The 57,671-nt window shown below is 62.4% G+C and carries 51 protein-coding genes (1 of these 51 running past the window's edge); 25 read left to right on the forward strand and 26 right to left on the reverse strand.

Translation table 11 applies throughout. From position 1 onward, the window contains the following. From IT430_01610 to IT430_01685, 16 genes are all read right to left on the reverse strand, one after another. On the reverse strand, nt 1–624 hold a 624-nt coding region (locus tag IT430_01610), incomplete at its 3' end, for a DEAD/DEAH box helicase family protein (protein MCC6906612.1). Beyond that, nucleotides 621–941 carry a hypothetical protein gene (locus tag IT430_01615; protein ID MCC6906613.1) on the reverse strand — a complete coding sequence of 107 codons (321 nt, stop codon included), beginning with the start codon at nt 939–941 and terminating at the stop codon, nt 621–623. The genes IT430_01610 and IT430_01615, both read right to left, overlap by 4 nt. Beyond that, nucleotides 941–1,408 (reverse strand): DUF669 domain-containing protein, encoded by a 468-nt coding sequence (locus IT430_01620; GenBank protein ID MCC6906614.1) that lies wholly within the window; start codon nt 1,406–1,408, stop codon nt 941–943. Before IT430_01620 ends, IT430_01615 begins: the two co-directional genes overlap by 1 nt. 6 nt (nt 1,409–1,414) lie before the next feature. After that, the gene (locus IT430_01625) at nt 1,415–2,203 is read right to left on the reverse strand and encodes an ATP-binding protein (GenBank protein ID MCC6906615.1); all 789 of its coding nucleotides are present in this window, start codon (nt 2,201–2,203) and stop codon (nt 1,415–1,417) included. A gap of 23 nt (nt 2,204–2,226) precedes the next feature. Beyond that, nucleotides 2,227–2,538: a hypothetical protein gene (locus tag IT430_01630; protein ID MCC6906616.1), complete on the reverse strand. Its 312-nt coding sequence runs from the start codon at nt 2,536–2,538 to the stop codon at nt 2,227–2,229. 97 nt (nt 2,539–2,635) lie between these two features. Beyond that, on the reverse strand, nt 2,636–3,235 hold the full coding sequence (locus IT430_01635; GenBank protein ID MCC6906617.1) for a hypothetical protein: 600 nt from the start codon (nt 3,233–3,235) through the stop codon (nt 2,636–2,638). A 201-nt stretch (nt 3,236–3,436) separates the two neighbouring features. Beyond that, on the reverse strand, nt 3,437–4,336 hold the full coding sequence (locus IT430_01640) for a hypothetical protein (protein MCC6906618.1): 900 nt from the start codon (nt 4,334–4,336) through the stop codon (nt 3,437–3,439). Between the two features lie 295 nt (nt 4,337–4,631). Next, nucleotides 4,632–5,816 (reverse strand): hypothetical protein, encoded by a 1,185-nt coding sequence (locus IT430_01645; protein MCC6906619.1) that lies wholly within the window; start codon nt 5,814–5,816, stop codon nt 4,632–4,634. Nucleotides 5,817–5,877: 61 nt separating this feature from the next. After that, the gene (locus IT430_01650; GenBank protein ID MCC6906620.1) at nt 5,878–6,600 is read right to left on the reverse strand and encodes an ImmA/IrrE family metallo-endopeptidase; all 723 of its coding nucleotides are present in this window, start codon (nt 6,598–6,600) and stop codon (nt 5,878–5,880) included. Beyond that, the gene (locus tag IT430_01655; GenBank protein MCC6906621.1) at nt 6,597–6,965 is read right to left on the reverse strand and encodes a helix-turn-helix transcriptional regulator; all 369 of its coding nucleotides are present in this window, start codon (nt 6,963–6,965) and stop codon (nt 6,597–6,599) included. Before IT430_01655 ends, IT430_01650 begins: the two co-directional genes overlap by 4 nt. Beyond that, nucleotides 6,962–10,054, reverse strand: a complete 3,093-nt coding sequence (locus IT430_01660; protein MCC6906622.1) for a type I restriction endonuclease subunit R — start codon at nt 10,052–10,054, stop codon at nt 6,962–6,964. Before IT430_01660 ends, IT430_01655 begins: the two co-directional genes overlap by 4 nt. Nucleotides 10,055–10,076: 22 nt before the next feature. After that, entirely contained in the window at nt 10,077–10,718 is a 642-nt protein-coding gene (locus IT430_01665) for a DUF91 domain-containing protein (GenBank protein MCC6906623.1), read from the reverse strand. 158 nt (nt 10,719–10,876) lie between these two features. Beyond that, entirely contained in the window at nt 10,877–11,752 is an 876-nt protein-coding gene (locus IT430_01670; GenBank protein MCC6906624.1) for a hypothetical protein, read from the reverse strand. Further along, entirely contained in the window at nt 11,749–13,173 is a 1,425-nt protein-coding gene (locus tag IT430_01675) for a restriction endonuclease subunit S (GenBank protein ID MCC6906625.1), read from the reverse strand. The genes IT430_01670 and IT430_01675 overlap by 4 nt, the downstream gene beginning before the upstream one ends. Beyond that, nucleotides 13,170–14,381, reverse strand: a complete 1,212-nt coding sequence (locus IT430_01680; GenBank protein ID MCC6906626.1) for an ATP-binding protein — start codon at nt 14,379–14,381, stop codon at nt 13,170–13,172. The genes IT430_01675 and IT430_01680 overlap by 4 nt, the downstream gene beginning before the upstream one ends. Then, nucleotides 14,378–16,519 (reverse strand): SAM-dependent DNA methyltransferase, encoded by a 2,142-nt coding sequence (locus IT430_01685; GenBank protein MCC6906627.1) that lies wholly within the window; start codon nt 16,517–16,519, stop codon nt 14,378–14,380. The genes IT430_01680 and IT430_01685 overlap by 4 nt, the downstream gene beginning before the upstream one ends. A gap of 81 nt (nt 16,520–16,600) precedes the next feature. On the opposite strand from IT430_01685, the gene IT430_01690 reads away from it, so the two are divergent. Then, nucleotides 16,601–17,923 carry a hypothetical protein gene (locus IT430_01690; protein MCC6906628.1) on the forward strand — a complete coding sequence of 441 codons (1,323 nt, stop codon included), beginning with the start codon at nt 16,601–16,603 and terminating at the stop codon, nt 17,921–17,923. A 2-nt stretch (nt 17,924–17,925) separates the two neighbouring features. On the opposite strand, the gene IT430_01695 is transcribed toward IT430_01690, so the two are convergent. The 9 genes from IT430_01695 to IT430_01735 form a co-directional block, all read right to left on the reverse strand. Further along, a complete protein-coding gene (locus IT430_01695) occupies nt 17,926–18,324 on the reverse strand; it encodes a hypothetical protein (protein MCC6906629.1) in 399 nt (132 codons plus the stop codon). Further along, nucleotides 18,321–19,913, reverse strand: a complete 1,593-nt coding sequence (locus tag IT430_01700) for a recombinase family protein (GenBank protein MCC6906630.1) — start codon at nt 19,911–19,913, stop codon at nt 18,321–18,323. Before IT430_01700 ends, IT430_01695 begins: the two co-directional genes overlap by 4 nt. Then, nucleotides 19,910–20,416, reverse strand: a complete 507-nt coding sequence (locus IT430_01705; protein ID MCC6906631.1) for a DUF2924 domain-containing protein — start codon at nt 20,414–20,416, stop codon at nt 19,910–19,912. The genes IT430_01700 and IT430_01705 overlap by 4 nt, the downstream gene beginning before the upstream one ends. A gap of 617 nt (nt 20,417–21,033) precedes the next feature. Next, on the reverse strand, nt 21,034–22,095 hold the full coding sequence (locus IT430_01710) for a DUF3800 domain-containing protein (GenBank protein ID MCC6906632.1): 1,062 nt from the start codon (nt 22,093–22,095) through the stop codon (nt 21,034–21,036). A gap of 236 nt (nt 22,096–22,331) precedes the next feature. Then, a complete protein-coding gene (locus tag IT430_01715) occupies nt 22,332–22,673 on the reverse strand; it encodes a hypothetical protein (protein MCC6906633.1) in 342 nt (113 codons plus the stop codon). 1,306 nt (nt 22,674–23,979) lie between these two features. Then, complete coding sequence (locus tag IT430_01720; protein ID MCC6906634.1) at nt 23,980–24,255, reverse strand: hypothetical protein; 276 nt, start codon at nt 24,253–24,255, stop codon at nt 23,980–23,982. 58 nt (nt 24,256–24,313) lie between these two features. Further along, complete coding sequence (locus IT430_01725; GenBank protein ID MCC6906635.1) at nt 24,314–27,865, reverse strand: CusA/CzcA family heavy metal efflux RND transporter; 3,552 nt, start codon at nt 27,863–27,865, stop codon at nt 24,314–24,316. Between the two features lie 63 nt (nt 27,866–27,928). Then, a complete protein-coding gene (locus IT430_01730; GenBank protein ID MCC6906636.1) occupies nt 27,929–29,338 on the reverse strand; it encodes an efflux RND transporter periplasmic adaptor subunit in 1,410 nt (469 codons plus the stop codon). Between the two features lie 41 nt (nt 29,339–29,379). Next, nucleotides 29,380–30,804 (reverse strand): TolC family protein, encoded by a 1,425-nt coding sequence (locus tag IT430_01735; GenBank protein MCC6906637.1) that lies wholly within the window; start codon nt 30,802–30,804, stop codon nt 29,380–29,382. A gap of 679 nt (nt 30,805–31,483) precedes the next feature. Between IT430_01735 and IT430_01740 the strand changes: the two genes are divergently transcribed. The 24 genes from IT430_01740 (at nt 31,484) to IT430_01855 (ending at nt 57,185) form a co-directional block, all read left to right on the forward strand. Next, nucleotides 31,484–32,506: a DUF1559 domain-containing protein gene (locus IT430_01740; protein ID MCC6906638.1), complete on the forward strand. Its 1,023-nt coding sequence runs from the start codon at nt 31,484–31,486 to the stop codon at nt 32,504–32,506. 834 nt (nt 32,507–33,340) lie between these two features. Continuing rightward, the gene (locus IT430_01745) at nt 33,341–33,955 is read left to right on the forward strand and encodes a class I SAM-dependent methyltransferase (GenBank protein MCC6906639.1); all 615 of its coding nucleotides are present in this window, start codon (nt 33,341–33,343) and stop codon (nt 33,953–33,955) included. A 1,261-nt stretch (nt 33,956–35,216) separates the two neighbouring features. After that, a complete protein-coding gene (locus IT430_01750; protein ID MCC6906640.1) occupies nt 35,217–36,026 on the forward strand; it encodes a hypothetical protein in 810 nt (269 codons plus the stop codon). Between the two features lie 20 nt (nt 36,027–36,046). Then, nucleotides 36,047–36,889 carry a hypothetical protein gene (locus IT430_01755; GenBank protein MCC6906641.1) on the forward strand — a complete coding sequence of 281 codons (843 nt, stop codon included), beginning with the start codon at nt 36,047–36,049 and terminating at the stop codon, nt 36,887–36,889. Nucleotides 36,890–36,905: 16 nt separating this feature from the next. Next, nucleotides 36,906–37,583, forward strand: coding sequence for a hypothetical protein (locus IT430_01760; protein MCC6906642.1), 678 nt, complete (start codon nt 36,906–36,908; stop codon nt 37,581–37,583). Nucleotides 37,584–37,632: 49 nt separating this feature from the next. After that, the gene (locus tag IT430_01765; protein ID MCC6906643.1) at nt 37,633–38,046 is read left to right on the forward strand and encodes a hypothetical protein; all 414 of its coding nucleotides are present in this window, start codon (nt 37,633–37,635) and stop codon (nt 38,044–38,046) included. A gap of 74 nt (nt 38,047–38,120) precedes the next feature. Further along, a complete protein-coding gene (locus IT430_01770) occupies nt 38,121–39,530 on the forward strand; it encodes a TolC family protein (protein ID MCC6906644.1) in 1,410 nt (469 codons plus the stop codon). A gap of 23 nt (nt 39,531–39,553) precedes the next feature. Next, nucleotides 39,554–41,104, forward strand: a complete 1,551-nt coding sequence (locus tag IT430_01775) for a multicopper oxidase domain-containing protein (protein ID MCC6906645.1) — start codon at nt 39,554–39,556, stop codon at nt 41,102–41,104. Next, on the forward strand, nt 41,101–41,334 hold the full coding sequence (locus IT430_01780; GenBank protein ID MCC6906646.1) for a heavy-metal-associated domain-containing protein: 234 nt from the start codon (nt 41,101–41,103) through the stop codon (nt 41,332–41,334). The genes IT430_01775 and IT430_01780 overlap by 4 nt, the downstream gene beginning before the upstream one ends. Nucleotides 41,335–41,573: 239 nt before the next feature. Next, entirely contained in the window at nt 41,574–43,073 is a 1,500-nt protein-coding gene (locus IT430_01785; GenBank protein ID MCC6906647.1) for a serine/threonine-protein phosphatase, read from the forward strand. A gap of 205 nt (nt 43,074–43,278) precedes the next feature. Then, nucleotides 43,279–43,557: a hypothetical protein gene (locus IT430_01790; GenBank protein ID MCC6906648.1), complete on the forward strand. Its 279-nt coding sequence runs from the start codon at nt 43,279–43,281 to the stop codon at nt 43,555–43,557. A gap of 2 nt (nt 43,558–43,559) precedes the next feature. Continuing rightward, the gene (locus tag IT430_01795) at nt 43,560–45,665 is read left to right on the forward strand and encodes a copper-translocating P-type ATPase (protein ID MCC6906649.1); all 2,106 of its coding nucleotides are present in this window, start codon (nt 43,560–43,562) and stop codon (nt 45,663–45,665) included. A 383-nt stretch (nt 45,666–46,048) separates the two neighbouring features. After that, entirely contained in the window at nt 46,049–47,047 is a 999-nt protein-coding gene (locus IT430_01800) for a periplasmic heavy metal sensor (protein ID MCC6906650.1), read from the forward strand. A gap of 38 nt (nt 47,048–47,085) precedes the next feature. Further along, nucleotides 47,086–47,385, forward strand: coding sequence for a glycogen-binding domain-containing protein (locus IT430_01805; GenBank protein MCC6906651.1), 300 nt, complete (start codon nt 47,086–47,088; stop codon nt 47,383–47,385). Nucleotides 47,386–47,396: 11 nt separating this feature from the next. Continuing rightward, the gene (locus IT430_01810; protein ID MCC6906652.1) at nt 47,397–47,801 is read left to right on the forward strand and encodes a hypothetical protein; all 405 of its coding nucleotides are present in this window, start codon (nt 47,397–47,399) and stop codon (nt 47,799–47,801) included. Further along, complete coding sequence (locus IT430_01815) at nt 47,798–49,537, forward strand: 2Fe-2S iron-sulfur cluster binding domain-containing protein (protein ID MCC6906653.1); 1,740 nt, start codon at nt 47,798–47,800, stop codon at nt 49,535–49,537. Before IT430_01810 ends, IT430_01815 begins: the two co-directional genes overlap by 4 nt. Nucleotides 49,538–49,539: 2 nt before the next feature. Then, nucleotides 49,540–50,313 (forward strand): hypothetical protein, encoded by a 774-nt coding sequence (locus tag IT430_01820; GenBank protein MCC6906654.1) that lies wholly within the window; start codon nt 49,540–49,542, stop codon nt 50,311–50,313. Continuing rightward, nucleotides 50,310–51,080 carry a hypothetical protein gene (locus IT430_01825; protein ID MCC6906655.1) on the forward strand — a complete coding sequence of 257 codons (771 nt, stop codon included), beginning with the start codon at nt 50,310–50,312 and terminating at the stop codon, nt 51,078–51,080. The genes IT430_01820 and IT430_01825 overlap by 4 nt, the downstream gene beginning before the upstream one ends. 25 nt (nt 51,081–51,105) lie before the next feature. Continuing rightward, a complete protein-coding gene (locus IT430_01830; GenBank protein ID MCC6906656.1) occupies nt 51,106–51,897 on the forward strand; it encodes a hypothetical protein in 792 nt (263 codons plus the stop codon). Nucleotides 51,898–51,933: 36 nt separating this feature from the next. Continuing rightward, nucleotides 51,934–52,143: a rhodanese-like domain-containing protein gene (locus IT430_01835; protein MCC6906657.1), complete on the forward strand. Its 210-nt coding sequence runs from the start codon at nt 51,934–51,936 to the stop codon at nt 52,141–52,143. Nucleotides 52,144–52,362: 219 nt separating this feature from the next. Continuing rightward, a complete protein-coding gene (locus IT430_01840) occupies nt 52,363–52,902 on the forward strand; it encodes a hypothetical protein (protein ID MCC6906658.1) in 540 nt (179 codons plus the stop codon). 298 nt (nt 52,903–53,200) lie between these two features. After that, the gene (locus IT430_01845) at nt 53,201–54,271 is read left to right on the forward strand and encodes an NAD(P)-dependent oxidoreductase (protein MCC6906659.1); all 1,071 of its coding nucleotides are present in this window, start codon (nt 53,201–53,203) and stop codon (nt 54,269–54,271) included. Nucleotides 54,272–54,312: 41 nt separating this feature from the next. Further along, nucleotides 54,313–55,761 (forward strand): SPW repeat protein, encoded by a 1,449-nt coding sequence (locus IT430_01850; GenBank protein MCC6906660.1) that lies wholly within the window; start codon nt 54,313–54,315, stop codon nt 55,759–55,761. Between the two features lie 41 nt (nt 55,762–55,802). Then, entirely contained in the window at nt 55,803–57,185 is a 1,383-nt protein-coding gene (locus IT430_01855; protein ID MCC6906661.1) for a hypothetical protein, read from the forward strand. A gap of 300 nt (nt 57,186–57,485) precedes the next feature. Here IT430_01855 and IT430_01860 read toward each other — a convergent pair whose 3' ends face one another. After that, nucleotides 57,486–57,671, reverse strand: partial view of a hypothetical protein gene (locus IT430_01860; protein MCC6906662.1) — the end only. Its footprint extends 795 nt past the window's final position; the window shows 186 of its 981 coding nt (coding positions 796–981); its start codon lies off the right edge, out of view; it ends in the stop codon at nt 57,486–57,488.

Here is a 57,671-nt window from a genome sequence, read left to right on the forward strand (position 1 = left end):
GTGCAATCCGCTCATGTCGGCCCGCGCGACGCCGGCCTTGGTGCGCAGCGGGCAGAGGTAGCCCTGCACGATCAGTTCGCGCACGCCGACTTCGTAGCAGATGTGGTTGAGGATGTTGTCCGGCCCGGAGATCATGCCCGTTTTGAGGCGGAACGGCGTGGCCGTCAGGCCGATGACGCGCACCTCGGGATTGACGACTCTGGCGTCGGCGATGAAGGTGCGATACATCCCGTCGCCTTCGGCCGGGATCATGTGGGCTTCGTCCACGATGATGAGATTGACGGGGCCGAGATCGCAGGCCCGTTGATAGATGCTCTGAATCCCGGCGATGGTGACGGCGCAATTCAGTTCGCGGCGCTTCAGAGAGGCGGAGTACAAGCCGACGGGCAGATCGGGTGCGATGGTGCGGAGTTTGTCGAGCGCCTGCTCAAGGAGTTCCTTGACATGCGCCAGGATCAGCACTCGTCCGTTCCACAGGCTCACGGCGTCGCGACAGATCGTCGCCATCACGGGCGTCTTGCCGCCAGCGGTCGGGATCACGACGCAGGGGTTGTCTTCGCGGGTGCGCAGGTGGTGATACACCGCCTCGACGGCCTCGCTCTGATACGGCCGCAGTTCCATCACGCCAGCGCCTCCTGCGCGGCGCGCACGCTGGCCATCAGCGCCGGCAGATCCTCGGCGGCCAGACAGATCATGCATTTGGATCGGCGGCGACGGAAGATGATGACCGGCACACGCTGACCTGCTGACTTCTGGAGTTTCTTCCACGCGTTCCAGAACTGCGGGCATGGAGTCTGGAGTTCTTCGGCATGCACACCGGGCAGGTGCGCCTCATGGCCATCCATCCCGATCGCCGCGGCCGTGTCACGCGCTGACTCACGGACTTCGCGCAACACGGCCGCATCGGCCACGCCGTTCGAACTGGCTGCGGACGTGGGCATCATTTCCTCGCCCAGGGAGGGGTGCTGCCGGCCGCATTGGCGGCGGTTGCGCCTGCTGGTGCTGCACCGGAGTCGCGCTTCGCGTAACCCTTCACGACATTCGTGAGTTCGCCGGTGTCCTCGCGCTTCTTGAGACCGACACTCACAACGAGTGGCAGGTTGTGCAGTTCGGCCGAGTCGCGCGGCGCCATCACGCTCACGGCGCGACAGATTGATGACAAGGTGCCGCGGGCGATCTTGACCGTCTGTTCACTGGGGTGCTTGATGACGAGACGATCCCAGATCTTGCGGCCCTTGTGCGGGCCATCGAGGATGTCCAGTTCGAGTTGAAGGTACTCGCCCTTGCCGTTGCGGGTGGGTTTCATCTCCGAGGCGACGATTATCGCCAGGTACTTGCCCGCGGGAATGGGATCGAAGTTGGCGTTGGGTTCGACTTCGTTGGCGTCAAATCCATTGAGATGTGCCATGGTGGATCAGTTTCCTTGTTCAGAGGTAGTGGTGGGTTCAGTGGAAGCGAGCGGGTTCTCGCCACGCACGAACGCGGCGTAGAGCCGGTAGTCGAGCGGGAACTCCTCGGGAAGGTTCAGACGGTTTTTCGCGACGTGTGCCGGCCGCTCCGCGGTGCGGATGATCCGTTCGCCGGTGCCGATGCCCTGGGTGCGCTTGCGGTCGAAGCCCTCGCTCGTCGTCTTGGTCAGGACGCGGTAGGTCGCGAAGAGGACTTCATCGCACCACTCCTGCACCAGCGCCGACGCCTGCTTCTGGAGGCGAGGCACGTAGCGGTCGTAGGCGTCCGTCTCGGGATTATTGAACTTTTCGATCTGGGCGTGCGCGATCAGGATGACCTGCATGCCGTGCTGGGATCGCAGTGCATCGAGCCCGGCGAGCACTTCGCGCCACTGGCTCAGGGCGAAGACGTAGCCCTTCGCATATCCGATGTCTTCGATCGACTCGACGCCGCGCTGGGCGCAGACCTCGCCGAAGATGAGCCGCTCGAGCCAGTCGAGGGAATCGATCACGACCGTGCGATACTCGTGCGGCTCGGAGTAGAGCGCCGACAGGGATGCGAGCACATCGGCGTAGTGTGTCGCCAGCGGGAATCGATCGATTTCGAGGTCGTTGATGCCTTCTTCAGTCTGGATGAAGATGGGCTTCTCCGCCATGGCGCCGAACGTGCTCTTGCCCACGCCGTGCACTCCGTAGAGCAGCACACGGCGCGGCAGTTGGTTTCGGCCCTTCTGGATCGCCTGGAGCATGGTCATTGGGGTTCGATCTCCTCTGGGTTTCAGCCGGCAGATGCCGCCGGTTCGGGTTGGGGTGTGATGGGCTGCGATGTGCGGCGGACCTCGAAAGCGTCTTCGCCGAATTCGCGGGTGATGAAGGCGGTGAAGACGCGGATGACTGCATCGCCGGCGCCGGTGCGGCCGTCGATCAGAATGACGGAATGGGGGGCGTCGACGTGGTACGACACTTCCATCCGCACCCGCGCTTCGCCAAAGAGGCCCTCGGCGGCGACGATGGCCAGGTGGAGCGTGGCCTCGACCTCGATCAGGTCGATGCCGGATCGGAACGAAAATCGAAACACGGTGTCGGACACGGGCGTTGCCTCCTGTTGTGGGCGGTCACACGGCAAGCTGACTGCGCGGGTGAGCCCTCCCGGGGTTACCTATGCCGTGCGTTGGCGCGTTGCGCGCTCATTGCCCGGAAAGTCGTGGATCTTCGAACTTGCGGCGGATGCGCAGCATCTCGTTGCCGACCTGGCGCCGGGAGAAGGGGCGGCCGAGCCGCCGCGTCCACTCGCGAGAAGTCCTGGCGACGCCGTGTTCCGCGACATGGTGGAGGAGGTCGCGCTCCTCGGGTGTCAGCTGCGCCAGCCCGTGGCGGACGCGTTCCTCGAGGATGAGGAGATCAAGTGGAGCCGGGCGGGATCGAAAGGTGTGCCGCTGGCCATCAGATACAACGAGCACCTCCAGCAGCGGAGTCCGAACTCCCTCGCACTCGATCATCGATCGATCGATCGAAACGGTGGGACGGCCGTTCCACCGCTTGTGGCGGTGGCGCCGCCGCAACTCCATGCCGACCCAGCTCTTGAGCGCGGTGGTGACGAACGCTTCGATGCTGCCCCGATCCGGGTCGTAGAGGTGGGATTTGCGCCACACGTAGATGTGCATCTCCTGCTCGCATTCGTCGAGGTCCGAGGTCGAGAAGTCGGTGCGGCGGCACAGCTGGCGGGCCTTGGATTTGATGAGTTCAGCGGTGGATGGGTGATTGACGACGTCATGGCGGGTCTCCACAGGGCCTTCCCGCCGGAGGGGAATCCCGGAGAGCCGGCCAACAGTGCGCGAAGGATCGCTGTGCCGTGGCGGCGCTCGCCACGGTTGAACACAGACTCGCGATGTGACCGCCGGGTTATGACCTCACGGCTACCCGCCGTGCGCCACAACCCACGTAGCATTGCTACAAACCGTGTAGCAACTGAGCCCACCCATCAGAAATCACAGTGACCAGTCGATTTCCGTCTCGGGCTCGTATCTGAAGACGGTGCCCGAGTTCACTGACGCCCTCAAATGCCGCATCAGTTCGGGCAGGTGCCCTTTGAACCCGTCGATCGCGCGGGATACGGCATTAGAAACGGCCTTGCGCACCGTCTCCGCATCGGTTTCCTTGCGAGGCTTACCGCGCCGATCCATGCGCCGCCCCAATTCCGCAGCAAGTTGGTCCATTTCCTGTTGGACTCGATGCAGTGTGCCCAAATCGTGGTGCTTTGTCGCGTCGTCCCTTCGAGTCTGAAGATCCGAATATCGCACTCTGATTTGTCGAAGAAACTCTTCGTCTGCGATCTCGCCAGCACCACCCCAGATCGTGTCAGGATGCACTCCCGCCCTCGCGATGAGGAGGTCTAGGGCCGCAACGTCGCGGTAGGGAACGGCAAGCAGGAGTGCCAGATACGTCATGCCGACCGAATGATCGATGTGCGTGACGCCGCTGCCGTTGAAAGACACATCCCAGTAGTCGCCCGCGCGGCGGAACAGATACCTGGGACCGCGCCAGCCGTCGACGCGCCGAGCAAGTGACTGTTCGACGACACGACGATTCACGATGAGTGCGTCATCCGATAGTTCGCAGCTGCCAGAAAGAGCGAATGCCAGCGGCTTTGGCTCGAGCCAGATGTCGTCGGGCGGAATCTCGCTCGGCACGAACACCACGGACGGCAGGGCTGATCGAGGTATTGCATGTGCGAACTTGTGGCCGTCTCGGCGGCACAGCGCACGCGCGAGAAAGACACCAGCTCGCTGTCCCTGCGACTGCAGCTGCCCGCAGTCGATGACCCGGTCACTCCGTATAGCCCTGACACCACCGGAGAGACTCAATGACGCGGCGATCGATTCCGCCACGCTTCGGGCGTTCCCCCGCCAGGTCTGCCGATGCGCCTCAGTGATCGGGACGCGTGCCTCGCGCGGGCACTTGGCGAAGAGTCGCGTCGTGGCCGCTGGTCCTGGTCGGGCGATGATCGGTGCCATGTGGGGCGTGGCGCACGCCGGGCATCGGATCCGATGCGCCGGCGGGCCCGGCACGAAGAGCTTCGAGGCCGTGAGAGCCGAGCGAGACTCAGTCGGGATGCGGCGCCACGCGTCTGGCGTGAGCACCGGCTCCACTGCTTCGAGGGTCGCCCAGAGGATGTCGAGTGCGTTAGTCATGGCTGATCTTCCACGCCTCCAGACAATTCAGTCCGATCTCCTGGAGGTCATCATCATCGATGCTCTTGAGATTGCATGCCCGCGGCGTGATCTTGAGGTTGATCATGCGCGGACGCTTCTCCCCGTTGCGAGAGCACTGGATTCGAATCCAGATCTCCTCGACGGTGAGCTGGGCGCGCGAGAGATCAATCGCCGTGAGCATGTGGTCGAGCTTCTCGATGATCTTGTTCCATGTCGTTCCCTTGCGGATTCGCAACTGGAGTCCCTCGATGTTGAAGCCTTCCACGCGGGGGTAAACGAGCAGTCGCGATACCTCGACGCGTTCAACCTTGGCCGAATCCTGACCCGTGAAGTCGAAGCCCTCTTCGAGCAGGTGGTCGAGCGAGTAGGTCGGACGTTCCGGGTCGAGGTCCTCGACTTCGGTCTGAGTCATCGCCTGGTAGAACCGGCGGCGAAGCTCGAGCTGAGCCGACTGGCCGCCTGAGGCGATGATTTCGAGCGAGCCGGTTTTGGGTGTGAACACGTAGAGGATGCTGAAGGCTGTGGGGAGGTTAAGGGACTCCAGCTCACCTTCACGGTTGAAGACCATGAAGTTCTCCGGCCAGTTCGGCAGGTACGCGAACAAGTAGACAGCGCCATTCTTGCGCGTGTACGGGTGAATCTCGCACACATCTCCCCGAAACTCGCCGCTGTGGTGATCGATCAGGGACTGGCTGAGGGCGCGAATTCGATCCTCATCGGCGCTGAACTGACCGCAGTCTACGCCCTGCCACTTGCGCCAGTACATCGACTTCGCGAGATCGTCCGCGCGAACGAAGATGACTGCTTCCCGGAATGCTGCCCTCGCCTGGAGATAGGTCCAGACGACTTTGTCGATCCTTGACTCTTGCTTAGACCACGTATTCACGAGCTCGGGACTGTGGCTCCGCAGTTCCTCCAGCAGCACCTTGAGGTGGCAGGCCGGTGTCATGCTGAGGAAGGTTCGGAGCAGAAACTGAATGTCCCGCTTCTGATTATTCGGAAGCGCCACCAGCGCGTTGAAGAGAAGATCGACCTGCCGCTTCTTCTTCAGTTGCAACCAGTCGAGCGATGCCAGCTCGGGATAGCGCAAGAACAGTGCCTGGCGCAGGTCGGGGTCAATCTGCTTGAGAGTCTTCTTCAGGTTGAATGCGGCCATGGAATTCTCCTTGGTAATGCACCATACAGTAAACGGTGAACGGCACCATTGTGAAAAAGCTTCAGTCCTGCTGAAACAGGCCTGGTTCAATCCGCTCAACAAGCAGCCCGAGTCCCTCCAGCCTGATGCGCATCGCCTGTCCCGACACCGCGAATTGCTCGGCGAGCGGACGACAGAACTGCTCTATCGCACTCTGTTCGATTTCTGGCTGAGGTCTTCCGCCAGAGGATCGACCGGTGACTTCGCCGATCTGTACCGGCTGATCGGTGCCTCGCCAATTTTCCCATGCGAGCCGCAGCTGCTTTCGCGGCATCATCAGGCACCCTGCAAAATGATCCGCCTGCCACTCTTCACGGGGCTTGAGGCTTGATCGGCACACGAATGCAGGCCTGCCATTCGGTTCGAATAGTCCAGCCTCGTTGGGGTCCTCAAGCAGGTGCCTGCGATGCAGTCGCCAGTGCGCAATCTCGTGAGCCAACGTGAAGTTGAAGCGGCCGAGCATGGGTGGATGTACGCTCGGATCAAGAGACGAATCGACGCGAATGATGTTTTCATTGAACCAGATGGCGCCGAGCACATCCAGTTGTCCGAAGCGGCCTCGGAGATCCTCGATCTCGTAGGTCAGACCGAGGTGCAACTCGACAAGATCATCAAGCGGAACAGGGACCACGACCTCATTGTTCTGGTCCCACCACTCTTCAAGAAGAGCCTGGGCATCATCCTCGATCGCGCGATCGGTGAGGTACGGGACTCGCTCTCGGCTCGGTGTGAAGCGACGACTCATGAGCGATGGTCCTTTCGGTTTTGCCTCTCGATCCTCTCGGTCAGCTTCTTCAGTTCTTCGACCGTCATCCCCTTCACTGCGCGCAGGAGTGCCGGCATGGTTTCGGGCGCTTCACGGATAATCTCCGCCACATCGTCGGGCATGCGGCCCGCCAGTGCAATCCATTGATCCGGATTCTCGCCCAATAGCTCCGCCATTTTGCGCACACGCTCGGCCGTGGGAGGGCGCTCGACTTTGCCCTGCTCGACCAACGACAGATACGTCGGGCTGACGCCAACCATCTCCGCGAACTTCCGCAGACTCAGCTTCTTGGCAAGCCGGTGCCGACGAACCATCGCGCCGAATGACTTCCTTGGCGAGGTCATGGAGATGCTCCAACTTCCAGCCGGCCAGGCTGATCGTCGTCGGCACGAACGCGCTCATACACCTGTCGCCGGAGATGCTCCTCGACGAGACGCTGAAAGTCTTTGTCTCCCATGAACCTCGCGAAGATTTCCTCATTCTGTTCCATACGGTCGATGAACAGCCCCTCCAGAGCCTTGCTGAATACGTACTTGAAGTTGTCCAGAGTGTTGGCGCGGGCGGCTTGCCGCAAAGTCTCGTCGGCCAGCGCATCCTCCCGCACCGAATCAAGGAAGAGTTGATCCGCCGGCTTGAAGTCGGTTCCGAATCGTTCATTCAGGAGTTCGATTAGCGAGGAGAGTTCGATCTCCTCATCGCGGGGCAGCCCAGTACCCAGCGCTGTCGGCCCCTTGATCTCGCCTCCTGCGCCGGGCTGCAGCGGGATCGCCCCTTCACTGATCTTCTGCAATCGGTAGAACTTGAGGGCAACCTCGTCTTCGAAGTGGTAGCGCGGCCCGGTTCCTCGCCGGGGCAGTTTGGCGATCAGGAATCGCGCATAGGCGTAGAGCTTCTCGAGGTCGGAGTCCTGGTACGGAATGACCTGTGAGAGAAAGGCGTACAGGCTGCGGAATGCGTACAGCTTTGCGCGAAACGTCTCTTGTGCTTCCTCCTTCGCCTGCTTCCACTCGGCTTCCGGCAGCGCGGGCCGAAGTTCGTCCCGCAGTCCCTTGAATCGGGACACCGCAGGATCAAGGATCGCGTTCATCTGAGCGTGGTCACTGGCGCTCTGATTTGCTTTCGGTTTGAAGAAGACGCGACAGAACGCCTCGACCTCGTCCGCAGTGAAAACGCCGAAAGCAGCCAGTTCCGCTTGCAGGGCATACAGCTGTTGTGGGTCCGCCTGCTCGCCGACCGACGTCGCCTCGTAGTACGGCTGGAATGCCTTCAGAATCTCGTCGCGGTCGTTCACGAAGTCCAGCACGAACGTGTCCTCTTTCCCCGGATGAGTCCGGTTCAATCGCGACAGCGTCTGGACGGCATGGACGCCCTCCAACTTCTTGTCCACGTACATCGTGTGCAGCAGCGGCTGGTCGAATCCCGTCTGAAACTTCTCGGCGACCAGCAGCAGTTGGTACTCTTCAGTGGCGAACTTCTCCGGAAGTTCCTTGCCCGAGATGCCAGTGTTCATGCCGCCCTCGGTGTAGGTTGTGCCGGACTCTAGATCATCCACGACCGTCCCCGAGAACGCCACCAATGTCTTGATCGGATAGCCCTTCTCACGGATATACCGGTCGAACGCCTGCTTGTACCGTACGGCCGCCATCCGCGACGCCGTCACCACCATCGCCTTGGCTTTTCCGCCGATCTTGTGCCGCGTGACCTGCCAGAAGTGCTCGACCATCACTTCGGTCTTTTGCTCGATGTTGTGGGGATGGAGCGTCATGAAGCGAGCCAGGGCTCTGGCGGCCTTGCGCTTCTCGACATGCGGATCATCCTCGACCGACTTGATGAGCCTGAAGTATGCCTTGTACGTCGTGTAGTTCTGAAGCACGTCGAGGATGAATCCCTCCTCGATCGCCTGTCGCATGCTGTAAAGATGGAACGGCTCGGGCTTCCCATCGGGCCCGGGCTGGCCAAACATCTCCAGCGTCTTGTACTTGGGCGTGGCGGTGAAGCCGAAGAACGACAGGTTCGGCTGTCGTCCCCGCTTCTTCATCGCCTTGATGATCTCTTCTTCGTGGTCGGGAAGTTCCTGTTCCGCGGCCTCCTGCCGTGCCTGTTCCCTGATCCGGGCGCCGGCGAGCACGCCCCTCAGCTCCGCGGCCGTCTCCCCCGCCTGGCTGCTGTGTGCTTCATCGACGATGACGGCGTATCGCCGCTCTGGCAGGTCACCGATCTTGTCCGTAACGAACGGAAACTTCTGGAGTGTCGTGATGATGATGGGCACGCCGGTCTTGAGAGCCTCGGCCAACTGCGTCGAGTTCTCGTCGATCTTCTGGACAACGCCATGCTTGTGCTCGAACTGATAGATCGTCTCCTGCAACTGCTGGTCGAGCACAACGCGATCGGTAATGACGACTACGGAGTGGAAGACTTTCTCATCCCGTTCATTGTGCAGGCTGGCGAGGCGCTGCGCAAGCCAGCCGATCGAATTGCTCTTTCCACTCCCCGCTGAGTGCTGGACCAGGTAATTGTGACCGGCGCCCTTGGCGCGGGCGTGCACCTCCATCCGCCGCACCGCGTCCAGTTGGTGATACCGCGGGAAGATCATCCGCTCCTTGCGGATGCGTCGGCCCCCGATGCGCCGCTCTTCCGTCTGGAGGTGCAGAAATCGCGCCACGATGTCCAGCATCGAGTCCCGTTGCCACACTTCCTCCCACAGATACGACGTCTTGTGCCCAGCGGGATTGTCCGGGTTGCCAGCGCCGTTCCCATCCCCCCGATTGAAAGGCAGGAACGCCGTCTCTCGGCCCTTGAGTTGCGTGGTCATGAACACCAGGTCAGGATCGACGGCGAAGTGCACGAGCGACCGCTTCTTGAACTGGAACACCAGCTCCCGCGGGTCGCGGTCGTTCATGTACTGCCGCTTGGCATCCTCAACCGTCTGCCCGGACATTGGATTCTTCAACTCCGCCGTGACGATCGGCAACCCGTTGATTGCGATCATCAGGTCGATGGACTGCTCGCTGTCAGGGCAGAAGTGCACCTGTCGGGTCACGGTGAGTCGGTTGGTGCCGTACAACCGCTGCGTGTCCGGGTTTAGCCCGTGCGACGGTCTGAAAAACGCGGCCTCGATCTGCTTGCCGTAGCACTTGAAGCCGTGCCGCACCACGTCCAGGCACCCTCGGGAGTCGAGGTTCTTGATGAGTTCATTGACCACGACCTCAGCCGTGTTCACCGCGTGCAGCTTCTCCAGCGTTTTCCAGGTTTCCGGCTGGGACGCTCTTACAAACTCGACGAACACCCCGGGGAAAAGTGCCGATTCCCGGTCGAATCCCTCGGGGGCCGTTACAGCATCGTGGTCGCGGGCGTCGCCCTTGTGGTACCCGTGACCGAGGAGATGATCCTCGATGACTGTCTCAAATGCACGTTCTCTGTGATCCGCCGGCATCTGCGTTCCTCTTCGTTCGCGTTCAGCCCAGTCGCACAAGGATGACCCGAATACCTGCGGCCTTCGCTGCGAGCCTGAGGCGCTCGTCGTAATCCCCAGTCACGATGATCCCCTTCACGGGTTGGCTCGTTGTGGCGATGTTCTCGCGAATCCAGCCGATGTAGCTGAGAACCTGGCCGACCACCTGATCTGACGACAAGCCGCGTTTCAACTCGACAACCACGAGATCATCCGATTCATCGGTGCAGATCAGATCGCTTCGTCCCACCCCAACTCCCATTGAGAACTGCTGCCGGATCCGTTTGTCCGCCAGTTTGAGACCGAGCTTCGGCAGGCTCGGTTTGAGAGCCTCCTCCAGGCCCCGTTCAAGGGCGACGACCTCTCCATCGACTCCTCCCATGGACAACCGGCCGCAAATCTTGCGAGCACACTCGATCAGGCTCACGTCGCTCGCAGTAGCACGGGCGATGCGAAGTCGGTGATTCTGGTTTGAGAGGTCGCAGAACACAAGGCTTTGCGGAACGCAGTGACTCCAGATCTCAACATCGGTCATCGGGAACACGCCAACGATCGACCCTTTCCACTTCTGCTCGCGCTTGTTCAGGGCCCGCCACTCGCCTCCGATTGCAAATCGACCGATGAACCCTTCGCCGTAGATGCGCATGTAGACGACATCGCCCGGCCGAACTCGCGCCCGGTTCTTCTCAGACTCCTTGATCGAATAGTTGCTCGATTGGAGGATCGTGGACATATCCCACACGCTCGCCTTGTACGCGCCAGCGGACTTGTTCGCAAACAACCAAGCGCGTGATTCCATCGCGCTCATTCGACCGTCTCCGACTGGGTCGGTGGCTCCGACACCGGTAGCCGTGCGTGCTGCGCTTTGTTCTGCAGGTTGATGTCGCCGGTGACCAGCACCACAACCGACCGCACGTTTTGGCGGATGATCTCGATGGTGGAGGCGAGAAGTCGGTCGTCGTTGTTCGTCGGGTCAAGCCACGGCAATGACTCGTCCAGCTTCGGCTCCACCGCGATCGACCGGGCCTTGATACGCCCGGTGACGATCGGCACCCCCGCCCGGAGATCACCGCGTCGGCAGTACTCCTTGATCCGACGGATGATGCGCTCCGCCTTCGTGCGTACCTCCGGATTCCGGTGTGCGATCTTGAGTTCGTCAAGTTCGGCCAGCACCGTCGGCGTGAGCACGACCGTGAACGCATCGCACCAATCAAACGACCACTGCTCCAGCGGGGCGCCCATGATCAGGGCATTGGTGTCCGGGATCACCAGCGCCTCGGCCTCCGGCGAGTACAGCCGGTCGAGAAGACCCTGGATTTTGTCGACCGCATCGAGCGTCTTGGCCTGGGCCTCCGGCACCGTCTCGCACCACGTCGCGCCTCGCTGGTCGATGTTCTCCACGACAACACGGTCTGCCGCGTCGAACTCTCGCTGGCTATCGTCGGACAGTCTCCGAATGAGCACCCGGACAAGATCTCGGTACTGGCGATACTCAGTCAGAATCTTGTCCTGATTCCGCCTTCCCTCCAGCGGTAGATCATCCCACCAATGGCTACCTCCCAGAAACACAATGCCTCCGCCGCCACTGTCGACGTGAAGGCCCGAGTTCGCCATCAGTGTCATGATGTCGCTCCTGATGCGGGCAGCATCTTCGGCAAGCAGGTTGGTGAGGGTCCTCATGCCTCGGCCCCTTCCTCACGCACGTCGATCTTGCCCGTGACCGCCGCGGAGATCATGGCTTGCCGATACTCGGCCAAGCGATCGATTGCATCATGTGCGGCCCTTCGGATTCCATCCGCTTTCTGCGTCGCCTGTTCGATCGCTCTGGTGATGGCATCCTGTTCAGCCGGCGGAGGTACTGGTAGGTCCATAGAGCCGATTTGCCGGAAGTTGAGTCCTTCACGAGATGTTCCGTTCTCCTCAGCTCGAATCCAGTCCTTCACGGCTTTCGAGCAGAAGAAGGCGTGAAGAAATCGGGCCGAGACCTTCGCCGGGCGGATGATGCAGACATGCTGATTTACATTCGCGCGCGGCGCACCAGGTGGCACGACGGCCGCCCGCCCGATCGACGCTCCGGTGATGTTCAAGAGCACATCGCCGGGTTGAACGCGCGTGCCGGCCATTTCTGCATCAGTCTCTTCGTCGATGAAGACGACATCGTCGAGGCGCAGCCCGTCGTCGTAAACATTCTGGCTCCGCAAGAGCATTACCCCCTCCGAGACATAGACCTCGGCCCCACCCTTGGGTGTCTTGCCACTCCCGATCCGACTTGTCAGAAACTTGAGCGGCTTCACCTCCCAGTGCACCGGCACGTCGCCCAGCCAGTCGATGCCGGAGGGCTTCATCGGGGCCGCGGGGTCGAGGCCCTTCGTGACGGCGTGGGAAATCAGGGCGGTGCGCTTCTCATGCAGCAGTTCAATCAGTCGCCGCTTCTTCTTGATCAGTTCATCAATCTGCCGCGTCTTGCCATCCAGAAACGCCGCGATCGCCCGCTGTTCGGGAAGGGGCGGCCAAGCAACGCCTTCGTCAAAGTAGGCCGTGGCATCAAGGTTCTGAATGCCAGTTGTCTGCTTGATCGATCGCGTGTTGACGCGCCCCGCGTACAGATGCGCGTGGAGATACACGAGATACCTCGAGTCGAAAGCCGGCGGAACCAGAACCCGGGCGACGAAGTTGGAGCAGACCGCCGGCTCATCGTGGTCGAACTGAACAACCACGCCCACCGGCTGGAGGTCGCCACCGCCGGATTTCTCGATCAGAAGGTCTCCCCGCTGAAGGACCCTGCCGCGCCTCTCGTTTGGCAGCACGGCGCGCACCGTTGGATCGTCGATCCAAACCGAGAAGCCGGTGCGATCGAAGTCGGCGACGCGAACGCAGATGATGTCGTTCTGGGCATCCGGCTCGCTGCCCCAGATCCCGTTCCGAGAGCCGGCTGTCGTCCATTTCAGACGGTCGATGGTCCAGCCGACCGGCACCCGTCCCAACCACTCGATATTGCTCTCCCGGTATTCCGGATACGGCTTCCACCGTCGTCCACCGGTCACGACCTCCAGCCACTCGACCTGCTCGACCGGAATACTTGCCAGCGGTGCGCGGTTCACTTGACCACCTCCATCGGGACTCCCGAGAGCGAACCGGCCTTCCAATTGTCCTTTCCGTCGTAGTTGAACGAGTGATAGAGTCCTCCCGCATTCCAGGCAGCGTCGAACATTGGACGCATCAGTCGGGGAAGGTCTCTTGGCGCTTCTTCAATGACGATCTCCGGCAGCAAGAGCGGGTCGCGATCGATCGGCTGTGCATGCGCGTCTATGCCCCGCCCAATCGCGAATACGGCGCCTTTGACTCCCATCATTGAGAGCATGACGACCATCGGGAAGCCGATCGAGAGTTCGTTGAGGGTTCGGACATAGCGCGCGACAGCCTCGAGAGTCCACTTCTCGCATTCCTGAATGGGTATGGATGGCGGGCGACCCTTCTCTTCGCTTTGGGCGAGTCCACTGAATACTGATTCGATGCAGCCCGACCTGAAGGTTTGGGCGTAGCCGGCAAACCGCAGGCGGCGATCATGACTCTCGGCGCACATCGCCAGCCCATCCAGATTGATGCGTCTGTTCCCGCCGCCCACGCCAATCGGGCCAAGTTGGCCCGACTTTGCCACAAGATCGAGAACAGCCAGAGTGGGAGCCGAATTCAACGATTGGACCGGAACCAGATGCAAAACCAAGAGCGAAGGATCATGCAGTGGAATCGGTGTCTCGTTTGCGAGGATCCGACTCAATCGGTCGTCTCGCCACATCCTGATGCGATGCGGCAGATCACCTGCAAGCGCAAAGGCCGAGCGCAGCTCGTCTACATCCATTTGGACTTTGCCTGCACCGCTGCGGGTGAAGAATCGTGATGACCCCTTGAAGGTCACCATATGCGGCCCAGACCAGCTGCGCGGAATCCGTAGCAGCAGTGCCGGTCCGCTGTCGAGTCCGGCAATCGGCTTCATCCGGAGTCCCAGGATGCGCGGCGCGATCGCGTCCCGAATCATGCCCTCAATGCGGAGCATTTCCTGATCCAGGGTTGCGCCTTGAAGACCGATGGCGCCCGTTGGCACGCCTTCCGTTGCATCCATCCCATACACGAGGTCGCCGCCGCTGGCGTTGGCAAAGGAGGAGACGTCCGCCAGGAATTCCTTCTTCTCGCTGTCGGTTGCACCCGGAAGCGACCGTTTGTACTCAATCGTCCGGCCTTCGCGCACTCCGTTGGTGACGAGCGCCCGGATGTGATCCGCAGTGATGTCATCGATGGCAACAGGAATCACCGCGTCACCTCTGCGAGCATGAGAACGATGTCCTTCTCAAGCGACGCAATGTCGCCCTCAATCTCGCCCAGGGGCCGAGGCGGTTTGTAGACGTAGAAATGCCGGTTGAGGGGGATCTCGTAGCCGACCTTTCCGACCTTGCCATCCCGCTCGTCGACGACCACCTCGTTGATCCATGCATCGGGGACGTGCGGCTTCACCTCCCGCTCGAAATACTCGTACACACTCTGCTTGAGTGGTACGTTCTCGTAGTCGCGCAACTCGGGGTCGGGCTCGACGTTGCCGTCCTTGTCGCGGCAGATCTCGGCGCTCTCGTCGCGCTCGCCAAGCGCGGCGACGATCGCCTTCTTGATCGGCGCCGGGAGTTTGACGTCTGCCTGCTCCGCAGCGGCGTCGAGCGCCGTCAGGAAATCATCCCGGCTCATCCAGACCTTCGCCTGATTGAGCGACCGCAGGACGTCCAGGATCGCCTGCTGGTGCCGTCTGCCCACTTCCTCCTCCGCCAAGGCAGCCTTGCTGCCCGGCTTCTTCTTCGATTTGGCCAGGTTCTGGAACGGCGTCGCCTCCCGCAGGGCGTCGATGCGCTCCGGCACGACCTGAAACTTCAGGCGGAGCGGCCGCTCGATCGTCACCTTCCGGTACCCGAAATCTTCGTTCTCGAAGACCTTGCTGACAACGAGCCGCTGACGCTCGCCATCGACGTCCAGTTCGCGCGCGTCATCGTGCTGGAAAGCGCCATAGATGCGGGTGACTTCGCCAATGTGGTCCGCTCGGCCGTATTTGCCGTCGCCGATCTCGTTGCGCTTGTTACCGAGGCTCTTGCGCATCTTGCGGTAGAAGTGCACGGCGTTGATGAGCTGCACTTTCCCGCGCCGCTGCGGGGTCTTGCGATTGGTGACAATCCAGATGTACGTGTAGATACCGGTGTTGTAGAAAAGTTGATCGGGCAGGGCAATTACGGCTTCCAGCCAGTCATTCTCAATGATCCAGCGCCGGATGTTCGATTCGCCGGAGCCTGCGTCGCCGGTGAAGAGCGGCGAGCCGTTGAAGACGATCCCGATGCGGCTGCCGCCATTGGACTTCTTCGGGTCGATGGTCTTCATCTTCGAGATCATGTGCTGGAGGAACAGCAGCGAGCCGTCGTTGATGCGCGGCAGCCCGGCGTCGAACCGGCCGCCTTTGCGCTCATGCTCCTGGCGGATGAAGTCTTCTTCCGGCTTCCACTCGACGCCGAAAGGGGGATTGGCCAGCATGTAGTCAAAGGACTCGCTGGGAAAGCCGTCTTCCGTGAACGAGTCGCCGAAAACGATGTGCTCGATGTTCTGGCCTTTGATGAGCATGTCCGAGCCGCAGATGGCGTAGGACTCGTCGTTGTAGTCCTGACCGAAGACTTCGAGCTTCGCATCCGGGTTGAGTTCAGCGACGTACTCTTCGGCAACGGAGAGCATGCCGCCCGTTCCGCAGGCCGGGTCCAGCATGGTGCGGACGATCCCGCGGCGCCGGAGGATTTCATCGTCCGGGTCGAAGAGGATGTTCACCATCAGGCGAATGACCTCGCGCGGCGTAAAGTGATCGCCGGCGGTCTCGTTGGCTGCCTCGCTGAACTTCCGGATTAGTTCTTCGAAGATGTAGCCCATCTCCGTGTTCGGGACCGATGCGGGATGGAGATCGATGTCTGCGAACCGGGAAACAACCAGATAGAGGCGATTGGTCTTGTCGAGCTTTTCGATCTGCTCAGCGAAGCCAAAGTGCTCGAAGATCTCGCGGGCCTTGGAGGAGAAGCCCTTGATGAAGTGCGTGAGGTTTCGGGCGATGTGGTTCGGGTCGTCCTTGAGGCGGCTGAAGTCGAACTTCGAAGTGTTGTGGATGAGGAAGGGCCGGTCTTTGGGCCAGTCGGTTGGAGCGGCCGTTCGATTGAGAATCGGCTCGATGGCTTGAGGCGACATTCCCTTGCGCTTCAACTCTTCCGCTTTGCGCAGCACCTTGTCGCGAGTGGCACTGAGAAGGCAATCCATGCGGCGAAGCACGGTGAGCGGAAGAATGACCTTGCCGTACTGATTCGGCTTGTAGGGCCCACGGATGAGATCCGCCACGCTCCAGATGAAGGCGACCTTGGTGCCGAACCCATTGTTGTCCATCAGGAACCTCGGGCTGCCGGGTGTGCATTGTCCACTAAACGGAGACAGTATAGCATAACCCACGGGTCGCGGCTGACCCTCATGGCGGTCGGCGGCAAGGAAGGAGCAGCGATGGCGGATCCGGCGAAGAAGCCAGTCAAGAGCGTTGGTGAGGTCGGAGAGGACTTTGTTGAATGGCTCTGCCAAGCCCCGCTGGGACGCGATTTCCTCTTCCGTGGACAGAAGTACCCAGGGTCGAACGGCGAGATCGAGCTGTGCGACCTCTTGGTGCTCTTGGACGACACGGCGATCCTCATTGAGGTCAAAACCGCGGATCGTGAGAAGCGGCCTGACCGCACTGATGCGGAATGGGCCAAGTACGCCAACTCACGAATGGAGAAGGCGCTCAGCCAGATCGAACGTGGCGTGAATGCGATCCGGAGTGGACAGGTCAAGGAGATCGAGAACGATCGGCAGGGTCGCGTCCCGATCGATCCCGCCAAGATCAGGCATGTGTACGGAATCGCGGTGGTTGATCACCCCACATTGGAAAAATGGGGTGGCGGGCCGATTCTGGAGTGCGACGGCGGCGATGTCAGTGTGCTCACCACGACTCACATCGAGTTGCAGGCACTTCTCTCGGAGCTCTCAACGGTTGGCGATCTTGTGGATTACCTGCAAGCCCGGGAGCAGTTCTTCGAGAAGAACCAACTCATGGGCGTCACCGAGTTGGACTTGCTGGCCACGTACAAACTTGACCCAGAGCGGTTTCGAGAGTGGGTCGCCACCCACGACGTGGTTCTGATTGGCGAAGGCTGCTGGGAGGGGTTCGAGGAGCTGGAAGTTCGGGAGCAGCGGGCAACAGCGGACAGGCCATCGCTCATCGTGGATATCCTGATTGACAAGCTCCACGAGAGCGCCCATGCGAGTCTGCCACACATCAATGATCGTATCGCGCAGTTGGTTGATCCTATGGAACCAACGGCTGCATACGTGGCAGTCGCAAACGAGTTGGCGCGCATTCGGCGGCTCGAACGGCGGCTGATCGGTGAGAAGTTGATCAAAAAGAGCCAAAAGTGCGTTAATCAGAAGCGCGATCGCTGGTTTATTAGCGGCTCAGAGAGACACGAGCACGCAGTCTGCGTGTTCCTGGTTTCGTTGGATGGGCGAGAGGAACGGCTGCAGATGCTTGAAATGGTGACCATCGCCGGGATGCTCAAGCTAGGGGAACGGCGAGTACTCGGAATCGCCACCGAACCAGTTCAGGGCGGCTACGGGTTCAGCATCGATGCATTCATGATTTGCGCCGACCCGAAAGAGGTAGAAGCGAAACTCCCTCAGGAAATGCGTGATTACCTGGATTCCCAGTTTGGGCCACCGCAGAAGTCGATCGCGACCGAGTTTGGCACCACGCCGGAGCAGTAATGCTACTGCGCCATCCGTTTGATCCCAAGCCAGACGGTGCGCTGCGCATTCCAATCGTGCTGAGCTACCACGGCGCGCAATACCCGTTCATGGATTGGATCCCTTCCGTCCGTCACTGATGGCAGGTGCAGAATCTCCTCCTGAATGTCCGGTGCCAGGTTCAGCAGGTTCATGATCTGCGTCATCCGCGGCTGGGTGACGTGGACGAGGCGGGCGAGTTCAGACTGGTTGGCGACGACTCCGTCGTTGAGCAACTGGTCGAAGCGGATCGCCAGGGCCATCAGTTTGGAGATTCGCGGGATGCGACCCTTCGGCTCCGGCTTCTGCGGCGCCGGGCCGGTGATGGCGCGCTTGCGGTTGCCCTTGACCGTGAAGTGAATTTCCCGGGTGACGGTGGTCATGCGGCTTGCTCCTTGCGGCGGCGGGCGAGCGCACCGATGCTGGTAGGCCGGAACGTGACGGCGACGTTCCCGGCTTTCGCGTCATACTCAACGGCAGCGATGAGTAGATTGAGAAGGCGAGCCTGCTCGCGCGGGCTCAGATTGGCCCACAGCCCGTCGAAATCGGTGAAGGCCGCTTCCGCCTCGGCTCGCGTGATGTTCTCGCGTTCGAGTTCGGCGATGCGGGCATCCAGTTCCCGCAGACGCTCGTCTCCACCGCGGATGCGATCATTGAGATCGGCGACTCGGGTTGTTGCCTCCCGGTCTGTTCGGCCATCCTCGACGAGCCGCCGCAGGTCCTGATGCTGGCGGCGGAGTTCGCCCTTTAGGTCGTCGCGCTCAGTCACCAGAGTCGATCGCTCGCCGGCGACAGATGTCTGAGCCTCCGCCAGAACCTCGGCGAGGAGTGACCTGTCCGTTGCCAGCGCCCGCACCTCGTCCACCACAACACGCTCGATCTCGGCCGCCGGCAGCGTTCCCGACTCACACAGGTGGGCGCCGCTCTTGATCGCGCGCACGCAGCGGTAGTAGCGGTAGAACCGCCCTTTGCGGCCGCTGCTGAAAGTATGCGTCATGGCGTGACCGCAGCCCTTGCACTTGAGCAGACCGCGCAGCAGCGCCCCGTACTTGTTGCGGACTTCCGCGCCACCCGTGCGGCCATTCGTCTTGAGCAGCGACTGGACCTGATCGAACACGTCCTGGTCGATGATCGCGTCGTGCTCACCTTCATAGGCCTCGCCCTTGTGAACGATCTTGCCCGTGAGTATCGGGTTGGTCAGAAGGACATGGAGCGTGGCCTTGTCGAATGGCCGCCCGCCGAGTTTCTGCCCCTTCTTGGTGAGCCGCCGCTTGTTGACCCAGCCTCGCCGGGTGAGTTCGCTAACCACCGGCTGGAGCGAGCCCTTCTCGAGGTACAGGGAAAAAACCTCGCGCACCCGCGCCGCCTCCCGGGCGTTGATGACCAGTCGCGGGCTGGGGCCATTGCGGTCGACGTCGTAGCCGAGCACGGGCACGCCGCCTGCCCACTTGCCCTTGCGTTTCTGGGCGGCGACCTTGTCGCGGATGCGCTCGCCGATGATTTCGCGCTCGAACTGGGCGAACGACAGGAGGATGTTCAAGGTGAGCCGGCCCATCGAGTGCGTGGTATTGAACTGCTGGGTGACGGAGACGAACGAGACGCCGTGCTTGTCGAAGGTCTCCATGATGCGCGAGAAGTCGAGCAGCGAGCGGCTGAGCCGATCGACCTTGTAGACTACGACGCAGTCGATGCCGCCGGCCTCGATGTCGCGGAGGAGCCGTGCCAGCGCCGGCCGTTCCATGCTCCCGCCCGAGAAGCCGCCGTCGTCGTAGCGCTCGGGCAGGCAGGTCCACCCCTCGGCTTTCTGGCTGGTGATGAACGCTTCGGCGCCCTCGCGCTGGGCGTCGAGGGAGTTGAACTCCTGGTCGAGCCCTTCCTCGCTGGACTTGCGGGTGTAGATGGCGCAGCGAACCCGGCGCGTCTCGGCCTTGCCGTGGCCGTTCGCAACGGCGGTGGTTCGATGCCGGCTCACGGTTTCGCCTCCAACTGGAAGAACCGAAACCCGTTCAAGTGGCTGCCGGTGACCTTCTTGGCAATGGCCGTCAGTGTGCGGTAGCGCTGCCCGTCCCACTCGAAACCCTGCCCATCGTCGAGTACGACGACGCGGATCGTGCGGCCCTTGTACTTGCGCATGATGGCCGAGCCGGCTGAGGGCAGACGCGGGTCGCGCGGCTCGGCGGTCGAGACTCCACGCGTGGCAGTGGGCGGGGCGTCCGGCTGGGGCGGGTGAATCTGCGTGCGCGGCGCCATGACGCGCACCTCTGCGTCATCGGCCAATTCCGCCGCGCGGCGGCGCGCGCGTTCAGAGAGGTCGCCCTCGGCTTTGGCCTGAATGCGCCAGGCGATCTTGCGGATAAGGTACGCCCGGTGCCGCGTGCGGCAGGGCTGATTGCAGAGTTGCTCGTAGCGCTCCACGAGTTCGCTCGTGGTCATCCGTTGCAGGGCGTCGATCTCGCGTTCGATGGTCGTTGGCATGTGGCGGCTCCTTTCGGCATGGAGACCCGGCCCTAACCGCGGGGCCGGTTCACCACAGTGAGGCGCGAAGGCTCGCCGAGTTCAAGTGCGATGTCGCGGGAATCTTCGGATTGGGCGGGCGGCGAAGATGCTCGCGTCCGGGCGACCCGGACGAACCGGACGAGGCCACATGCGAGGATGTGGGCGACCTCAGCGCGGCGCTCGTCGGCGGACATGGTGGCGGAATCGGTGATGGCGGGCACAGCGGGCTCCGGCAACGGGCATGATGCGGCGCCAAACGAGGAGCGCCGTCATGGGTTACCTATGCCCGGGATCGATCGATTGCACACTCAGCGAGCGAAAGGATCTCGGAATATGCTCGCTGCGCAAGATGACCCATCAGGCAATCGACCTTTGAACTCCGATGTCCCCGAGCCTTCCAGCTTGAGACATGAATGGTTCACCTTGCGAAATCGACCGTCGAGATCACCCAGTCCCATGTTCTGAGCGACGAAACGTGGAAACTCCGAGAGCCCGCGGCAGACGGTCGGAGAACACGCAACGCACAGATCGCAACCCCCGGAAGAGCGCGGCCTTCCGCCGCCATCGCGGTGCCGGACCCCAGAATCCGCTGATACTTAGATAGTCGCACGGAATGCATTCGGATTCATGCTACGTCGCTCTTGCCGCATCTGTCGTAAGCCGCGGTACTGCCACTGGCGCTTCGGAAACTTCGCAGCGAGTGCGCGAACTAGTCCAACGTATTTGGCCACATGCGGAGTATGTCCATCTGGCAAAAGCGTGACAAATCCGGGCCCGTCCTCTGGCACGTATGGGCAACAGCACATGAGGGATAGAAACTCTGGCCATCGATTGTCGTGATTGCGTAGGTCGTGAACAGCGCTGAAAGTGATTGCAGCCGCGATGTCGGCAATCTGCACCCCCGGTTCCTGGGCGGAGTCAACCCAGCGCAATCCTTCACCGACGAGTAGTCGCATGTCTATGCCTGCCTCTGTATCGAAGCGTTGTACGAAGGGGTGATCCGCTGTGTGGACTTGTTTAATGAGCGTCAATGGACTGCTGGCGCTCCAAGCTGTCAGCCACGACAAGAGCATCACCTTGAATACTTGTTTCTCCCTGCCAGTTGGGTTCTTCGTCAGTCGATCAATCAGGATGTCAACCGTTGACCAGCAATCGCGGTAGGGTGGCTCGGAGAGATACAGCACTGCGTGATGGACGCACTCTTGTATGGACTCGGTGTATAGCAGCAGTTTCAGCACCTCCTGCGCGCTGAGATTGGCAATCTGACGCGAAAGCGTCAACACTTCGTCACGCATCGTTTGGTGAACGCAGATGGCTGCATGTTCTCGAAGGGACTTCGATAGATGCAATGGCAACTCTTCGGCATGACCAGCCAGGTCCGACAAGTCGGCTGTAACCGGCAGGATCATCACACCGGGCACACTGCCCAGTATGTCTGCGAACCGAGCACGGTTGGCACTGGAAAGTCGCGAACCCTTCGGCTCACCGCTGCCATTGCGTTCGGATTTGTCGAGTCCACTTACAAATCGCGCAAACTGCTCGAGTAGTGCTTGTTCGCGTATCTCTGGCACAACCACGCCGACCACAACCGCCGCTGAATGATCGTCGGCGGATTTCGGAACCTGGAAGGAGCCGGATTCGTCGATGAAGATGCGCATTGGGCTCTGATTCTATCGTTGACATGACACGCAGCGGAGAACCACGGCGCCCAGCTGGCCTATTCGTGGGCTGCCAATTCCTGCTTACCGCTCGAATCTGATTGTGGTGGAAGCACGTCACCCGAACACCGTTGCGCCACCTCACCGAGCGCAACAGTCGGTGTTGTGCTCCCTTTGAGGGCAACCGGTGATGCGAAATGGGCAAGCCGCCCTGCCCTGAGCATGGCGTACCTTCGTCATGTGTGTCCGCAGTGCGAGCACTTTGCTCCATTCCAGCCATGTACGAATCCGCATCTTGGGCAACGCGTCTCGTCCTCCGACGAGGCGAATGCTTGAAAGTCGCTCGACTCCAAGTTCGACGCTGACGTCTTGCGTTGAGCGTCAAGTTTAGCTTGCTCCCACTGCTCGTTAAGCCAGTTGACGCCGCGCGCCGTGGATTGCATCGTCTTCTGCGTCTGGCTTCGAAACGACTCCTGTTTCAATCGCTCAGATCCCGAAACGGCGCCTGCGGCCTGCTTGCCTGCCCAGATCAGAGAGGCGACGATGATGACGACACCGAAGAAAATGAGACGAGCCATAGCGAGTCTCCCACGACCTCGAGAATACCATCAGGCGGTACGCCGATGCCAGACGATTCTAGCCCAATGCAGTGGATCGGGTGGGGAGCTGGAGCAGTGGCCCTCTACCTCGTGGTGTCGAACACGCTCTATCTCATTATCGGGGCGAGGCTTCTACAACTACTTCCCGGGGTCAACGTCAATGGGTTTCGGGGCACAATCCGCCTCGCACTGCTCCTCGTGATCACGATTGCCGCCACGGCGTGGTGGTTGTTCAAGTGGCCGCTGGTCCGGATTGCACGACGCCAACCAACGCCTTGGAGGGTCGAACTCGTGAGTCGCATTTGCATCGCGGCGAGAGTCTCGAATCGCGTTTTGGACATTGTCGCGCGAAGAGCCACTGCTCGATAGCAACACTGCAATTCGCGAGTTACCAATGCCGCGCCATCAAAAGCGCGCCGTCGCCGCGCCCGTGAAGAAGTCGGTACTGGTATGGACTTGTACAGTTGTTTGTCCATCTGCGACGTCCATGGGATTTGCTCCTACTCGTGCTCATGCCGGCGTGAACGCGAGGAAAGCATGCTCATCGGACGCCTCCTTCGCACGAGGGAATCGCTGACTCCATCCACCGCAAATGGCGGCCGCAGCCTCTGAGACGAACGGCCAGCCAGGCGACAGCATGCTGTGACGCTGCTGCAGCCTACCAGCGCGCCCGTGCGATGTGCCGGACGACGAGCCACGATCTCGAAAGCCTGGCGGAGATGACACGGCGCCAGTGCGCGAACACCGTTGCGCCCGCTCATCGAGCGCAACAGTGGGGGTTGCGCTCCCTGTAGGGGAGACAACCCCCTCATAACCCCGTACCCTGCGAAACAGAGACTCGGAGAGACTTTTGGCCCGAACCGGCGCTTTTGCCGACCCGGGCCGCGCCCATCGGTTATGACCTCAGCGCGAGCGGAGACACGGCCCGACATCGCTCCCTTCGCCAAGTCCTTGCACAACAGTGGCCTGCAAACGCAAACGCCGCCGAGGTCTCTCGGCGGCGATTCCATTAAACCACAGGGCCGGCTGCATTTGCAACCGGCCCTTCAATAGAGGGGGCGCAACACTCTTCGCAACAGGGCGAGAGCGGAAAAGAGACACGCGCGGCGGGCGGCGGTTTCCAAAGTTGCAAATGGCACTTCCGCTATGGCAGAACAGGCTGGTTCATGGCGTTCGCCGAGCGTCTCGCTTCGGTGCTCAGGGTCGCTCCGGACTCCGATTTGAGCCGGCCCAGGGCTCGGGCGCGGGCTAACCCGTCGCCATATCTCGTGCTCCTTTCTGGGGATCACTGACCGTGCCGAAAGTAAAGCCACATCTGCCATGCCGCCCACGCCGTTATGAAGATGCAAGCGGTGAACGAAATGGGGTTCAGATGCAGGTGCCGATAGATGCGGTACTCGCGAATGATCCAGAGTGCCCAGGCGCCATCGACGATGATCGCTGCGCTCGCGATCGAAAGCACCTTCCATCTAGGCGGCGCGGGATCTGCTGGTCGCCGAAGTGGTTGCTGACGCGGCGGGCGCTTGCGTCGTCGTCGTGACTTTCTGCGATACGACATCATGGCGCGGCTCGTGCAATCTTCGAAGTCCGTGGGGCGAGCCCATCTGCTGGCCAAGCGCTCAGTCTGTCCCGCTCGGCGGCTCGGGGGGTCGATCCTGTCTGTTCGATTCGCTCGGCGCGCCCGGCAATGGCGGAGAAGGGCCCTTCGCGGCGGAGGGTGGCTCGACGACCGCGGCGTTCACTTCGAGCGGACCTTCATGCGGCCCTTCCCACGGTTGCGAAACGGGCAGCGGGCGGCCGGTCGGATCCCAGCCGGTGAAGATGCGGTAGAGTGCGGGGAGGACGAGCAGCGTGAGCAGCGTGCTGGACGTCAGGCCGCCGATCACGACGGTGGCCAGGGGCTTCTGCACCTCCGCGCCGGTGCCAGTCGCCAGAGCCATTGGGACGAATCCGAGCGAGGCGACCAGCGCGGTCATCAGCACGGGGCGCAGTCGCGTCAGACACCCTCGGACGATTGCTGCGTCACGCGCCAGTCCTTCAGCGCGGAGTTGGTTGATAAACGTGACCATGACCAGTCCATTGAGCACGGCCACGCCGGAGAGGGCGATGAAACCGACGGCTGCGGATATGGAAAATGGCATTCCGCGCAACCAGAGCGCCACGATGCCGCCCGTGAGGCCGAGGGGGACGGCGCTAAAGACCAGGAGGGCATACTTGACGCTCTTGAAGGTCGAGAAGAGCAGCAGGAAGATCAGGAAGAAGCAGATCGGCACGACGATGGTCAGCCGCTGCTTGGCTGCGACGAGATTCTCATACTGGCCGCCCCAGTCGAGCCAGCCGCCTGGAGGAAGCGGCACGTTTGCAACCTGTGCCTGTGCCTCCTTGACGAACGAGCCGAGGTCGCGGCCGCGCACATTGCATTGCACGACGATGCGGCGCTTTCCGTTCTCGCGACTGATCTGGTTGGTCCCTTCGGCCACCTCGATGGCGGCGACATGGCCCAAGGGAATGAAACCCGTCTCCTCATGATCGACGCCATTCAACCCGCCCGTGGCGCTTGCGAGTTGTATTGTCTGCGCCGGCTCCGGACCACGGGGGAGAGGGATGGGCAGACGGTCGAGCACATCAATTCGACCGCGGAGCGCATCGGGCAGGCGCACGACCAGATCGAACCTTCGATCACCTTCGAACACGAGACCGGCCTCGGCCCCGCCCATCGCCACGGCGACGACGGCATGCACATCGGCGACGCTCAAGCCGTAGCGGGCGATGGCTGACCGATCGATGTCAACGGTCATAACGGGCAGACCCTCGGTCTGCTCGACTTTGGCGTCGGCAGCGCCGGGAATGGACTGAAGCACTTCGAGTATCACCTGAGCGGTCTCCTGCATCGTGTCGAAATCGTCGCCGTAGACCTTGACCGCAACATCGCCTCGCACGCCGGCGATGAGCTCGTTGAATCGCATCTGGATCGGTTGAGTGAACTCGTAGTTCTGGCCGGGAAGCAGCGAGGTTTCGGTTTGGATCAGCTCGAGCAGGGCACCCTTGTGTCCTTTCAAGTTCGGGCCCTCCTCTTCGTGTGTCCCTTCGCCATCCTCCTGCGCGTGGCCAGCCACTCCCATCCGCTGGATTTCTTCCTTCCTCTCCGCGGCCAGCCGTCGGAGCTCTGGTTCGCTGCGCCACTCCTCCTGCGGTTTGAAGATGACGAAGGTGTCGCTGATGTTCGGCGGCATAGGGTCGGCGGCCAGCTCGGCTGTGCCGGTCTTGGAGAAGACAAAGGCAACCTCCGGGAATTGCGCCAGCGTCTGCTCGAGTTGGAATTGCATGTCTTGCGACATCGACAGGGAAGTACTCGGCATTCGAAGGGCTTGAAGCGCCAAGTCCTTCTCGTCGAGCGTTGGCACAAACTCCTGCCCGAGTCGAGTGAAGAGGACCGCTGAAGCGGTGAACGCCACCACCGCAGTCGCGACGACGAGCCAGCGAAGGCGCATCGCCCACGCCAGGACCGGCTGGTAGACCGCCTTGGCCCAGCGAATGAGAAACATCTCCTTCTCCTGCACTCGCCCCCGGATCAGGATGGCCACCATCGCCGGCACGAACGTGAGAGAAAGGATGAAGGCACTCGCCAGGGCGAAGATGACCGTCAGCGCCATGGGCCGGAACATCTTGCCTTCGACGCCGGTAAGGGCGAGGATCGGAATGTACACGGTGATGATGATCGCCTGGCCGTACACCGATGGCTGGATCATCTCTTTGGCGGCCACCATGACCTCGTGCAGCCGCTCCTGAAGGGTGAGCAATCGACCTTCGTGATGCTGCCGTTCGGCCAGGCGACGAAGGCAGTTCTCGACAATGATGACCGCACCATCGACGATGAGGCCGAAGTCGATCGCGCCCAGCGACATCAGGTTTCCGCTGACGTTGTTCTGAACCATGCCGGTGGCTGCCATGAGCATCGAAAGCGGAATGGCGAGCGCGCAGATGATCGCGGCGCGGAAGTTGCCCAGAAGCAGGAGCAGCACGACGATGACGAGAATGGCGCCCTCAATAAGGTTCTTCTGAACGGTGTAGATCGTCGCATCGACGAGTTTGGTTCGGTTGAGCACGGGCTGCACGACGATGCCCGGCGGAAGACTGCGGCTGACCTCGGCCATCTTGGCGTCAACGGCGGCGGCGACCGTGCGGCTGTTGGCGCCGATAAGCATGATCGCCGTCCCGACCACGACCTCTTCGCCGTTCTCGCTGGCCGACCCCGTCCGGAGTTCCCTTCCGATCGCGACGCCACCGGGGACGGCAATGTCGCGGATATAGATCGGCACGCCATTGCGCGTCCCGACGACGACCGATTCCAACTGCTCGATGGTCTCGATTCGACCGGTGGCGCGCACGAGGTATGACTCGCCCTTGTGCTCAACGTACCCGGCGCCGGTCGAGACGTTATTCCGCTCGATCGCTTCAATGACCTCGGCGAAACTCAATCCATAGGACACAAGCCTCATCGGATCAGGCTGCACGTGGTACTGCTTGACGTAACCGCCGATGGCGTCGACGCCCGCGACGTCCTTCACGCTCTTGAGCTGCGGCCGAATGATCCAATCCTGCACCTCGCGGAGATAGGAAGATCGCTCCAGGTCGTTGGCGAGGCGGCGGTTCTCCGGCGTCAGGTAGGAACCGTCACTCTGCCAGCCGGGCTGACCATCTGACACCGGGGCGCCCTGCCCGTGCGGATGTTCGTAGGCGACGGTCCACATGTAAACCTCGCCCAGACCGGTGGCGATCGGCCCCATCACCGGCTCGACGCCCTCAGGCAGCGACTCCTTGGCTTCACCAAGCCGTTCGGTCACCTGCTGGCGCGCGAAGTAGATGTTGAGGTCGTCATCGAACACCGCCGTGACCTGGGAAAAGCCGTTGCGTGAGAGCGAACGAGTTGATTGCAAACCTGGAATCCCGGCCAGGGCGTTCTCAATGGGGAACGTCACCTGCTTCTCCACCTCGATAGGAGAGAGTGACGGCGCCATCGCGTTGATCTGGACCTGGTTGTTGGTAATGTCCGGAACGGCGTCGATCGGAAGCCGCTTGAGCGAGAATAGGCCGACGGCCGCGACGAGGGACGTAAGCAGCAGGATGAGCCAGCGGTTCTTGATGGAGAAGTGCAGGACCGATTCGAGCATGACAGGGACTCCGATAGGGGCCGGTCGCGGCGGCGAAGGTGGACCAGTGACGAGGGGTACGAATCAGTGTTCGTGAGCAGCGCTGCCCTTGCCCAACTCGGCTTTGAGGATGAAACTTCCGGCGACAACGAACTCCTCGCCCTCGTGAAGGCCAGAGCGGATCGGCACAAGCCCGCCGACGGTCTTCCCGATGCTCACCGCTCGCTTTGCGAAGGTGTTCGGCTCACCGGCGACCGGGACGAACACCGCGGGGCCACCTTCGACGGTCTGAATCGCTTCATCGGGAACTGCGATCACCGCCGCAGGCAAGGTGCCGCCGGGATCGGACGCGACAATCTCGACCTGCGCAAACATGCCCGGCCTGAGTGCAATCTCGGATGCAGGCACTTCGATCCGAACCTGGGCGGTGCGCGTCGTCGAATCGACGAACGGAGATACAAACGCCACCTGTCCCTGATAGGTCAGACTGCCGACGGTTCCGACGGTCACCCATGCCGTCGCTCCGACCTGTACTTCATGCACACGCGCTTCCGGTACATCCGCCAGCACCCAGAGAACCTCGGTGTTCGCGATGACGAGCAGTTTTTCCCGATCGGGTCCGACCAGTTCGCCCAGCGTGACTTCGCGTTCGACGACTTGGCCCGCCAGGGGAGCATGGATGGTGAATCGGGGATCAACTTCACCGCTCCGAATGAGCATTTCCACTTCCGCCTGCTTCATCCCGAGGATGTGAAGGAGATTCTCGGCGGCGGTCGCCGCCGCCTGCGCGGACTGCTGCGCGGCGAGGGCGGCCTTGTACTCGCCCTCTCGCGTCTGCACTTCGGCCAGCGCAATTCCCTCGGACTTCTCGTAGAGTCCTCGCGCCCGGTCCCACGCCGACTTCGCGAGTTCGACCGTCGGAACGATGGTCTGCGCCGCCGTCCGCTTGATGAGGAAGTCACTCTGCGCCTCTCCCAGTTCCGGGCTTTCGACGACGACGAGGTCGTCGCCCGCATCCACGATACTGCCCAGCCGAACCTTTATCTCCACGGCGCGGCCCGAGAGAGGTGAGCCAACATGCGCCATCGCTTCGATGTTGAATCCGACCCGCGCTGGAGCGACGAGAGTGTGCTGGAGGACTCTGGCTTGGGCGCGCTCCACCTTGATGCCGTACCGCTCGATCGCGTCGGGCGCGAGCGTGACCTCATCCACGTGAGCCTCTGACTCCCCTTCCGAATGGGCGTGACCGTCGTCTTCCGCGGGCTCTCCAGCCGCCGTTGCCCCAAGCGGCTCATCATGATCGTGCCCGTCTCCCTCCTGGTGGGCGCCAGTCATCTTGACGGCACTCGTCTCTCCGTGGTCGTGGCCATCCTCCTCCGAGTGCTGATCCCGATCGCATCCGGTGATGGCGACTGCCGCAATGACGAGCATCGCCGCGACGATCGGTGGATTGACCCGCAGGTGCGGCAGACTGATTGATCTCAACGTGCTCATGGTGATGCTCTCCGGGGCAGTGATCTGCCCGAGTGTTTCCGTTACATCCACGCTGCCGCGGTGGATTGGTGCGTAGCGGACTCGCCGCCCTCGTTTCCAATGCCTGTTGCCCCGACGACGCCGGAGCCGCCGACGGCACGCTGCAAGCGGATCTGTGCAAGCGCGGTTTCCCGTTCGATGTCTATCGCCCTGGCCTGCGTGGCCCGAAGATCCTGCTCGGCAAGGAACAGGGGCGTCACATCAGTCTGGCCGGCGCGGTAGGCGTCCTCCGCCTGCTGCCGTCGCTGCTGCTGGAGCGGGATCAACTCCCTGCGGACCCGCTCAAGGTTGGCGGTGTTCGCGGCGAGCGCTTCGTAGGCTCGACGGACCTCTTCAACGACCTGCCGCTTGGCACGGGTGAGATTGTGGCGCACCTCGATCTGCTCGGCACTGAGGCGCGCCCGCCGGGCCTGCCCCATGTCAAACATCGGAAGCGGCAAGGCAAGCGCCGGTCCCGCTGTCCACTCGCCGTCTCGCTCGGCCTCAACGCCCGCCTCTGCGCCCTCCCACGGCAGCAATCGCAGCAACGCCTCCTCATCTCCCAGCGCGGCAAGTTGCCAGCCAATGGCCTGCACCTCGGGTCGATGGAGCAGGGCCACCGCTACCCATCGCGACTCAACATCAGACCGTGGCAGCGGCGCAACCCAGGAGTCCAGCGCCCACGCCGCCGCCCCCGATGGCTCGCCGACGAGTCGCGCCAGTCTCAGGCGCTCCTGACGCTGTCGAAGGCGGGCGTCAGCGATCTCCACCTCCAGTTCCACGCGCTGCGCCTCGAGTGTGGTCAGGTCGCCTCGAATGCCCTCTCCGGCTTCCAGTCGGTCGCGCGCCACTCCGACCAACTTCCGAAGCAGGTCGAGTCGAGTTTCCAGGATCGGAAGGAGCCGATCGGTCGCCTGCGCCGCCACATATGCTTCCTGCACCTCCGACGCCACGTCCAGCGCAACCGTCACCGCATCGGCCGCTGTTTGGCGCAGGCGATTGTCCGCGGCGCTGGAGCGGCGCGGAATCTGCAGCGCGGCGATGAAGTCCTGCGCGAGCGAGGCCTCGATGACCGGTGACCCGGCGCCCCACCTCAGCGCGATGTTGAGGACCGGGTTGGGCAGGAGTCGCGCCTGATCGGCGTCGGCCAGCGCGATGCGCACCCTCGCCAGCGCCGCCTGAAGACCCGGATCGGTCGTGACGGCTCGCTCTACGGCCTGACCGAGCGTGAGGGTGTCGGCCGATACCGGTTCGTCCAGCGGACCGCCTTCGACCGTGAACCGAACGATGACCTCCAGTCCGGTCGCCGCCGCTACAGCCTGCTCCGCTATGGGGTCAGGCGGGGCGGTCGTCTGGCACCCGATCAGGAATGGAAGTATCAGCGCGGGGACGGCAGCGCGGAGTGCCCCACGGCACGACCGGCGCGGAGGATGCAGATGTTCGAACATGGTGTTCCTCGTAAGCGCATCGAGAGGGACTGGACGGAACCGGCGACGCATCGGCGTGCGCGCAGTCCACGAACCAACGCCACAACGGCTCAACGGCAGTCGCCGTCAAGCGTGGGCGAAGAAGTCTCTGGCGCTAGACGAGGAGGATGACAGATCGGAGCCGGACGATGGAATCGGGCGGATGTGCCGACGAGAATCTCAGTCTCGTGCGCGGCCGAGTCCTGACCTGATCGGTGTCGCGGACAACCGTGGCCGCGAGAAGTGAAGGGACGATCGCTGGCAGAACGTCTGCGCGTGGAGCGATCTGAGCGCCGGCGCCGTCAACACTGAGCGGGGTGTCCTCGCAGGGGTGCGGCCCGCACGGATCGCCTTCACTCGTCGGGTCGCCGATGACGGCGGCGGAGCGGCATTCGCCTGCACCGACCTTCACGCAGCCCAACTCCACGCGTGTGCCGCCGTGAACATCCGAACAGAGCACGAGGCCTGCGCGCAATGCCGTACTCCCGAGTCCGAAGGCCAGCAGGCAGGTCCAAACCAATATGGGGACGATGGAGCGTTTCATCGCGAGGGACCGATTGTACACCGAGCACTGGTGTGTGTCCGGGCGGCGAACTGGATGAGTGCCTCCGCAAAGCGGGGCGTTGCCCGGCTCCCCCATCCGGCTGCTCGGGCATCCGTGATGAAGCCGACGTGGGCAGGCTTCGCAGGTGCGTTCCCATCGTCGGCGGGAATACCGCGCTTATTGGGGCGGTTATACTCGCACCTGCGACTTCATGTGGGGTGGTCAGCCTCATCTGCTGCCCAACGGTGGGAAACCGCCGTTAACCACAGTTCCGATGATCGAATCCAGGCTCGTGGATGCGACTTCGATGGTGCCGGGCCGTGGCGTCGCCGCGCGTTCACACTCATCGAACTCCTCGTGGTCATCTCCGTGATCGCTCTGCTCATCGCTTTGCTGCTGCCGGCACTGGCCCGAGCGCGTCACGCCGCGCGGCAGGCGGGCTGCCTGAGCAACCTCAGCCAGATCATGGTCGCGACCGCGATGTACCTCGACGAGCACAATGATCTCATGCCCATCCTCGTCCCGCGCGGCCATGCCCTGCTCGACAACTACAGTCACGGCGGGCGCTACACGATCAGGCCCGAGAGCGCGTGGGACCACCTGTACCTGCCATACGAGCGCCCGCTCAACAGGTATGTTCATCCCGATCAGCCGCGAGGCGATAGGGCCACGCCGCGCCAGGACTTCCTCGATCCGCGACAGTTCAACTATCCGGTCTTTCAGTGCCCGGACGATCTGGCTTACAACTTCACTGAAGACTTCAGCGAGCCGGAACCGACGCAGGGCACGAGCGCGTACTTTCTCGTCGGAACGTCGTACGCCTTCAATGGGACGTGGTATCCCTGCCACGCGTTCTTCTACAACGACGTGGCGGAGCCGATGAACTGGCCGACTGGCGTTCGAGCCTACACCCGCGCGCGATTGCAGATCGCCTCGCAGTTTGTGGCCTATCTCGATGAACCGGGCAACTTCCACGCCGTGTTCCGGACCGCGCCCAACCAGACCCATCACGGCGCCCTTGGCGCCTACTCAATGGCGTTTCTGGACGGGCAGGCCGGTGTCACTCGCTACGATGGCGACCCCTTCGACCCGACTCGCTACGTGCTGTTCCCGGAGCAGAAAAAGCGCGATGAGAATTAGCGTCCATCGCCCGAGTGCCCTCCGTACACCCATGTCGGTCTACCGCTGATCCCCCCGGAGGGCCATGAGACATCAGGTGTCGAACCAAAGCGCCCGGGCGAGTTAGGCGGAAGCGCCGGTCGTGCATCTCGCTACTGCCAACGCTTGATTCGTCCACACCGACACCGGCGCTGTTCCTCTCGGGCATCCGCCAGATCCAGTGCCGTCGCATCGTCGAAGCGGTGCGGGGCGATGTGCGGGCCAGGGGTGTCGGTGACTTCACGGGGGTTCGCTACCGTAGGGGTCGGCGACGGATTCGAGACGGCCGTTGGCGCCGGCGATGCTTCGGGCTCACCGTCTCCGCCGTTCAGAGGCTGTTTCAGAACCTCACAAAGGGCTGGTGGAACGGGCCTCCGTCCCGTGACATTGTACGGGCGAGACGCACGTACCACCGTTGTGAAACAGCCTCTCAGCGAAGTTGGGCACTCCTCCTGGCAGGTCTCGTGTAGATGGAGCGTCACTGTTCCACTCGTCGCGTATGAACGCACGGGGATGTTCGTGAAGACCGGATCGGCGCACAAGCAGTCGCACGAGCCAAGCCCATTCGTGAAGGTCAGGGGGAAGGCGCTGTAGGATGAGAGGTTGCGGGCGTCGAAAGCATGGGTGCCGAGGAAGAGCAGGCCCGTCGCCTGGCCGCCGGCGCCGATCGGGCTCAGCCAGATCGGCAGGATGAACCGCAGGTTCGCGTGGTCGTAGGCCAGGTTGCGGCGATGGGAGCGGGGATCATCTTACGGGTTTGAGGCCCTCTCTCCCGGGCCGCACCCATCCGTCGACCGCGGCCAGAAGGAGCAAGCCATGAGTCGGAGGGAACACTGGGATGCGGTGTACCGCAGCAAGCGCGACGCGGAGCTGAGCTGGTTCCAGGCGATGCCGGTCGTGTCCCTATCGCTGATCGAGGCGATCAGCCCGCCGCCATGCCGCGTGATCGATGTCGGAGGCGGCCAGTCCGCGCTCGCGCGCGAACTGTTGTCGCGCGGAATTGAATCTGTGACGGTACTGGACATCGCCAGCGCCGCCATCGAGCGGGGCCGGGCTCGCCTCGGGCCGGATCACGACTGGGTCAACTGGATCGTGGCCGACGTGCTCGAGGATCCCGAACTCGGAAAGGTCGATCTGTGGCACGATCGCGCGGTGTTCCACTTCCTGACCGAGGCGGAGCAGAGGTGCCGTTACGTCGCGGCCGCCAGCCGCGCGGTAGGCCCGGGTGGTCACGCGATCGTCGCGACCTTCGCGCTCACGGGCCCCGAGATATGCAGCGGCCTGCCGGTGTGCCGTTATGACGCGCGGCGTTTGGCAGTCGAGTTCGGCCCGGCCTTCCGGCTGATTCGTTCGACCGAGGAGGCCCACACCACGCCGTCGGGGAAGACCCAGGACTTCGTGTACGCACTCCTGGCCCGCGAAAGGGTCTGATCGACAACAAGGATGGTCGTTTGCGCGAGCTCTATGAGGCGGCCCGTTGAGGTCCGGGTTGCGCGGCGGCAGATGGCGCACCCTGGCACTCACTGTTTCGCTCGATCCGCTTGCGCACTTGGCGCGAAAGATGTCCCACTACCGCGATGTCGCCGGGTTTGCGTTGAGGCATTGGCACCTGGCTCGATGAGTGCTCGGATGCAGTTGCGCGATCTCCGCGAGCGCAACTGGGGGCCTTGCGCTCGTTCCAGTGGAGCCGACCTCCTCATAGCTCCGGCACAGGTCGAAGAGAGACTCGCCGAGAATCTTGGCGCACCGTGATCGCTTGGGCGGCAAGGAGCGTGGTGTCCGGGAATTGCTCTTGGGAGAGGTGGGATACCCGAAGGGGGTAGATTCCCTGAACCGTCAGGGCGATCGCGTTCTCGTCATTCCCGCCCAGGCGGGAATCCAGTCGCGCTGGACGTACCTGTGTCAATCGCCAAAACCGGTTCGCATGGGCGTTCCAACCTTGCTGGATGCCCGCCTTCGCGGGCATGACGACGAAAACGCGATTGCCCTGCCTGAACCGTCCAATGCCGAGCCGGGTCGGCTCTCCCCTCCTATGCTTCCGAGGCGATGAACACATCTCAAACACTCCGGGTTCTGCTCGCGCTTATGGTGGCGTTCTTGTCGCCCGCATGGTGCTGTTGCCGGATCGCGCAGGCGTCTCACTGTTCAAGCGACCCGATCGAGCGGGCCATCGAAGGTGCGCATCATGATGGTCAGCATGAAGATCGCGAGCGAGTCGTTTGCCATGCGGAGCAATCAAGCAGCCAACAGCCTTGCGACCGAGACGAACCGGGCGACACTGGATGCGGCTGCCAGAGCCACATGGTACAAGCCACCCTTGTCGCGGCCGAGGCCGTGCCTTCCGCACACCTGTTTCACTCTTTCTGTCTGCTGAGCGCGGCCGTTCCGACTGGCCTGATCGACTTCGATCGGGCGGGGTCAGAACACCGCTACAGACCCGCAGATCCAGCATTGGCGGGGAAGGTGCGCGCACAATCTCTCTATGCGCGCCATTGCCTGCTTCTGGTCTAGCCGCGTCCACGCCGCCCGAGTGATGCCCATCGCACAGCCATAAGGGCCGTGCCATGTTCATCCTATTCACCTCGTCGGCGCGACCGCAGCGGCACGCGCCTCACCACACCGCAGTTCGATCACGCTTGCCCGGAAGTACCGTGCAAGGAACGACATTCCCCCAGTCCTCTAAGGAGTACCCATGTTTGCTTGCCCGACATCAACACGAAGTGCATCACGACTCATCGCCACCAGCGCCGTCGCGTTGGCCAGCCTGAGTCTGGCGGCCTCGCCTGTGCTGGCGCAGCACAGCGGCCACAATTCGGTGCCGAACGCCGCTCCCCACACCCAACCCCGGAACGATCCGGCCAAGGAGATCAAGTCCGATCCCTACCCGCTCGACACTTGCCCCGTCTCCGGCGAGAAACTGGGCTCGATGGGGGAATCGATCGTGAAGGTGTACGACGGCCGCGAGGTGCGCTTCTGCTGCGGCGGCTGCGTCAAGAAGTTCGAAGCCGACAAGGAGGGCTACTGGAAAAAAGTTGACGAAGAGATCGTCAAGGCCCAGTTGCCCTTCTACCCGCTGACGGATTGCCCGATCCGGGGCGGCAAACTCGGGTCCATGGGGGAGCCGGTCAACTACGTCTACAACAACCGCCTCGTGCGCTTCTGCTGCGAGGATTGCCTGCCCAAGTTCCTCAATGACCCGAAGCCGACGCTTGCCAAACTCGACGAGGCTGTACTGAAACAGCAGCGCGAGCACTACCCGATCGCCACCTGTCTGGTATCGGGCGAGGCGTTCGGCGGCGACATGGGCGAGCCGATCGATCGCGTGTACAACAACCACCTCGTTCGCTTTTGCTGCAAGGGGTGCATCAAGGATTTTGAGAAGACGCCGGCGAGGTTCCTTGGCATCATTGATGAAGCGTGGAAGAAGCAGGGTGGAATGCCCGGCGAGGCCCACGCGGGGAACAAAGAGGGCCAACACGAGGGCGGGCACGGGGATCGCTGATGACGCGCGGAGGTGTCGAGATGAGAGTTCGATCGCACTGCTCTGCCGCGCTGATCAGCCTGGTGCTGCTCATGCAGGCCGCGATGGGGTCCAGCGCGCTGTGCGCGCTGGACCTCGATCCGGCGCAAACGTCAGATCCGCCTGCAGGCAACGCCATGTGCCCCGTGATCACTGACGAGCCGATCGATCCGGAGATCTACTCTGAGTACCAGGGGCGCCGAGTGTACTTCTGTTGCCAGAAGTGCAAACGCCAGTTTGATCGTGGTCCTGAGCCGTTCATGGTCAACCTCGCGGCGCTTGACGTCGACGTGAACCACGAGCCGCTGAGCGACTCCCCGGTCGGAAGTACCGAGCAACCGGAGCAGCACCTCCATGAGGAGGAGCATGCTGATGACTCGCATGACCTTGATCACGGCACCGGACTCTGGCCGACCCTGAAGTGGATCGGAAAGTTCCATCCCGCAACGGTTCACTTTCCGATCGGGTTGCTCCTCGCGGCGTTCATCGCCGAGTGCCTGTTCATCGCCACGCGCCGCCAGTGGTTTGATGAAGCGGGTCGCTTTTGTCTGTGGGGCGGCGCGATTGGGGCCGTGGTTGCCGCGCTACTTGGCTGGTTGTTCGGCGGCATTCAACTCGTAGACGAGGATTGGCTGCTCACCACTCACCGCTGGGCCGGGAGCGGAACGGCGCTCGTCTCCGTCATCGTGCTGGCGCTGAGCGAACGGCTGAGGTGGCGCCATCCCGGTATGAGCAGGGGATGGCTCCGCATGTCGCTTGCCGCCGTAGCGCTGCTGGCCGCCGCCGCCGGGTACTTTGGTGGAGCGCTCGTCTATGGCCTCAATCACTATTCGTGGTCATCATGATCCAAGGAAGCCTGAAATGCAACCTGCAAGAAACTTGTCTGTCTTCGTCTTGATCGGAATGACGCCGCAACCTGCCGGCGATGAGCAGCAGCCGGGGCACGAGCAAGGCCAGGATGACGCAGCGCAGACTCAGCCGGCCATGAACGGACAGAAGGATGGTGACCATGATTACGCCGCGGGGTCGGAAGAGCACGCGCCCTTCGGTACCGGGAGCGCCGAAGAGGATCACGACCACGCCACGCACGAGCACGGATCCGGCCCGCGTTGGCTGAACTGGTTAGGCCGCTTCCATCCGCCGATGACGACGTTCCCCATCGGCGACCTTATCGCCGGCGCTGTGGCGGAGGCACTGTTGCTGATCAGCCGCCGACCGGAATTCGACCATGTCGCTCGCTACTGCGTCGCCTTCGCGGCGGTGTCGGGGATCGTGGCCGGCATTCTCGGGTGGTTCTTCGCGGGCATCCGGTTCACCGACCCCGAGGCGCTCCTAGGCATCCACCGCTGGCTCGGCACCGTGACCGTGCTCTGGTTAATTGTGCTGTTCTGGGTGAGCGAGCGGGCACGGCGACCTGCGCAGGCATGGGCTAAAGGCTGGTATCACTTCCTCCTGTTCGCCGGAACTGCGCTTGTGCTCACAACGGGTTTTTTCGGCGGCTCGATGGTGTACGGCCTAGACCACTTCGCTCGTTCCTGAACGAACCGCCAAGGTTTATCGAACGCACTCGCACCAACCGGAGGCTCTCATGACCAAACCACTCTTGATCGCGACAATCCTGGCACTGGGCGGCTGCGCCGCGTCGTACACGGAACCGTCGCTTCCCGCCGATCATCCGGCGAGCGTCGCCGCAGAAGAGGCGCCTTTGCCCACACGTTGGACCACGCTGGATCTTGTGGCGGCGGATCCCCTGGGGCCGATGCCAGGCGAGCCCGCGATGGACCATGCCGGCCACGGTGCGGACGAGAAGGCCGCGCCGCCGCAGCCAGAGGCAGGCGAGCACAAACACGAGACGCCGCCCCCTGCGGCGACCGCAGGGGGCGCCGCGCCGGCGGTGTACTCATGCCCCATGCACCCCGAGGTGACCTCGGACAAACCCGATCAGCGCTGTCCCAAGTGCGGCATGAATCTTGAGAAGCATGACGGAGGGAAGCAGCCATGAGATCGAGGTGCCTTCTCGTCGTGCCCTTGGCGTCGACTCTGGCTCTGTCCTCAGGATTGTCAGGGTGCGCGAGCATGAAGCCGGGCCTGGGCTTTGATGACGTGCGGCAGGGCGCAAGCGATCGCACGGGAATGCGCGTCCACTGGAACAATGGGTCGCCCGAGGACAAGGAGGTCGCCGCTGCGGTGAGCGCCATGCTCGAAGAGGAACTGACCGCCGACGAAGCGGCTCAGATCGCGCTGCTCAACAACCGTGAACTCCAGGCTGTGTATGAGGAACTCAATCTCGCGCAGGCGGATTTGGTGCAGGCGGGCCTGCTCCGCAATCCCATACTGAGCGGCGAGGTCCGCTTTGGTGTCAACGAGGCCGGGACGGGTGCGGTCATCGACCTCACGCAGGACTTCGTGAGCCTGCTCTATATGCCGCTTCGCAAGGGACGGGCCGAGGCCGCTTTCGAGGCGGCCAAGCTCCGCGTGACGGCCGCGGTAGTGGATATGGCCGCCGAGGTGCGTGAGGCGTTCTACGAGTATCAGGCGGCGCAGCAGACGCGTGAGATGCGGCAGACCGTAATGGAGGCGACGGCGGCCTCCTACGAACTGGCCAAGCGGCTCCGGGCGGCGGGGAACAACCGCGACCTTGACGTCACGAACGAGCGCGACCTGCACGAGCAGGCCAAGGTCGATCTTGCACTCGCGCAGGAGAATGTTGTGCTCGCGAGGGAGCGGCTCAATGCGCTCATGGGGCTGTGGGGCAAGCAGACGCAGTGGCGCGCGGCATCACGGCTCCCGGCTGTTCCCGATGAAGAGATGATGGCCGAGGGACTTGAACGGCGGGCCATCGAGGCGAGCCTGGATCTCGGCGTCGCCCGCCGTGAGATCGAGATTGCGGCCCGGTCGATCGGTATCGCCAAGCCTTTCGGTTGGCTCACGGACATCGAGGTTGGCGCGGCGGCCGAGCGCGAGGTGGAGGGTGGCTGGTCCGTCGGGCCGTCGCTCTCGCTGCCCGTCCCGCTCTTTGACCAGGGACAGGGAGCGGTCAGCAAGGCGCAGGCCCAACTGAGCCAGGCGCGCGCGCACTACCATGCGCGCGCGGTGGAAGTCCGCTCCCGAGCGCGGGCGGCGCACAGCATTGTGGTTTCCTCACGCGACCGCGCCAGATACTACGAACAGATCATCCTGCCGCTTCGACAGCAGCTCGTGGAGCAGACCCAGCTCCAATACAACGCGATGCAGGTCTCGGCGTTCCAGTTGCTCGAGGCGAAGCGCAACCAGATCGCCGGTGGGGCCGACTACATCGAGTCGCTCCGCGACTACTGGGTCGCCCGCACCAGACTTGAGCAGATTCTGAGCGGACGTCTGACGGCGTTCGAAGGCACCGGGGCGGCGGCGGCCAGCGCCACGCCGCACACCGGGATCGGCGAAGAAGCCGCTCGCCCACTCCAGCACCGCCACACCGGCACCCGCCCCGTCGCCAGTCCCGAGTAATTCATCCTCAGCGAGGCTCCCCCATGAGCACCAAGATAACCGCAGACGCAGGACACACGCAACGCACTTTGACGCGCCGCGACGTGCTCGCCACGAGCGCATTGGCGGGCAGCGCGATGCTCCTCGCCGGGCGAGCCGGCGCACAGCCGCCACAGCCCGACCCCAACCAATCGGAGCCGGCCCCACCCCAGCCCGACAAAGACTTCAAGTCCAAGGAGGACAACCCGGCGCGCGAAAACGTGCCGCCCGGCCACGAGCACTTTCCGCCCGGCGAACCAGGGAAGGACTACACGCCGGTCGTCGTCCCCAACGGCTGGACACTCCCGTACAAGGTGGTGGACGGCGTCAAGGTCTTTCACCTCGTCGCGGAGGAGGTCGAGCACGAGTTCGCGCCCGGGCTTAAGGCGACGTGCTGGGGGTACAACGGAGGCGTCCACGGGCCGGTGATCGAGGTGGTCGAGGGCGACCGTGTTCGCATCTTTGTCACCAACAAGCTCACCGCTCCCACCACGATCCACTGGCACGGCGTGCTCCTGCCCAGCGGCATGGACGGCGTCGGAGGACTCTCGCAGAAGGCGATCCTGCCGGGCGAAACGTTCATGTACGAGTTCACGCTCGTGCAGCATGGCACGCTCATGTACCACAGCCACCACGATGAGATGACCCAGATGGGCCTGGGCCTGACCGGCATGTTTGTCATCCACCCGCGCAATCCCAAGGGCCCTCGCCCTGACCGGGACTTTGTCCTCTTACTGCACGAGTGGAAGATCGACGTCGGCGCCAAGCGGCCCGACCCGAACGAAATGACCGACTTCAACATCCTGACCTTCAACGCCAAGGCGTTCCCGGGCACGCAACCGCTGATCGCCAAGCGTGGGGACCGGATTCGCATTCGCATCGGCAATCTCAGCGCAATGAGCCACCATCCGATCCATCTGCATGGGTACTACTTCATGATCACCGAGACTGATGGCGGCACGATCCCCGATGCCGGACAGTGGCCCGAGACCACGGTGCTCCTTCCCGTCGGAAGCACCCGCACCGTCGAGTTCACGGCTGACAACCCGGGCGACTGGGCCATGCACTGTCACATGACCCATCACCTCATGAACCAGATGGGAGAGGGGCTGCCAAACATGATCGGGGTCGATACCCGTGGCTTGGACAAGCAGGTTCGCAACCTCCTCCCCGACTACATGGCGATGGGACAGACGGGCATGGGTGACATGGGCACCATGGGCATGAAGGTTCCCGACAACAGCATTCCGATGCTCGGCGCGATCGGTCCCAAGGACGAGATCACGATGGGCGGGATGTTCACGATCCTCAAGGTGCGAGAAACCCTCTCGAACTACGACGAGGATCCCGGCTGGTACGCCGATCCGCCGGGCACGCTCGCTTCGCTCGCTGCGGCCGAAGCACTCCGACAGAACAGCGTGGCGAACGACGGGAGCACTGCGCCCAGAGCGACTGCCGAGGCGATGCGGTCGTGGCCACAGGCAGATCCTGGACGGCTGCACACGCCGTCCGAGAGTCACCGCAATCATGGCAGTCACGATGGAGGTGGGCGATGAGAACAACACTTGTGATCGAAGGCATGCGCTGCGCCGGCTGCGCTGGCAACGTCGAAGGAGCTCTGCGGCACGTGAAAGGCGTTGAGGGTGTGCAGGTCAGCCTGGAAAACAAGCGCGCGATTGTCATGCACGCCAGCGCCGTTACGCCGGAATCGCTGGCCGCTACCGTCAACAACATCGGCTACAGGGCCAACATTGCGCCCGGCGGTCAGCAGGAGATACGCCGATGACGAAGCAACACGCGGACTCGCCACAGAGCAGCGCACATCGTCAGAACGACACTCACTACATCCGCCTGATGTTGATGGCCGCGAGGACGAGCATGATGGACCAAATGATGGGCGGCATGGGCGGAGGCGGAATGTACTGGCACCCACCCGGCACCGTAGCGAGCCCGGCGACGCAGCAGGAACTCGCTCGCGATGGAGTTGGTAATACAGGTTGACACCTCCTGAGGAGCACCTGAAGCATGGACGACGCAGCGACCCTTCGAGTCAGGCCTTCGACCGTCATTCGGTCGGCGGGGCACGCGCCGAAGCACCCGCCCCTCCGCAGGATCGCGGAGTGGTTCGGGCGGCGGACGCTGCGGACACAACTGCTCCTCGTGGTCAACCTGATTGTCGGCACGGGGTTGATCACGTTTCTCTGCCTCGATTACCGACAGGGCGTGCGCTCCGCCATTCATGCCAAGATTGCCTCGCTTTCGGATGAGGCGAGGGCGATTGCCGTAGCGATTGAACCGCTTGAGCAGGTTGGCCCAGGCGCAGTTCAGCGTCACATCGATGCCGTTTGCACCGCGATGGACCAAACAGAATCTCCCGGCCACTCGATCGAGGTGCGTCTCGGAGATCGTTTGCTGCTATCTCATCCGTCTTTGCATGGAGAATCCCACGATCCCGACGTTGCGGAAGGCGAGTCAAGAGTGGTCGGTCAGGCGTCCTTGAACGACGTGCAAGTGGCTGTTTCGGAGCGGACATCGGGGGCCGTTCGCAGGACGCAACGTGAGGCGGTGCTTCGAGCATCGATCATTGCCGCATCGGCCCTCGTCGGCGCCGGACTGATTAATCTGTTGCTCCTTCGTTTGGTCAACGCGCCGATTCGCGATCTGACGACATTCGTGCGCGGAGTTGGTCGCGGCGAATTCGGATTGTCCTTGAATACGGGCGGGAGCGCCGAACTGACCTACCTGGCAAACGAAGTCTCCGCCATGAGCCGCGAACTCGCCCGGCGCGAGAGAGACCGTCAGCGTCAACTCAGCCGCGCTCGACAACTTCAAAATCACCTCATGTCGGGCAAGAACGCCAATTGTCACCGTTGGTCCGCCACGGCATTCCAGCCGGCCGACGAAGTTGCGGGCGACTTTGCCGAGATCATGGATCTCGACGACGGCTCGGTGCTGATTTGCCTGGCGGATGTCTCCGGTCACGGCATTGCCGCCGCGATGGGCGCCGCCATGGTCAAGGCGCTACTGCTCTCACTCGACCTGTCAAGGCGGACGCCGGCGGACCTGCTGAACCAGATGAATGCCCGCTATCTCGACGCGAGTCTTCCCGATGACTTTGTCTCCATGATTGTCGTTCGCATCAGCGCGGCGAGGGATGCCGCCACCTATGCGAGCGCGGGTCACGAGACCTGCTACATTCGCCGACACGTTGGCCAGGTGATGGAACTGCGATCGACGGGAACTCTGTTGGGCATGTGTGACGATGCGGATTGTCAGGATGCCACGGTGCCCATGATGGCCGGCGACACCATCGTTCTGGTCTCCGATGGGGTGTCGGAAGCGATGAATGAGAACGGCGACCTTTACGGCCGGCCCAGGCTTGTCGAACTGATTGCCGCCTCTTCCTCGCACACGCCAGAACAATTGGTCACGCAGATCTGTGATGATGTGGAGCGCCACCGTCGATCTGCCCGCCGCGCAGATGATATGACCATCGTAGCGTTCACGATCGATTCTCAGAATTGAGGCGCACCCATGAGGCACTCTCTCGTTCATCTGCTCGGATGCCTTTTGCCCTTGCTCGTGATTTTCCTCTTGCCCCTTTTCGGACTCGGCGGGGGAGCCGCTTTGTTTCTTGTGATCGTGCTGATGTTTGCGTGCCACCTGTTCATGATGCGCGGGCACGCACATGGCGATGATGCTCAACCCACTTCGCAAGGAGGTCGCTCGCATGAAAGCCATTGACGTCAGGCGGGCAGGTTTCGCCCTGGGATCCGCGTGCGGCCTGTTCTACATCGGCTGCGTCTTTGTGATGCTCACATCGCCCCACGATGCCGTGGTCCGGTTCTTCAATAGCATCCTGCACGGCTGGAATGTCGAGCCCATCATGCGCTGGGACATGCCATGGTGGGAGGCGGCGATCGGCGTGGTCGAGATCACTATTCTCGGCTGGCTCTTCGGCGCGATGGTGGCGGCGCTCTACAACATCAGTGTGCGACTGTGGAGATGAACATGCACGAGCACGGTCGACACCAACCAGCCCGCAACGAGGATCAAGAGCGCTCGGAACGCCAGGGTGCCGCACACACTTCGCCTGCACGCCAGGAGGAGCACACCCATCCTGAGGCTGAGGGCGAGAGCGGGCACGATCACCGCAGCCACCACGCGCACATGGTGGCCGACTTCCGCCGGCGGTTCTGGATCTCCCTGGTCCTCACGGTCCCGGTCGTCGCCCTGGCCCCCATGATTCAGCGCTGGTTGGGGCTGGCGGAGATTCTGCGCTTCTCCGGCGATGCGTACCTCCAGTTCGCTCTGGGCTCGATTGTCTACTTCTATGGCGGCTGGCCGTTCCTTAAGGGTCTGTTCGTCGAGTTGCGCCATCGAATGCCCGGCATGATGACGCTGATTGCCCTGGCCATCTCGGTCGCGTACTTCTACTCGAGTGCCGTGGTGTTCGGGCTGAAAGGCGAGGTGTTCTTCTGGGAACTGGCAACGCTTATCGACATTATGCTGCTCGGTCACTGGATCGAGATGCGTTCAGTCATGGGCGCCTCGGCGGCGCTGGAGACGCTTGTCCGCCTGATGCCCTCTGAAGCGCACCTCGTGATGGAGGATGGCAACACGCGCGACGTAAAGGTCATTAGTCTCGCGCATGGAGACAGAACGCTCATCAAGCCCGGCGAGAAGATTCCCACGGACGGCGTAGTCGTCGAGGGTCGCTCGACTGTCAACGAGTCCATGCTGACCGGCGAGAGCACGCCGGTCGAGAAGGGTGAGGGCGATCAGGTCATCGGCGGAGCCATCAACGGCGAAGCCTCGCTCATCGTCGAAGTGCAAAAAACCGGCGATCAGACGTACCTCTCGCAGGTCGTCGAGATGGTCCGCCAGGCGCAGGAGTCCAAGTCCCGGACGCAGGACCTTGCAAACCGAGCCGCGTTGTGGCTGACGATCATCGCGATTTCCGTCGGTGCCGTCACGATGGTGACTTGGACGCTACTGGGCAAGCCCTTTGACTTTGCGCTGGAGAGGACTGTGACGGTCATGGTCATCGCATGTCCGCACGCGCTGGGGCTGGCCGTACCTCTCGTGGTGTCGGTATCCACGGCCATCGCGGCCCGCAACGGGCTGCTCATTCGCGACCGAAGCGCATTTGAACGGGCGCGTGACCTCAATGCCATCGTCTTTGACAAGACAGGCACACTCACCGAGGGACGCTTCGGCGTAACGGACGTCATTTCGGTCGGGCGCCGATCGACGGATGAACTGCTCACCCTTGCTGCGGGCCTCGAAAGTCAGTCCGAGCACCCGATCGGCGAAGGTGTCGTGCGGGGCGCGGAAGAGCGCGGCCTGAAGTACAGCGCACCTCAGGAGTTCAAGGCCATCGCCGGCAAAGGCGCAGAGGCGCTGGTTGACGGGACACGACTCAAGATCGTCAGTCCAGGCTACCTGAGGGAAAACAACCTCACTGTCAAAGATGATCGCATCGTCAAGGTCGCCGAGGAGGGCAAGACCGTCGTTTATTTGGTCATCGATGACAGCGTCGAGGGGGCCATCGCGCTAGCAGACATCATCCGGCCTGAGTCGCGCGAAGCCCTGAGTCGACTCAAGGAGATGGGAATCCAGGTCATGATGCTGACCGGCGATGCAAAGGCGGTCGCGAAGTGGGTATCAGGTGAACTTGGATTAGACGAGTATTTCGCCGAGGTTCTGCCGGATCAGAAGGCGTCAAAGATCAAAGAAATCCAATCGCGCGGCCTGGTGGTCGCAATGACCGGCGATGGGGTCAACGATGCGCCCGCGCTCACCCAGGCGGATGTCGGCATCGCGGTGGGTGCGGGAACAGATGTGGCCATCGAGTCGGCCGACATCGTGCTCGTTCGCTCTGACCCGCGTGATGTAACCGCCGTCGTCGAACTCGCACGAGCGACCTATCGCAAGATGGTCCAGAACCTCTGGTGGGCGACGGGCTACAACGCGTTTGCAATCCCGCTTGCCGCAGGCGTGCTCAGCGGAATGGGCATTGTGCTCTCCCCGGCTGTCGGAGCGGCACTGATGTCACTGTCGACCGTGGTTGTGGCTATCAATGCCCGTTTCCTTCGCGTGGAACGCTTGGATTGACTTTGGTTTGGAGGAGACGACCCGGACTCTGCATACGCACAGAAAGGAGTTCCAATGGATACCGCAGTTACATTCGTTCGAGCATCCCAGCGCATGAACGGTCATTGCCCCTCCGGGAGCACCGTATCGTCACGTGGAAAGCGCGAGGCAGTGCGCCAATTGGCGCGTCTATCTCGTTGCGTTCAGTTCGCACGCTCCCGCGCATCGCGACCCCTTCCACGTTGGGGATCTCAGGCGTATCTCCGCAGTCACTGGGATGGACTCCAGGCTTTGGAGTTCAGGGGTTCCGGTTTCGGATTCCTGATCATGTGTGAAAGGGCCGCGCGCGCAAAAACCACTCGCGCGCATGAAGCAATTCTCCATTCTACGAAAGGAACATTATCATGACACGTACACGGACTTCAAGAATTCTCGCCATCGTGGCCTCGTTGCTGGCCTCCACAGGGAGAATCTCGGGCACGCTGGCGCAATCGACGCCTTCGGCCGACGCCACACATTCGCAGCATGCTCAGCACGCTGACGCTGCGAAACCGGATGCGCCTCTGGTCGAGCCTTCCATGAAGGATTTGATTGATCAGCTCGCTGCACTGCGTGGCGAGATTGCCAAATTGCAGGCCGCACTGTCGCAGGGCCATGCTTCGTCGCAGGGGATGTCGCCGCCTCCCGCTCAAAATGAGATGCAGCGTCGTATGGGCAAGGGTCCGATGGGAGAGGCGCCGGCGCTGGCGACGGCTGGCGGTGTCGGCGGGATGTCAGGCAAATCCGGGCCGCCGGGGATGGCCGGCGGTGGCATGGGCAGGTCGGATATGGACATGAAGACGATGGGCAGTGGGACGTCCGGCGGCGCCTCTGGAGTGGGAGGCAGGATGGACCAGATGATGAAGATGATGGGCATGGGTGAGATGCCTATGGGCGGCGCTGGCAGTCCTGCGATCATGAACATGCCCTCGGCACTCCCCGGCTTCCCTGGCGCATCGCATATCTACCACATTGGCGCCACCGGCTTCTTCCTCGATCACACGGAGCATATCACACTGACGCTTGAGCAGCGGACTGCGCTTAACCAGCAGAAGGAGCAGACTCTGCTCCGTCAGGCCGAGTTGCAGCGGATGATCGAGCAGGCCGAGCAGGAACTTTGGCTGCTGACCGCCGCCGATCAGCCCGATGCCGTGGCGATTGAGCAGAAGGTGCAGGAGGTCGCGCGGAAGCAGGGCGAACAGCGGCTGGCGTTCATCCGTGCGGTGGGCGAGGCTGCGCGCCTGCTCACCGATGAACAGCGCCAGCAACTCACCGGGATGCTTCCGCCAGCGCCAACATCTTCGGTCCCGACCTCTCCGCGAGCGCCGGCCGCGACCCAGGGCGGCGGTATGGACGACATGTGAACCAAACCCAGTGCACTTCGAAAGACGGGAGACTCCCCATGACCAAGACTGTTCAATCAACCAAGATTCGGTCCCACACCTTCACCGTGGCCGCCCCTCGATCGAGGGAGGTTCTCATCGCCGGCTCGTTCAACGCCTGGAAGGGCCAGCCCATGAAGCGAAGTCGATCCGGTGAGTGGTCTGCGAGCATTGATCTGAAGCCGGGCCGCCACGAATTCAAGTTCATCATCGATGGCGAGTGGTGTTGTGAGTTCGGTTGCGATGGGCCGCACGAAGGCTGCCCCAAGTGCGTGCGCAACTCGTTTGGCACGATGAACCGCGTGCTCGAGATCCACTGAGGATTCACCCTGTGGACGAACAACGGCGGTTCCAACTTCGTCGCGTCATCCTCTGGACGGCGGCCATCGCTTTGCTGCACTTTCTGGTGGGCACACGGACGCACGCCCTGCATGGACTGCACATCCTGCTCGCCGGATTGTTTTTCATGCCCATCCTGGTCGGCGCGGTTACGTTCGGAACGCGCGGAGGTGTCCTGGCAGCACTGGCGGCTGGCGTGCTTTACCTCGCTCACCTCCTGTGGTCCTGGCGAGGGTCGGGACTCGGTAACGCGGACCAGTACGCCATGATCGGCGTGTACTTCATCGTCGGGATCGTCGCGGGCCGCCTAGTGAGTGTCGCCAACTTCCGCAAGTGGCAGCGCGACGAAGTCGTTCGGCGTGCGTATCGGGAGTCGTTGGGAGCCAAGGACAAATGATTCGACCGCACTTCTCATCGACGCTTGCGACGGTGATCGCCCTCACGTTCACGATCCTGCTGGGCGCTCAGGTCACTCAGGACGAGCACGCCAGCCATCATCCAGGTCAGGACAGCCCCACCGAGGTTGGCGTTCCGTCCGGTGGGGCGGGGGGGATGGAAGGCATGGCCGAGATGATGCAGGGGATGGGTGCTCCCCCGCCCAAGGAGCTCTACCCGACGCTCATGGAGCTTTCGGGCCTGCCGCCGGAGAAGCGGGCGGAAGTGAAAGCGGCAGCCCACGACCGCATGAAGAGTGGCACCGTGTTGATGGCCGAGGGACTTGATCGACTAGTGCGTGCTGCTCCGACGGACGATTACCAAGCGATGCAAGAGGCGGTCGCGCTGCTGCGCGAAGGGATGGCGCGATTCGACAGTGGCCTCGCCGCGCACCGCGCGCTCTCCGAGAATCAGGACGGACGAACCATCGCCATGAACTGGTTCAGGTCGCAGATGAACCTGCCCGGATCACCGGCGCCCGCGGAACAATGGTCCCTCCTCGGCCTCTCGGCGGCGCACCTCGCACTCATGGTGATTCTCATCGGCTTTGCGCTGGCAATGATCGCCATGTACTTCTTGAAGATGCGCCGCGCCTCGACGCTGCTGCGGCGTCTCACCGAGGCGCCGCGCGGTCCGTGGGGCGGCTCCCTCCGCGTGGCACGGATCTTCGCCGAAACGCCATCCATCAAGACCTTCCGCCTGCTCGAACCCGTCGGCGGCCCAATCCCGTTTACCTTCCTCCCCGGACAATTCCTGACCCTCACGGTCGCCCGAGACGGCAGGACCGTCAAGCGTTCGTACACGATCGCATCGTCGCCAGCGCAGCGCGATTACATCGAGATTACCGTGAAGCGTGAGGAACAGGGATTCGTCTCACGGTATCTCTGCGATGAAGTCCGCGAGGGGACGCTTCTCCAAGTGTCTGCGCCGCAGGGCTATTTAACGTTCACCGGCAAGGAAGCCGAGAGCATCGTGCTGATCGGCGCCGGCGTGGGGATCACGCCCCTGATGAGCGTGATTCGTTACCTCACCGATCGGGCGTGGCCCAAGGACATTTACCTGCTCTTCTCATGTCGTACGCCCGATCAGTTTGCCTTCGGCGCCGAACTTGAACACTTGCACCGCCGCCACGCGAACCTTCATGTCGTTGCCACAGTGACTGGGGCTGACGGAACTGAGTGGACCGGCTTGCGCGGCCGATTCACCAAAGAATTGATCTCACAGTCAGTACCGGACATTGCCAGCCGGCGCGTTCACCTTTGCGGCCCTGCGCCGATGATGGACGTCACGCGTGCGATGCTGCTCGAACTCGGGGTGGCTGCAGCGAGCATCATGTCCGAGGGCTTCGGTCCGCCACCGGGTCAAAGGCCGCACGAGCGCCAGATCGCGTTTGAGGCCGCCGTGGCGCAAGCGGATCCGGATGCCCCAGAAGTGCCAAGCGTGCTCTTCACAATCTCCGGCAAGACCGCGCAACTACCAGCAGACATGAGCGTCTTGGAAGCCGCCGAGCACGTCGGAGTTTCGATCGACTACTCCTGCCGCGTCGGCACCTGCGGGGCCTGCAAGGTCAAACTCCGCAAGGGCGCGGTCACAATGGCCGTCGAGGAAGGTCTGCCGCCCGCGGACAAAACCCGCGGCATCATCCTCGCATGTCAAGCCAAGGCGTTCGGTGGCGAAAGCTTGGAGGTGGAAGCCTGAACATGCAGGAGCGTGAGCGCGTCATCGTGAGTTGTCTGGTCGTCCTGCTGCTGGTGCTGGCGGCGGGTTTCGTGTTCCATCGCGATGAGCGATTCGCCGGAAGCCTGGCGGGCGGCATCCTCGGCATCTCGGCCGCGGCCTTGATGTTCGTGCCGCTGCTGTACCTGTTCATCAAGCGGATTCCGTTCCTGAAGCGAAGGATCGTGTCGCACGTCTCGATGCGTACGCTGCTGGCGATCCACATCTACGCGGGGATCGTCGGGCCGATCCTGGCCATCCTTCACAGCAGCCACAAGTTCAACAGCACGGTGGGGATCGCGCTGACGCTGATGATGCTCATCGTTGTCGTGAGCGGCTTCGTCGGCCGGTACCTCATGGGCCGCGTTTTGACTGACATCCGCGAGAAGCAAGTCACGCTCACAGCCCTCCAGAAACAGTATGACGCTCTGGCATCTGATCTCGTCGTGAATCCTGAGGCTGTCGTGCGCATCCGCCGAAGGTCGAGCGTCTTCGGACGCCTCGCGGCTCCGTTCTTTGTTTCATCGAGGGGCGGCGGACTATCCGGGGAGTCGCTCGACCCGGTCGCGAAGGCCGTGTCGCTGTCGGAGTCCATCGCCGACATGGAGTACGCGATCCGCACGCAGCAAGCAGCCAAGGACGCGTTCGGCAAGTGGCTCGCGTGCCACATCGTCATCGCGATAATCCTCTACACGCTTCTGGTGCTGCACATCTGGTCCGAGTGGTATTTCGGAATCCGGTGGCTCGTCCCGCAATGACACCGCTGCCGCTCATCTATGGTGTTGTAACGATCGGCGCTCTTGCCGCTGCGATCGGCATCCCCGCAGTCATGCACAAGCGAGGATCGACGGCCGTTTCGACATGGCAAGCGATGGTGAGTCCCGGCGATCTCTCTGCCAAGCACGCGTTTCTTGAAACGAACTGTGAAGCGTGTCACACCCCTCACCGTGGAGTAACCGCTGACAGGTGCATCGTCTGCCATGCGAGCAACGAGCTGTTGTTATCCCAGCAGACGACTGCCTTTCACGCGAATGTTACGGATTGTCGCGGATGTCACATCGAACATGGCGGAGCGGCGCACCGGCCGGTATTGATGGATCACATGGTGCTGGCGCGCATCGGCATGAGCCGCTCGAAGTTCAACCTTGCTTTTGGAGGAGTGAAGGTGTCGTCGCTCCCAGCTGGCCACCCGCGCATTCGGCCGGAGGAAACACTACTCGATTGCGCTGCGTGCCACTCAAACCAGGATCCTCACCGCATGTTGTTTGGAACAGATTGCGCCTCCTGCCACGGCACGAGCACGACGACGGCGTGGACGATCCCAGAGTTCCGCCATCCATCAGCGCTCTCGACCGACTGCGCCCAGTGCCACCAAGCGCCGCCAAGCCATTACATGATGCACTTCCAGATGGTCTCAATGACAGTCGCTGGTATTGCGCACGCGGACGTATCGCAGTGCTTTCTCTGTCACCAGATCAATTCGTGGAACGACATCAAGGGAGTCGGTTGGTACAAGCACCACTAGAGAAACACGATACCGGTGAATCCACATGAATGAATCCGTTCGCACACTTGTCATCGCTGTTGGCGTAGCATGGGCGGCGCTGTTTCTGTTGGCGTTGGCGCTGACGTATTTACCGCGCGCCGTATCGAAGGGTGGCGCCGGGATCTGGTGGGGCGCACGCGCGCCCTGGCTTGATGTCATCGTGGCGGCGCTGACATGGATTCCGTGGATCATCGCTGGAATTGCCGGCGGCTGGGCCGCCGTGGCTGGGACCATGCTTGGACAAGTCGTCGCGCTCTACTCATGGATTGCACTGCACGAACTCGTGCATCGTCGCGGTCGTGGGAGCGCAAGACTGGTGGGCTACATCAGTCGACATTACGGCCGTTGGCGGAACCATGCGGCGTTGATCGTCACGTTGATCGGGCTGCCAGTTCTCTGGCCGATTCGCCTGACCGAGATCATCGCATACCCTGCGTTGATCTGGCTGCTGGGATTTCCGCGTTACCGCCACGGCGATTGGGTGAACATCAGTCGTCAGAAGTTCGACGGCTTGATTGGCCATGATCTGATCTGGTGCCTGTACTGCGACTGGATGACCGGCGTATATGCCCTGGGCGGCGAAATGCTCCGCAATGTCGAATCGTTCTGGTGCCCGATACGCTTCTACGACGGCAAGAAGTGCGAGAAATTGCCACATCGACTTTCCCGATCTCGATCACGGCTGGGTGGCTGCGGATGGCTCAATGCAGGACGTCGAGGCGCTCATGCGGCAGAAGTATCCGCGAGGGCAGCAACCTGCCTGGTTTGGACACTCAGTTCGGTTGACCGTGAATGAAGGATCGAACGGGCCAGGCTTGCAACGAGGTGATGCATGAATGTCAACTCGATAACCGCCAGCGAACTGCTGGCTTTACGCAACGAACGCGCATCCGTGGACGTGATTGATGTGCGAACGCCAGTCGAGTGTCGTGAGGTCCATGCCGAAGGCGCGAGGTCGATGCCGCTTGACCGGCTCGATCCACAAACGGCCATGAGCGGCCGGAACGGTAGTGGCGCGGGCGAAGCCGACGGAAAATGGTGACGGTCGAGGGATGAAAACGTACGATGGCAAACCTTCGGTGGCGGCACGGTACGGAGCGCATCTATGAGAACGGCAAACGGTATCGTCATCGCGCGGCAACAAGTATCAGTTCCGCATCGTGAACGGCGACATATCGCGATGCCGGATGATGACGGGGATGACGGACAGGGAAGATGAATCGGCGGGCTCTCCCGTCAAAGAACATTAACAGGAACACGAATGACTGCTGAACGCCACAACACACCGCAGCACAATCTCCACGCCAACCAAGCTGGAAGCGGCGGAATGAGCACAACCGATGCCCACTCCAGCCTGCCTTGGCGGCGGTTGGGCCGGTTCTTTGCGGCCACCGTATTGGCGAGTGTCGTTTTGAACGACATCTGGGAAATGGCGCAGATGTCTGCCTTCGTCGAAACAGCGGGACATTCCTTGACCAGCACGCTCGGTCCTTGCACGCGTGCGGCGGTGGGAGATGTGGGAAATATCTTGGGCATTTACGCGGCGGGCGCGCTCGCCGCTGGTGATCTGGGCTGGGGCCTGCACGGCCGCTGGGACATTAACGCCACGGCGGCCCTTTGGGGGTTGGTTTATGCGGCGCTGGCCGCCGGACGATGGTCTTACACGGAGCGCATGCCCGGAGTACGCGGGCTTGGCGCTGTCCTGTGGCCGCTGCTGCGAATGACACTGCTGCCTCCGCTCGCTTTCTGGGTTTCCAGATGGTGGGCTGTGCGCGGCACAACGAAAGGAGATTTGCAATGAATCATTCAAACGGATGGATGAATGGCTGGATGGGCGGAGGGATGTGGATTTGGTGGACGATCGGCATTCTGGTGGTCGTCCTGCTGGTGGTCATCATTGCCAAAATGTCCAACAAGAAATCCTGAGTTCACAAGCTGCCTGCGAAGTGAACGTTTAACCATGAAAGCAAACCGATGTTGAGCACATTATCCACTGACAAGACCGAGGGTAACAACGGGACAGGAGAAAGCGGGACAGGTACCCGTCCCGTTTTCCGGTCTGTGTTCGCGTCGCTGGCGGCACGGCAGGGAGAGCATCTATGACAAAGGAAAAAGGTATCGTCATCGTGACGGGCTCCAACGGGAGGATCGGCGATGCCGTCATGCGGCGATTCGTCGGGCGCTTCAGCGATGTGGTCGGCTTCGACCGCAAGGCGCCTGGTCCGCCGCCGCCCGGATGCACGCACATCCCCGTCGAGATCACGTCGGACGAGAGCGTGCGAGAAGGGCTGCGCGCCGTCCGCGAGCATCACGGGACGCGCGTCGTCTCGGTGATCCACCTGGCCGCCTACTACGATTTCTTCGGTGAGCCGAGCACGAAATACGACGAGATCACGGTGCGCGGCACGGGGCGCCTGCTGCGCGGGCTGCGCGACGCCGGCTTGCGCGTCGAACAGTTCGTCTTCTCCAGCACGATGCTCGTGCATCGCCCGGCCGAGCCGGGACAGTTCATCAACGAAGACTGGCCGATCGAGCCGACGTGGGCGTACCCGGAATCGAAAGTCCGCACCGAGCAGCTCATCCACGCCGAGCGCGGCCAGGTGCCCGCCGTGCTGCTGCGCATCGCCGGCGTGTACGACGACCAGTGCCACTCGATCCCGCTGGCCCACCAGATGCAGCGCATCAGCGAGCGGCAGTTCACCAGCCGCATCTATTCCGGCAGCACGTCGCACGGCCAATCGTTCCTGCACATGGACGATCTGGTGGACGCCATCGCGCTCACGGTCGAGCGCCGCGCCGCACTGCCGCCGGAAGTGCCGATCCTGCTGGGCGAGCCCGAGCCGCTCAGTTACGACGAGCTCCAGCACACCTTCTCCCGCCTGATCCACGGCGAGGAGTGGGAGACGCTCCAGGTCCCCGGCGTGCTCGCGCCGCTGGCCAAGGCCGGCACGTGGGTGATGGGGAAACTCCCCGGCGCCAACCCGTTCATCAAGTCGTGGATGATCGACCGCGCCAACGACCACTACGCGCTGGACATCACCCGCGCCCGCAACCTGCTCGACTGGTCCCCGCGGCGGAGCCTGCGCGAGACGATTCCCAAGATGGTCGCCGCGCTCAAAACCGACCCAGACGGCTTTTATCGCGAGAACGATCTCACCGGAAAGTCTTGATGGCGCCGGTCCGCTCGCTCGCGACCAATCGGAGAACGCCAATGGAATCAAATCATGGCCAAGCCGCGCCGCGAGGACACGATACCCACGCGCCACAGGGTGAGATTCCGACCCATCATAGTGAGGTGGGCGGCGAGCACGATCACGCGACGATGATGCGCGACATGCTCGCCCAATGGGTCTGGCGGGACTTCGCCAACATCATCCTCGGGCTGTGGCTGCTCACCGCGCCATTCACCTTCGGCTATCGCAGCGCGGCGATGACCTGGAGCGACATCATCAGCGGCGCGATCATCGCCCTTCTGGGCGTGATGACGCTCTGGCCGCGCCTCGACCTGGCGCGGTGGGGCATCTGCTTCACGGGCCTCTGGCTGCTCTTCGCCCCGCTGGTCTTCTGGTCGCCTGATGCGGCCGGCTACGCAAACGACACGCTGATCGGCGCTCTGGTTATCGCTTTCTCCGTGCTCATTCCGATGATGCCGGGCAAGGCCCACCACAAGTTGATGACGACGCCGGGCCCGCAGATTCCGCCGGGGTGGAGCTACAACCCTTCGACGTGGCTTCAGCGCGGACCGATCATCGCGCTGGCGCTGGTGGGCTTCTTCATCTCGCGCTACCTCGCGGCCTATCAACTCGGCTACATCAATCATGCGTGGGATCCGTTCTTCGCTGGAGGAGAAGGCACACGAAAGGTGCTGGATTCGGAGGTCTCGAAGATGTTCCCCATCTCCGACGCGGGGCTGGGCGCGGCGGCGTACCTGATCGAAGCGCTTTCGGGGTTCATGGGCGGCCGAGACCGCTGGCGCACCATGCCCTGGATGGTGGCAATGTTCGGCGCGCTGGTCATTCCGCTTGGAATCGTCAGCATCGTGCTGATCATCCTCCAGCCGGTGGCCGTCGGCGCGTGGTGCATGCTCTGCCTGATTACGGCGGCGGCGATGCTGGTCATGATCTCGCCGGCCCTGGACGAGGTGATCGCAATGCTTCAGTTCCTCCTCGGCGCCCGCCGCGAAGGCAAGCCGTTGTGGCGGACGTTCTGGCTCGGCGGAACGCTCGACAGCGGCAACGCGACCGGCGGCGGTGCGATGAAGCCATCGGATCGTTCCCGGTCGGCGGCGAGCGAGGTCATCAGGGCAATGAACCTGGACAATGTCCCCTGGAACATGATCGCCAGCGCGGCGCTGGGCGTGTGGCTGATGTTCACCCCGAGCGTCCTGGGCGTGAGCGACGCCGCGGCGCACAGCCATCACGTCGTCGGCGCACTGATCGTTACCTGGTCGGTCATCGCCTTCGGCGAAGTCGCGCGCAGCGTGCGATTCCTGAACGTCGTGATGGCTTTGTGGGTGGCGGCGGCGCCGTGGTTCCTGTCCGGCGCCGGCGCCGGCGCGCGCTGGAACGCCATCATCGTCGGCGCCGCCCTGATCCTGCTCAGCCTCCGTCGCGGAGAAGTTCGGGAACGTTACGGGAGTTGGAACCGATACATGGTTTGATGACGCGCGACAGTAGCTCGTCAATTCATTAGAGGATTTGAATGACCAACATGACATGGCTCTCGGTCTTGCCCCCGCTTCTCACGATTGCGCTCGCGGTCTGGTTCAAGCGAATCATACCGTCGCTGCTCGCTGGCCTGCTGCTGGGTGGCTATCTGCTCGACCGGCGGATCACCGGCGGCTTTGAAACGGCTGTGGATCAGATTGTCAGCACACTCACGGATGAGGACAGCCTTCAGGTGCTCCTCTTCCTGTATTTGTTCAGCGGCTTGATGGGCATCATGAAGAAATCGGGCGGCATCCAAGCGTTTTCTACCCTCGCAGGAAACCACGTGGCGAGTAAGAAGGGCGTCTTCTATCTCCTGTGGGCGCTCATTCCGGTGACCTTCATCGATTGCGGCTTCCGGATCGTCGGAGCCGGGTCGATAACGCGGCCGCTCGCGGAGAAGAACGGGATCGCCAGCGCGCGACTTGCCTTTATGCTCAACAACACGGCAAGCCCTGTCGTCGAACTCATTCCAATTGCGACCACGTACGTGGGGTTCAACGTGGCGATCATCGCACTCGGTTTGAAGAGCGCAGGAGTCAGCGACCAGACGAGCGCCTACTCAATCTGGCTTAGAGCCATTCCGCTTGAGTTCTTCAGCCTTGTCGTCATCGCGATCACCTTTCTCTCGGTGTTCTACACATTCCGAAAAGAAGACAAAAGCCCCAAGGCATCGGCGGCTCACGCGGCGCCTGCCAAGACACCCATGGCGATGGATGCGACGCCGCCCGTGATCGAGCCGCGAATCGTTAATCTCGTCTTGCCGATGCTGACGGTCATTGGACTGAGCATCTTCTTCTTTTGGTTCTTCACGAACGCCGAGCCGAACAGGGCGATGCTCGTCGCGCTCTTCATCTCGATCTTCGTGACGGCTGTCTTCTATGCGTTTCAGAACTACGCCATCAAGGAGATGGTCTCCGACGTTATCTCTGGTGGCAACGAGATCATGCCGACCCTGGTGATCCTGGCCGTCGCCTGGCCTTTGGCCGCCGTTTCACAGGAGCTCGGGATGAACCTGTTCATTCAAGAGCTTGTGGGGAGTTCCCTGCCTGTCTGGAGCATGGCGGTGACGATCTTCATTCTCTCGGCTTCCGTCACCTACTTCATTGGCTCAGGATGGGGGGCCGCGTCGCTCATCATGCCCTTTGCGATTCCCCTGGCGGTGTCTGTCGATGCCAGTGTTCCCCTCTGCGTTGCCGCCGTCATCACCGGAGGCACGTTTGGCGACGTCACTTCACCTGTCGCGGGGATGACGAACATGTCGTCGAACATTGCCCACGCGGACCACGCCGAGTACTTGCGCTACGCGGCCCCGTATAACTTCGCGGCCGCTGGAATCGCAGCCATTCTGTACTTGGTGGCTGGGGTCATGGCGTGAATCAAGCTCGTGGGCTTGGCACCGCCCACCTCCCCCAACGCCCGGAATGGCCCCCGAAAGCGCTACAACCTCCGACATCGCAGCCGACCGAGCCGACCTATCAGCAGCACCAGCCGAAGTGAGGGCATCGCGATGCTCGTGATCTGGATTCACGCAGCCAGAGGGGGGCGGTTCGGACACGAGGCAAAGGCGAATTGCCCGGTAGTATCCGTCAAGTTGCGCACATTTGGGAAGGGGCTCTCCGTGAACGAGGTTGTTCCCCCGCTGCTGAGGCGGAGAGGGAGACGGGGCAATGCGATTTCACGGGACGTGCCGTCTGCACCGGCAACGGCGCTCTTCGTGTGTGTCGGCGAGGTCCAGCACCGTCGCGTCGGCGAAGCGGTGTGGGGGGATGGGCGGGCCGGAGGTGGCGGTGGGTTCGCGTGGGCTGGCTACCGTGGGGAGCGGCGGCGGAGTCGAGATGGCCGTTGATGTTGATGGTGCCTG

Source organism: Phycisphaerales bacterium, from assembly GCA_020852515.1.
GTDB lineage: Bacteria > Planctomycetota > Phycisphaerae > Phycisphaerales > UBA5793 > UBA5793.

What these genes read in the sequence shown, in the direction of transcription:
- IT430_01665 (MCC6906623.1), bottom strand. Translation starts at nt 10,718, where the DNA reads ATGCGCATCTACGGCGAAGGGTTCATCGGTCGATTTGCAATCGGAGGC.
- IT430_01695 (MCC6906629.1), bottom strand. Translation starts at nt 18,324, where the DNA reads ATGACCACCGTCACCCGGGAAATTCACTTCACGGTCAAGGGCAACCGC.
- IT430_01750 (MCC6906640.1), top strand. Translation starts at nt 35,217, where the DNA reads ATGTTTGCTTGCCCGACATCAACACGAAGTGCATCACGACTCATCGCC.
- IT430_01825 (MCC6906655.1), top strand. Translation starts at nt 50,310, where the DNA reads ATGACACCGCTGCCGCTCATCTATGGTGTTGTAACGATCGGCGCTCTT.
- IT430_01725 (MCC6906635.1), bottom strand. Translation starts at nt 27,865, where the DNA reads ATGCTCGAATCGGTCCTGCACTTCTCCATCAAGAACCGCTGGCTCATC.
- IT430_01620 (MCC6906614.1), bottom strand. Translation starts at nt 1,408, where the DNA reads ATGGCACATCTCAATGGATTTGACGCCAACGAAGTCGAACCCAACGCC.
- IT430_01855 (MCC6906661.1), top strand. Translation starts at nt 55,803, where the DNA reads ATGACCAACATGACATGGCTCTCGGTCTTGCCCCCGCTTCTCACGATT.
- IT430_01625 (MCC6906615.1), bottom strand. Translation starts at nt 2,203, where the DNA reads ATGACCATGCTCCAGGCGATCCAGAAGGGCCGAAACCAACTGCCGCGC.
- IT430_01660 (MCC6906622.1), bottom strand. Translation starts at nt 10,054, where the DNA reads ATGCCGGCGGATCACAGAGAACGTGCATTTGAGACAGTCATCGAGGAT.
- IT430_01845 (MCC6906659.1), top strand. Translation starts at nt 53,201, where the DNA reads ATGACAAAGGAAAAAGGTATCGTCATCGTGACGGGCTCCAACGGGAGG.
- IT430_01730 (MCC6906636.1), bottom strand. Translation starts at nt 29,338, where the DNA reads ATGAGCACGTTGAGATCAATCAGTCTGCCGCACCTGCGGGTCAATCCA.
- IT430_01790 (MCC6906648.1), top strand. Translation starts at nt 43,279, where the DNA reads ATGAAAGCCATTGACGTCAGGCGGGCAGGTTTCGCCCTGGGATCCGCG.
- IT430_01720 (MCC6906634.1), bottom strand. Translation starts at nt 24,255, where the DNA reads ATGATGTCGTATCGCAGAAAGTCACGACGACGACGCAAGCGCCCGCCG.
- IT430_01840 (MCC6906658.1), top strand. Translation starts at nt 52,363, where the DNA reads ATGACTGCTGAACGCCACAACACACCGCAGCACAATCTCCACGCCAAC.
- IT430_01760 (MCC6906642.1), top strand. Translation starts at nt 36,906, where the DNA reads ATGCAACCTGCAAGAAACTTGTCTGTCTTCGTCTTGATCGGAATGACG.
- IT430_01755 (MCC6906641.1), top strand. Translation starts at nt 36,047, where the DNA reads ATGAGAGTTCGATCGCACTGCTCTGCCGCGCTGATCAGCCTGGTGCTG.
- IT430_01650 (MCC6906620.1), bottom strand. Translation starts at nt 6,600, where the DNA reads ATGAGTCGTCGCTTCACACCGAGCCGAGAGCGAGTCCCGTACCTCACC.
- IT430_01800 (MCC6906650.1), top strand. Translation starts at nt 46,049, where the DNA reads ATGACACGTACACGGACTTCAAGAATTCTCGCCATCGTGGCCTCGTTG.
- IT430_01775 (MCC6906645.1), top strand. Translation starts at nt 39,554, where the DNA reads ATGAGCACCAAGATAACCGCAGACGCAGGACACACGCAACGCACTTTG.
- IT430_01795 (MCC6906649.1), top strand. Translation starts at nt 43,560, where the DNA reads ATGCACGAGCACGGTCGACACCAACCAGCCCGCAACGAGGATCAAGAG.
- IT430_01835 (MCC6906657.1), top strand. Translation starts at nt 51,934, where the DNA reads ATGAATGTCAACTCGATAACCGCCAGCGAACTGCTGGCTTTACGCAAC.
- IT430_01735 (MCC6906637.1), bottom strand. Translation starts at nt 30,804, where the DNA reads ATGTTCGAACATCTGCATCCTCCGCGCCGGTCGTGCCGTGGGGCACTC.
- IT430_01820 (MCC6906654.1), top strand. Translation starts at nt 49,540, where the DNA reads ATGCAGGAGCGTGAGCGCGTCATCGTGAGTTGTCTGGTCGTCCTGCTG.
- IT430_01670 (MCC6906624.1), bottom strand. Translation starts at nt 11,752, where the DNA reads ATGAGGACCCTCACCAACCTGCTTGCCGAAGATGCTGCCCGCATCAGG.
- IT430_01690 (MCC6906628.1), top strand. Translation starts at nt 16,601, where the DNA reads ATGGCGGTCGGCGGCAAGGAAGGAGCAGCGATGGCGGATCCGGCGAAG.
- IT430_01830 (MCC6906656.1), top strand. Translation starts at nt 51,106, where the DNA reads ATGAATGAATCCGTTCGCACACTTGTCATCGCTGTTGGCGTAGCATGG.
- IT430_01770 (MCC6906644.1), top strand. Translation starts at nt 38,121, where the DNA reads ATGAAGCCGGGCCTGGGCTTTGATGACGTGCGGCAGGGCGCAAGCGAT.
- IT430_01645 (MCC6906619.1), bottom strand. Translation starts at nt 5,816, where the DNA reads ATGGCCGCATTCAACCTGAAGAAGACTCTCAAGCAGATTGACCCCGAC.
- IT430_01685 (MCC6906627.1), bottom strand. Translation starts at nt 16,519, where the DNA reads ATGGACAACAATGGGTTCGGCACCAAGGTCGCCTTCATCTGGAGCGTG.
- IT430_01765 (MCC6906643.1), top strand. Translation starts at nt 37,633, where the DNA reads ATGACCAAACCACTCTTGATCGCGACAATCCTGGCACTGGGCGGCTGC.
- IT430_01805 (MCC6906651.1), top strand. Translation starts at nt 47,086, where the DNA reads ATGACCAAGACTGTTCAATCAACCAAGATTCGGTCCCACACCTTCACC.
- IT430_01850 (MCC6906660.1), top strand. Translation starts at nt 54,313, where the DNA reads ATGGAATCAAATCATGGCCAAGCCGCGCCGCGAGGACACGATACCCAC.
- IT430_01815 (MCC6906653.1), top strand. Translation starts at nt 47,798, where the DNA reads ATGATTCGACCGCACTTCTCATCGACGCTTGCGACGGTGATCGCCCTC.
- IT430_01715 (MCC6906633.1), bottom strand. Translation starts at nt 22,673, where the DNA reads ATGGCTCGTCTCATTTTCTTCGGTGTCGTCATCATCGTCGCCTCTCTG.
- IT430_01785 (MCC6906647.1), top strand. Translation starts at nt 41,574, where the DNA reads ATGGACGACGCAGCGACCCTTCGAGTCAGGCCTTCGACCGTCATTCGG.
- IT430_01615 (MCC6906613.1), bottom strand. Translation starts at nt 941, where the DNA reads ATGCCCACGTCCGCAGCCAGTTCGAACGGCGTGGCCGATGCGGCCGTG.
- IT430_01745 (MCC6906639.1), top strand. Translation starts at nt 33,341, where the DNA reads ATGAGTCGGAGGGAACACTGGGATGCGGTGTACCGCAGCAAGCGCGAC.
- IT430_01710 (MCC6906632.1), bottom strand. Translation starts at nt 22,095, where the DNA reads ATGCGCATCTTCATCGACGAATCCGGCTCCTTCCAGGTTCCGAAATCC.
- IT430_01705 (MCC6906631.1), bottom strand. Translation starts at nt 20,416, where the DNA reads ATGCCAACGACCATCGAACGCGAGATCGACGCCCTGCAACGGATGACC.
- IT430_01780 (MCC6906646.1), top strand. Translation starts at nt 41,101, where the DNA reads ATGAGAACAACACTTGTGATCGAAGGCATGCGCTGCGCCGGCTGCGCT.
- IT430_01740 (MCC6906638.1), top strand. Translation starts at nt 31,484, where the DNA reads ATGAAGCCGACGTGGGCAGGCTTCGCAGGTGCGTTCCCATCGTCGGCG.
- IT430_01655 (MCC6906621.1), bottom strand. Translation starts at nt 6,965, where the DNA reads ATGACCTCGCCAAGGAAGTCATTCGGCGCGATGGTTCGTCGGCACCGG.